This window comes from Pandoraea pnomenusa (assembly GCF_040391475.1).
GTDB classification, from domain to species: domain Bacteria; phylum Pseudomonadota; class Gammaproteobacteria; order Burkholderiales; family Burkholderiaceae; genus Pandoraea; species Pandoraea pnomenusa_C.
This window is the reverse complement of record NZ_JBEBXS010000012.1, coordinates 1-57,671: the sequence shown is the minus strand read 5'-3', so window position 1 is coordinate 57,671 and position 57,671 is coordinate 1. Positions and strand designations below refer to the sequence as shown.

Below are 57,671 nucleotides of genomic sequence, written 5' to 3'. Positions count from 1 at the left end.
CCGGGGCATCGGGTGATGTATACTTTTGAAAATCCGGGCTTATGCCGGATTCGATAATCGATGGGCTTTGAAACGGCTTGTAAGAAGACGTTAATTGCAGCCACCCCACAAATATAATCAGTCGACGATGTTGGTGGCGATCGGGGATTCGCGCCTGAAAATCCGGAACTCGCTCCGGAATTCATTGATTCCCGGCCGCTTCGTTCGGCCACGAGCAGAAAATTCTTCGTAGGATGCACCGAATTCGCGAATGAAGGCCCTTATTTTCAGCGATTTTTTTTGCCCGAGCCGCCAGGCTGGCGGATCCGCGACGGCGCTTGATTACATCGTTCGCCGGCTCGACTCGAGGATGGCCATCGAAGTCATCACCCGCTCGACGGAGCCTGACGGGACGACGCTCGACGTTCATGCCGACACCTGGCAACCCTACGGCAACGCGCTGATTCGCTATTGCAGCCGCACGACGGCATTGCTGCGCCTGCTTCCCGGTGCGATTCGCCGCAAGTCGCCCGACCTGCTGTTCTTCAACAGCCTCTTTTCCCTGTCGTACACGATTCTTCCGCTCGTCGTTGCCCGCGTGCTCGGCTACCGCGGCGGCATCGTGTTGGCGCCGCGCGGCGAGCTTTTCGAAAGCGCCCTCGCGCTGGGCGCGCAAAAGAAGCGCTTCGCGCTGCGCCTGATGCGCACGCTGCGCCTGCATCGCGGCGTCATCTGGCAGGTCACGAGCGAGTTCGAGGAGCTCGAAGTCAAGCGCAACTTCCCGAACGCGCACGTTGCCCGGTGCAACGAGCTGCTCCCGCCCGGCGTCGGTGTCATGCGGCGCCCCATCGCCAAGGAAGCCGGCAGCCTGCGTTTGGCGTTCGTCTCCCGCCTGGCGAAGAACAAGAACCTGCGCTACGCGATTCAATTGATGGACAGCGTCAAAGACAAGAACGTGACGCTCGACATCTACGGCCCGATCGACGATCCCGCCTACTGGGCAGAGTGTCAGGCCGCCATTGCCCAACTGGACGATCCGAGTCGGGTCCGATACATGGGTATCGCAACGCGCGGCAAGGTCGTCGATCTGTTTTCCGGTTATCACGCGTTCCTGTTCCCGACGCTCGGCGAAAACTACGGGTATGTCATTCTGGAAGCGCTCCTGGCGTGCCGTCCGGTCCTCATCAGCACGGAAACGCCCTGGCGCGATCTACGCGAAGGCGGCGCGGGCGATGCCATCGACCTCGCACAGCCCGAGGCGTTCGTGAAGCAGATCCTGGCGCTTCGCGACCTGTCGCAGGACGCCTACGACGACGCCTGCTCGCATGTCGAGGCCTACACGAAAGCCTATTTGCTTGCGGACGAAAGCCTCACGCAACGCCAGATCGCCGTCTTCTCGCAAGCCGCCACGGCCGCGTCTCAAATCTAACCGGCGACACATCCTTCCCACCATGCGCGTTCTCGTTGTATCGCAACACTTTCATCCTGAAGGATTTCCGATCAACCATATCTGCGAGCTACTCGCGGGACAGGTCGATTCGGTGACGGTGCTCACCGGTCAGCCGAATTACCCGGAAGGTCGCGTCTTCAAGGGGTATCGCGCATGGGGATTCGGGCGTGAACGCCTGGGAGAAAGTGTCGACGTGGTTCGCGTCCCGGTATTTCCGCGCGGACCGGGTGGCGCCCTGCGCCTGGTGGCGAATTACCTGTCATTCATTGGTGCGGCGTCGATCTTCGGCCCGTTGCGCCTGTGGGGAAAGCCCGTGGACGTCATTTTCGTCTACGCCCCCTCCCCGCTGCTGCAGGCGCTGCCGGCGATTCTGCTCAAGTGGCTCAAGCGGGCGCCGATGGTCCTGTGGGTGCAGGACCTCTGGCCTGAGAGCCTCTCGGCGACCGGCTTCGTCAAACAGCCGTTCCTGCTACGCATGGTCGAACACGTGGTGCGCTACATCTATCGGCACACGGACGTGATTCTCGTACAATCGGACGAATTCGTGGGCAGCGTGGCGAACTATGCACCGGGCAAGGATATCCGCGTTCATTACAATTCCGTCGCGCCGCAAATGATTCCGACGGACGAAGGGATCGAGCCTGCGCCCGTGGAGGCCTTGAGCCCCGATCGATTCAACGTCGTCTTCGCCGGCAACTTCGGCAAGGCGCAAGCACTCGATACCATTCTGGACGCCGCCGCCCTGCTGAAATCCCGCGACGACATCCGCTTCGTTCTGATCGGCTCCGGCTCGGAGTCGGCACATGTCGCAACCCGTGTCGCCGCAGAACAGCTCGACAACGTCGTGCTAACCGGCCGCTTCGCACCGGATCGCATGCCGGGTGTCTTCGCCCGGGCTTCGGCACTCCTGGCTACGTTGCGACGCGATCCGATCATGAGTCTGACCGTGCCGAGCAAGGTGCCGGTCTATCTGGCGACCGGCAAGCCCGTCATTGCCGCGATGGACGGCGCCGGCGCGCGGGTGATCAACGATGCGCAGGCCGGTATCGCCTGTCCGGCGGAGGATCCGCAAGCCCTGGCTGACGCGGTGCGCGAACTTGCCGCAGCGAGCGACGCGCAACGGCAGATGATGGGCGAGCATGGAAGGAGGTATTATGCCGACCGCTTCGAGGCAAATCGGCTGGTCCGTGACCTCGTGAGCCACTTGCAGTCCGCAACCGCCGACGCAAGGCAGGCATAAGATGACAAAAACACGGTTTTCTTGGGAGTGGAAATGAAAATTCTCGTTCTGGGCGCTTCCGGGATGCTCGGGAATGCGGTCTTTCGCACGCTGTCCGCAACGAGCGGTCTCAATGTCGTCGGCACCTTGCGCAGTGACGGCGCGCGCCGCCATTTTGCCCCCGAACTCCAGGCATCGCTCGTCAGCGGCGTAGACGTCGAGCGCGAAGATTCCCTGGTTCGCATCTTTACCGAAGTTCAGCCCGATGTCGTCGTCAATTGCGTCGGCCTCATCAAGCAACTGGGCAACGCGAAGGATCCCATCGCGGCCATTCCGATCAATGCCATGCTGCCGCACCGCCTTTCGCTGCTGTGCGAGCTGGTAAAGGCGCGACTCATTCATGTGAGTACGGATTGCGTGTTCGCCGGCGACAAGGGGCAGTACCTGGAGTCCGATACGCCCGACGCCACCGACGTCTACGGCCGCACCAAGTTACTCGGCGAAGTCGACGGACCGCATGCCGTCACGCTGCGCACGTCAATCATCGGCCACGAACTCAATAGCCAGTTCGCCCTGATCGACTGGTTCCTCGCGCAATCGGGCTCGGTGAAGGGCTTCCGCCGTGCCGTGTTTTCCGGCCTCCCGACGGTCGAGCTTGCGGAAGTCATCCGCGACTATGTCTTGCCGAACCCGAGTCTGACCGGGCTGTATCACGTCTCCGTGGACCCGATCAACAAGTTCGATCTCCTGTCGCTGGTTGCCGATGTCTACGGCAAGGACATCGAGATCACGCCCAACGACGACCTGGTTATCGACCGATCGCTCAACAGCGACCGGTTCCGTGCCGCCACCGGCTTCCGTCCCAAGCCATGGCGTGCCCTCGTCGAAAAAATGCACCTGTTCGCATAATCCTGAGAACCCCTATGTTCAACGATAAAGTATTGATGATCACGGGCGGTACCGGCTCGTTCGGTAACGCGGTCCTGAAGCGTTTTCTCAGCACGGATGTCGCAGAGATCCGCATCTTCAGTCGCGACGAGAAGAAGCAGGAGGACATGCGCATTGCCCTGAGCCATCCCAAGCTCAAGTTCTACATCGGCGACATTCGCGAGTATTCGAGCCTGCACGATGCCATGAAGGGCGTGGACTACGTCTTCCACGCTGCAGCGCTCAAGCAGGTGCCGTCGTGCGAGTTCTATCCGATGGAAGCGGTTCGCACGAACGTCCTCGGCGCGGAGAACGTCATGAATGCGGCGTCGGCGAACAAGGTGTCGCGCGTCGTCATGCTGAGCACCGACAAGGCCGTGTACCCGATCAACGCCATGGGCCTGTCCAAGGCGATGATGGAAAAGCTCACGGTAGCCAAAGCACGCATTCAGGGGCCGGGCGACACCGTCTTCTGCGCGACTCGCTACGGCAACGTGATGGCATCGCGCGGCTCGGTGATCCCGCTTTTTACCGGCCAGATCAAGGAAGGCAAGGAGCTGACGATCACCGATCCGACGATGACGCGCTTCCTGATGTCGCTGGAAGATTCCGTCGATCTCGTGCTGCACGCATTCGAGCATGGTCGCCAGGGCGACATCTTCGTGCAGAAGGCACCGGCCTCGACCGTCGAGGTGCTCGCACAGGCGCTCATCGAGCTGTTCCAGAGCAAGAGCCAGATGCGCATCATCGGCACCCGTCACGGCGAGAAACTCTACGAATCGCTGGTCTCGCGTGAAGAAATGGCGCGCACGGAAGACATGGGCCGCTACTACCGCGTGCCGGCGGACAACCGTGATCTGAACTACGCCAAGTATTTCGTGCAGGGCGAGACGAAGATTTCGCTCGCAGAAGACTACACGTCGCATAACACGACGCGCCTCGACGTCGAAGAAGTCAAAAAGCTTCTGCTGAGCCTGGAGTTCATTCAGGAGCAGCTTCGTGCTTAAGATCATGACCATTCTGGGCACCCGCCCGGAACTCATCAAGATGAGTCGCGTCATTGCCGAGTTCGAGCGTCACACGACGCACGTGCTCGTGCATACGGGGCAGAACTTCGACTACGAACTCAACCAGATCTTCTTCGACGATCTGGGCATTCGCAAGCCGGATCACTTTCTGAATGCTGCCGGCGCCACGCCGGCAGAGACGATTGCGCGTGTGATCGAATCCGCGGACAAGATCATCGAGCAGGAGCGACCCGACGCGATTCTGCTGTACGGCGACACCAACTCGGGGCTTGCCGTGATTCCTGCGAAGCGTCGCAAGGTGCCGGTGTTCCACATGGAAGCCGGCAATCGCTGCTTCGATCAGCGCGTTCCCGAAGAGCTCAACCGCAAGGTGCTGGACCATCTGTCGGACATCAACATGGTCCTGACCGAACGGGCGCGCGGCTACCTGCTCGACGAAGGCATTCGTCCGGAGACCATCTTCCGCACGGGCTCGCACATGCGCGAAGTGCTCGACTATTACTCGGATGCCATCGAAAAATCGGATGTGCTGGCACGCCAGGCGCTGACGGCACGACAGTATTTCGTCGTCAGCGCGCATCGTGAGGAGAATGTCGATTCGGCAGAAGCGCTCAACGATCTGCTCGATACGCTGATCGCACTGCATGAGAAGTACGGCTACCCCGTGCTTGTCTCGACGCATCCGCGTACGCGCATTCGCCTCGAGCAATTGGGCCGCGAACTGCCGGCAAGCGGCATTACCTTCGCGAAGCCGTTCGGCTTCATCGACTACATCAAGCTGCAACGCGAAGCGTTCTGCGTGCTTTCGGACAGCGGCACGATCACCGAAGAGGCATCGCTGCTGAATCTGCCGGCCGTGATGATCCGTAACGCACACGAGCGTCCGGAAGGCATGGACGTGGGCACGCTCATCATGAGCGGCTTGAGGGCGGAAGGTGTATTGAATGCCGTGCGCGTGGTCACCGATGGCTTCTCGCCGGACAAGCGCCTGACGCTGCCGGTGGCCGACTATGAGAACCCGAATGTCTCGACGCAGGTTCTGCGTATCGTCCTGAGCTACATCGATTACATCAATCGAACGGTGTGGCACAAACCGGGCGTCGCGTAAGCACGACGCCCGAAGGCGATGCCCGGTTAGCGGGCGGCGGCTTGATGTCGCCCGCGCAACCGAAGCTCGCGCACCAGCGAAATAATCCCACCCAGCAGCAGACCCGCGATGATCCCGGCGCCCAGGAACTTGGTGCGGCTCGGAAATACCTTCGCGGCAACCGGTGTGCCGTCGTCAAACGCACGGCTCGGATACGTCTCCGAATCGCGCAGACTGCGCTGCACCTTCTCTGCGGCCTTGATCGCCACGTCCACCGACAGGTCGTTACGCGAAATCATTTCCTTAAGCAACAGTACCTCGGCGAGCTGCGGCTTGGCGCCGGGAGCCGTTACGCCCTTTGCGTAGCTGGTCCATTCGTCGCGCGCCTTTTCGGAACGCTCCCGCAACCGGTCGGCGAAGACACCTTCACGCTTGAGTGCATCGACGGCACGCGCTTGCTTGACGTCCTGCTCGGCGATCATCACCTTGCCCGCCGCTGCGGCATAGCGTGCGGCATCGGCCTGCGAGGGGCCCTTGACGGTAATTGCGATGAGGTCGGTACCACGCGGCGCGGCGCGCAGCGATCCAGCGATCATGTCCGCGCGCACCGGCGTACCTGCGGCCTGAACCACGCGCTGCGCGAAGCCGCCCGTACCCGCACGCTCCACCGCATTCGCCACTGGCTCGACGAGCTCGTTGCCGACACGGCCCACCATGACGACGGTCGTGGCTTCCCATGCCTGCGGGACGACGGTGCTCACGCCCATGCCAACAGCACCACCGACCACGGTGAACACGGCGATCAGGCCGATGTGCCGGCCGATAAACCCCAAGATATCGGTCAGGGCGATATCCCCGTCCGAGCGCTTTTCCAAATCTCTTTCGACCTGCATGGCGAATTGTTCCGTTCACGTTGAACCGCACGCGGCATACCCGTCCGATGGACGTATGCAAGCGTGCGGTCGATCATGTCGCATCGGCATTCCCGGCAATCGGACCAGGCACGCCGTCCTGTCTGACGTTTACTTGCGTGCTTCGTCCTTGCCGCGCCCGGTGCCGAGCAGCTTGGAAACGGTATTGCGCAACGCGTTGTCGACTGCGCCCAGCGCACGCTTGGCGTGCTCGTCCGGACGACCGGTAAACGAGGTGACGTGGAAATAGTCGGAATTGTCGGGCGAAATTTCCGAGAAGAAGTAGTTCGACACGCAACAACGCGGGCCCGGCACCGTCACGGGACTGACCGAATGCCACGAGTCCTTGTTGGTCTCCATGACGACCAGACGGTTGAACTTCGACACGAGCGTCTTCGCCACCTTGCAATCCGCGTCCCAAAGCTCGAAGTTGCCGCCGTTGGGCAGCGACCAGTCGGGCGTAACGTAGTAGAGCAAGTTCAGACGGCGATAGCGGTCACGACTCGCGTCGTGGCTGTTGTCGATGTGCGGATTCAGGAAGTCGTCCTGGAACATCATCGACAGGCCGCCGGCATACAGGCTCGGATCGGGTTCAATGCGATCGAATCGAACGATGTCGGCCACGAGCTTCACCGTTTCCGGATCCTGGAACGCGAAGGTGATGGCGCCGAGAATCGGATCGTATTGATCGATCTTGGCCGAGGTGCGCTTCTTTTCACGGAACGATTCGCGGCTGTAAAAGCCGTCGGCGCTCTTCGGGAACGCATCGTAGATGGCGCGCGCGACGTCTTCCGGCAGGAAATCGTCGATCACAAAGTGGCGCGTCGGTGTGCCTTCGGGACTGGCCCATTGGGTCTCGATATTGGCCCGTTCAAGCGTCAGTTTTCCCGTAATCAGGCGGACAAGTTCGTCTTTCGTCATGGCGTGGAAGCATCCAAGAATTCGATGTGCAATTGTACCGCGACGCCCGTTGCGACAGCGGTGTACAGCGATCGGATGAGGAAACTGCAGATGTGTCGGTCTGGTGCCGCATCTGCAGCAGACGGCAGACGCTAACATCCATCCGGAAAGAAGTGGTGGAGCGGAGGAGGATCGAACTCCCGACCTTCGCATTGCGAACGCGACGCTCTCCCAGCTGAGCTACCGCCCCACTTGAAGCAACGATCATAACGTACTTTGCGGACATTGCCCACTTGCGGCGGACCGCCCCGGAAACCGTCGCGCCGCCGCCACAGGCCGGGCCGCCAGCCCGCACGGCAGACACCTTCCGGGGTCTGCAAGACCGGGAATTCGCTGCCTACTTCATCCCGTCATTTTGGTTCATGCCGAGTACCTTCGGCATCTTCGGCGCAGACGCCACGATCGTCTTCTGCGCCCGAAGATAACGCGCCACCACGTCCCACACCGGCTCGCCCTGCGCCCCTTCGGCGACCGGTGCCCAGCCCGCGACCTTGTAGGTCTTGCCCGCCTCGATCGCTTTGCCGTTCAGGCGCATGTCAGTGATGCGCTTGCCCATCGGCGCCATCGGATCGATCACGTAATCCATGCCCCCCACGCGCACCATGTCTCCGCCCTGCTGATAGTACGGATCGGGGTTGAACAGATTGTCGGCCACGTCTTCGAGCACCGTCTTGATCGTCTCGCCGGTCATCGGCGTGAGCGTCGTGTACGGATAGGTGATCGCCGTCTGGTCGAGCAACTGCTCCATCGTGATCGCCTGCCCCGGCAGCAGCGACGTGCCCCAGCGGAACCCCGGCGAGAAACCGATCTCGGCGTCCTTCTCGGCCATCACCGCGTCGAGCAGCAACTGGTCGAAGGTGCCGTTGAAGTTGCCCCGGCGATACAACACGCCTTCGGTCACCGCCAGCGGCTCGGCCAGCTTCGCGGCGAACGGTGCGCGCACACGCTCGATGAGCGCCTGCATCTGCGCGTCGGCCGGCAGCAGGTTGGCGAACACCGGCAGCAGCTTGTAACGGAAGTCCACCGGCTTGCCACCCTTCACGTCGAAGTCGAGCACCGCCAGGAACTTGCCGTTCGAGCCTGCATTGGTCACGAGCGTCTTGCCGCCCGCGTTCTGCACGACGACCGGCTTCGGCACACCGTCGTGCGTGTGCCCGCCCATGATCGCGTCGATGCCACGCACGCGCGACGCCAGCTTCAGGTCGACGTCCATGCCGTTGTGCGACAGCACGACCACGACCTGCGCGCCCTTGCCGCGCACTTCGTCGACCATCGACTGCAAACGCTCTTCCTGAATGCCGAACGTCCAGTCGGGCACGAAGTAGCGCGGATTCGCGATCGGCGTGTACGGAAATGCCTGGCCGATGATCGCCACCGGCACGCCGTTCATCGTCTTGATCGTGTAGGGCGAGAAGACCGGGTCGCCGAAGTCGTTCGTCTGCACGTTCTGGGCGACGAAATCGATCTTGCCCTTGAGTTGTTCCTCGACGACGGACTTCACACGCTCGGCACCGTATGTGAACTCCCAGTGCGCCGTCATCACGTCGACGCCCAGGGCCAGCGTGGCGTCGACCATGTCCTGTCCCTTCGTCCACATGGCCGTGCCGGAGCCCTGCCACGTGTCGCCGCCGTCGAGCAGCAGCGCGCCCGGGCGCGACGCCTTCATGCGCTTGACCAGCGTGGCCAGATGCGCGAAGCCGCCGACCTTGCCATAGGTGCGCGCGGCAGCGGCGAAGTCGAGATACGTGAACGCATAGGCCTCGGGCGTACCGGCACGCAGACCGAACGCCTTGAGAAACGCCTCGCCGACAAGATGCGGCGGCTTGTTGGCCTGCTCGCCGATCCCGATGTTGACGCTCGGCTCACGGAAGTAAATCGGCAGCAACTGCGCATGGCAGTCGGTGAAGTGCAGCAGGTGCACGTTGCCGAACTTCGGCAGATCGTAAAACGCCGCAGCCGCCTTGGCCGCCGCCGTTTCGTGATGCGACAGCGCCATACCGCCCGCTGCCGCGACCGCCAACACCTGCATGAACTCGCGTCGATTCATTTCGTCTCCGTGGCGCGCGCATTTCGTGACGCGCCTGTCTTGTCGTTGTCCAGCGCTGTTTCCAGCGTTATCAGGCGTTGCGTGTCGGGCAATCCCGTGGACTCACTTGCCCGCATAGTCCGCGAGCGCCGCCACGTCCTCGCCGAACATCTCGCCCACTTCCTTGCGCAACACGCGGCCGTTGCGTCCGATCACGTAAACCTCCGGCAGCCCGCGACGCTTGCCCAGCGCCGCCTTCCAGGCGTCGTTCTCCATGCCCGCCGGGAACGTGTAGCCGTGCGCCTTGATGTAGTCGACGGCGTCCTGCGGCTTCTTGTCGATGGACAGCGTGACGATCTGGATCGGCTTGCCGCGCGTGGCGTCGTACAGCTTCTGCACGTGCGGGTTCTGCTGCGCGCAGAACGGACACCACGACGCCCAGTACTCGACGATCACCGTACGGTCCTTGAACGCGCTCGCCGGCAGCGTCTTGCCGTCGAGCAATGTCAGCGACGGCAACGTCACCGTATCGCCGACTTCCAGCGCCGATGCGCTCGTGCTCAGGCAAGCCGCGGCAGCCAACACAACGGACGCAATCGCCTTGACCGGAACGCAGGACACCGCCGGCAGGCGTGCCGTCATGCGACGAACCGACACCATCAGGGATTTCATACGGCACTCCGAAAACCGGTGGCGGGTGCCGGGCACCGGATCGCGAGATCCGGCGTCCGTCCCGAATGTCAGACAGGCTGATGGCTTACTGATTGACCGGCGAGGCCGGGTCGAGCAACAGCGCCATGACGTCCTTCAACTGCTGTTCCGTCAGAATGCCCGCCGAGCCGAAGCGCGGCATGTTCGAACACGCCATGTAGCTGTGCGAGTCGTACACCTTGGCCCACGTGTACTTGACCACTTCGGGCGAGTCGCCGCGCAGCTTGCCGTAGTTGTACAGCGACGGACCGATGTTGCCGAACGAGATCTCGCTCTTGGTCAACTGGTGGCACGCGTAGCAGTTGCCGCCGTTGACCGTATCGGCCTTGTCGGAGAACTGCATGCCGCGACCGTTCTGCGCGACCTTCTCGCCTTCCTTCCAGTCGCCCAGATACTTGCCGTCGGCCGGTGCCTTGACACTTGCCAGCTCCGCCTTTTGCAGACGCTCGGCCACCTTCGCCGGCATCGGCTTGGTGGCGTACTGCGTGCAGAGCTTCTGCAACTCGCTCTGATCGATGCGATCGAGCTTGGCGATGCCCGCGCTGCGGAACGAGTCGCGCAGTTCCTGGACCACGGCGCCATCGGTGCTGCCGGTGACGAGCTTCACGCCCTCGCCCTCGGCGAAGGCCGTGCCGACGACGAGTGCCCCGGCCGCGGCGAGCGCGACGCTCGTCGCGCGCAATGCGAATGATTTCATGGGTGTGCCTCGCGTTCGGTCAGCGCTTCAGGCCGGGGGCGTCCATCTTGCCGCCGTTGGCCATCACACCGAGGAAGGTAATCAGATCGATCGACGCCTGCGAGCCATAGTTCAGCTCCGGCATGCGCTGCTGGCGGAAGCAGTCGTACATCCGCCACTGGATCGTGCGAAGCGCGCCCTGCGAGACACGATAACCGGGCCAAGTCGCGAACGCCTGACGCGCCGCAGCGGGCTTGGTCAGATTCGGCAGGTCCTGCAGGCGAATGCGCTTGTCGTCCGCGCCGTGACACGACGCGCATGAAAAGTCATACGGGCCGGCACGGTAATAGAAGATTTTCTGGCCGCGCGCGTACGCTTCCTTCTCTTCCTTGTGCGACTGCGGCACGCGGATCTGCGCGCCGCGCGACTGTCCGGAGACATACGCCGCGAGCGACTCGAGATCGGTCGGGTCCTGGCCTTCCTTGGAGAACGGTTGCTTGATGACGTCTGCACGCTTGAAGCCCTGCAGATTCACCATGCATTCGACGATGCGCGACTCGGCATCGAGCACCCGCCTGGTATCGGGGAAATAACGCGGCAGCTGCGCGTAAGCGTCCTTCACGACGCCCGGGCCGAGGCCCAGATCGCACTGCGCGAGTGAAACGTTGTTCGGGCCGCGCGGCGTTTTCCAGAGTTCTTCGCCACGCATTTCGATGAGTTCCGCCGGGTTGCCGTCGGCGAGCATCTCGCGATATTGCGCGATGGCGTCGGCCGTCGAGCTGTCGGCCGCGATTGCGGGAACGCTCACGCCGGCCACGGCGAGCATGCCGCCAAGCACGGCACCACGCAAACCTTGCCGCCATGCGGCGCGGCGCGTGTGGTGCGTTCGTGCGCTATGTTGCGCCTCGTTCATCTGACTCTCCTCTTTGTGGGGTTGGTCGGGCGCGCGACGGAGACGATTCCCCGCGAGCGCTCGGCTTGCACACTGCACGGCGCGATGTGAACGCCACGCCGTCCCACCCGGCCGGATAGCGTGGCAGCAGGCATGCGAACATGCGCGCCGCGTCGGCCTCCGGCATTCGCCCTGTCAGGCGATGGTCGTCTCGTCGGTACGCGAGTCGCCCTTGTTGTCGGTCCACGTCACCGTGACCTTGTCGCCCTTCTTGGCGCCCTTGAACTTGAACGACATGAACGGATCTTTCGAGACTGCCGGGCCCCATTCGGCCGACAGTACCGTCTTCCCGTTGCATGTGGCCGTCACGTTCTGGATGAAGTGTGCCGGCACGATATTACCGGAAGCGTCTTTGCGCTGGCCGGTTTCCATGATGTGGCTCATCAGCACCTTGACCTCGACGACACCGCCGGCCTCGGTTGCGCGAATGCGCATCGGATTACCCATGTTTTGGCTCCTCTTGTTCTACGATGCGCCGATTAACCGCCGCAGCCGCCCAGCGTGACCTTGACTTCCTTCTCGGCCACCAGGTACTTGTTGTCCGCCTTGACGAGGGCGTAGACCTTCGAGGTCTGGCCCATCTTCACGCGCGTGGTCACCGACGGCTCCGTGCCTTCGGGGATGTCGAACGACGCGGCAAGCGTGTTCGGATTCTTCTCGATCAGAATCGCCACCATCTGCGTGTTCGGCGCCTTGCTCGTCACCGCCACCGGCACGACCGCACCGTTTTCGGCGATATCGGGAACGGTCAGCACGACCTGGTCGCTCGGGCTCGCGCTCGTGCCACCCAGCGCCTTGACCGTGTCGGCCACGCTGCGGGTCGCAAACGCCGCCTTGTTCCACTCCTGTGCCGCGCGCGCCTCCTCGGGCTTGATCAGCCCGGCGGCCACCGCCAGTCCCATTACCGCGGAAAACCGCAGCATGTCGCGTCGCTGTTGGTTCATCTCTATGTGTTTCCTTCTCTGAAGGCCACCGGTGCGGGGTGAGCAAAATGCGTGTGTCGCACCGGTCGCCGTTCGCTCGCCCGACACACCGCCAATCCTGCGCAGCGGCCTGCCGACGAGCCCCCTGCCCCTGGCTTACTTCGCCGGGGCGCCTGCCAGAACCCAATCCACCAGGATCTTGGCGTCGGCATCCGACAGGTTCGGGTGCGCCGGCATCGGGATCGGACCCCAGACACCCGAACCACCGCCCTTCACCTTCTTGACCAGCTTGGCCACGGCATCCTTGTCGCCCTTGTACTTGGCGGCAACTTCCTGATAAGACGGGCCAACGAGCTTCTTGTCGACAGCGTGGCAACCCATACAGGCGTTGGCGGCTGCGAGCTTGGTCGCTGCTGCGACATCGACACCGGCGTGCGCCAGCGAGGTACCGGCGAGCATGGCCGCAGCGATCAGCAACTTCTTCATCGTATCTCCTTCGATTTGTGTAGGGGACGGGGTCCTGCGGCGGCCTGATAGGCGTGGCGCAACCGTCGGACACCCAGCCCGCTCAATGTGCACCACGGAGAATCCAGTCGACCATCGTACGGACGTCGGTTTCGGCGACCTGTGCCTGAGGCGGCATTGGCATGCTGCCCCAGTTACCGGCACCTCCGGCACGTATCTTCGCCACCAGTTTTTCAGTCGCATCCGACTGCCCATGGTACTTGGTGGCGACCTCCGAGAAGGCGGGCCCGATCTTCTTGTCGGTCACGCCGTGACAGGCCAGACAACCGTTCTTGTCCGCAAGCGTTGCTGCCGGTGACGTCGCAGCGGCGGTTTGGGCCGGCGCGTCCGGACTCGCCATGCCGAGCGTGGCGAGGGCCGCCGTCTTGCGCACCGACGCATTTTGCGCGGCAGTGCCCGACAGCGGCGGCAGCTTCGTATCGATACCACGCACCGGGCCGATGACCCGGTTTTGCGCGGCCAGATCTCCGTGTGCGTCGCGGGCGTACGCAGGGAGTGCGGACGTCACGATACCAGCCTCGGGGCAATCCTGCATACACGCCTTGTTATGGGTATCCGGTTTGTCGCCCACGCGCCACATGCCGTGCGCACGCGTCATGCCGTTGCGGTTGGGCATGCGTTTCTGCACGTCGCCAATGTTCTTGTCCGAGAGCACGAAGTCCGCCGGCACGATCTCCCCGAGATTCAGGATGTACGCAGTCACCGCGTAGACCTCGTCCGGGGTGAGCGAGCGCGGCGCGTTCCACGGCATGGCGCGACGAATGTAGTCCCAGATCGTCGAGATCGTGTCGACCTTCATGAGCGTGGTGCGCACCGGCTGATTGTTCGCCCGCAACGACGCCACGTGCCCCGTCTTGATGTCGTCCGCAGTCGTGCCGCCCACCAGCGGATTGAACACTTCGTTGCTCTCGCCGAACGTGCCGTGACACGACGCGCAGCGTGCATCGAACAGCGTCTGTCCGTCAGCCACCGACCCCTGCCCCTTGGGCAATCCCTTGAAGTCGGGACGCACGTCGATGTCCCACGCGCCCAATTCGGCAGGCGTGGCGTCGCGCCCGATGCCCGAAGGCGCCTTGATCGGCGTGACGGCGGCGGCCTGCGCCGACTTCTGCGCGGTAGCCGCAGCGGCCGGTGCCGCCTCTGCAGGACTCGATATCCATGCGAAGACCGTCATGGACGCAAGTGCGATCGCACTCGCCCACAGGCCACCGATGGCCACGGCCATTACCCGACTGCGCAAACGAGGCGAGCGATTCACCGGGACCGACGACTTTTGTTCAGTCAACGTGAACATTGGTCACCTCCCCGTTTGCCGCGACTTGCCACGTCTGGATGGCGTTGTTGTGATAAATCGACTTGGTACCGCGCACTTCGCGAAGTTGCCGGTAACGCGGCTGCACGAAGCCGGTCTCGTCCACGGCGCGGCTTTGCAGCAGCGCGGGCGAGCCGTCCCATTGCCAATCGATGTTGAAGCGCGTGAGGCATTTCGGCAGCACCGGCGATTCGATGCGCGCTTGCCGCCACGACTTGCCGCCGTCGGTCGATACGTCCACGCGCTTGATGCGTCCGCGCCCCGACCAGGCGAGGCCCGTGATGTTGAAGTAGCCGCGATCGAGCAGCGCCTGTCCGCCGGACGGCGACGTGATGACCGACTTGCACTCCTGGATCGACGTGTACTGGCGGTGCTGACCGTCCGGCATCAGGTCGACGTAGTGACTCGTTTCATCCTTGGTATTCCAAGGCGCGTCGCCCACCTTGATGCGGCGCAGCCACTTCACCCACGACACGCCCTGCACGCCCGGCACGACGAGACGCAGCGGATAGCCGTTCTCGGGACGCAGCATCTCGCCGTTCATGCCCCAGGCCACGAGCACGTCGGAGAGCGCCGCCTCCATCGAAATGGTGCGGGTCATGCCGGAGCCATCGCCGCCTTCGGCGAGCACGAACTGGCCGCGCCTGGTGTCGGCGCCCACGTCGTCGAGCAGCACGGACAGCGGCACGCCGGTGAATTCGCAGCACGACAGCATGCCGTGCGTGTACTGGACGGTCGGCACGGCCGCGTTCCCCCACTCCATGCCGGTGTTCGCGCCGCATTCGATGAAGTGCATGCGCGAGACCGAGGGCAGACGCATGATGTCGTCCATCGTGTACACCTTCGATTCGCGCACGAGGCCGTGCACCATCAGACGGTGTTGCGTCGGATCGATTTCCTGCCAACCCTGGTGATGGCGCTCGAAGTGCAGGCCGCTGGGCGTGATGATGCCGAACAGGCCCTGCAGCGGGGTGAACGCCACGGACGCCTGCGCGGTCTGGGTGAGACCGGGGGACTGACGGCGCTGCAGGTTCGCTTCGTACTTCGACGGCATGCCGTACGGACGGGCGGCGACCGGCTGGCCGAGCGACGTGGCCCACGGACGCGGCTCGAGAATCATCGGGTCGCCATCGCCGATGGCTTTCGATGCGTCGGCGGCAAACGCACTGCCGCCCGCGAGCGCGGCGCCGGCGGCCAGAAAGCTGCGTTGCAGGAAACTGCGGCGCGTGGGGTTCAACCCGTCGCGTGCAATGTCGCCGGCGAGTGTGCCGTCGATGAAATTCTCCGGCGCACGGCGCAAACGGCCGGCGCGCGTTGTTTTGTCGCTCACCCTGTCTCCTCGCGTTTTGTGGCGTCCGCCAGCGTCACGAGGAGGCCGGCGGCTTACAACTTGTCTTTGGGCTGCTGCGCGCGGCCCACGAAATCGTGAAGCCGCGCGGCCCTGCGGGTCTTGCGATGTTGCGGTGCTACGGCGTGCGTCAGCTCCCGCGTGGCATGAAGCCATCGACGGCGCGCTCCGGCAGCGCCTCCTCCTCGATTCGGCCGGCGACCTGCACGCACACGGCGCGACAGATCTCGACCACCCCGGTATCCGCGATCGCGTAATACACCTGGTTCCCGTCGCGGCGACGCGCCAGAACACCCGCCTGGTACATCGCCCCCAGGTGCCGCGATACGTTCGTCTGCGACGAACCCACTTCCGTCACCACATCGTTGACCGAGCGCTCGCCACCACACAGCGCGTGCAGAATCCGCAGCCGCGTGGGCTCGGACAGCAGGCTGAAGTAATGCGACACCTTTTCGAATACGCGATCGAGTTCTTCCATGACGGTCAGTCTTTGAGTTCGTGTGAAGGCACAACAGATGCCGTATATGCCTACATACGCATATACGGATAATCAAAATAACGGGCGAAGTACGCAAGCTGCACTGCAACATATCGGACGCCGATGTATTGCTGCAGGCGGCGGCTTTTGAGCGCTGCGTCGCAGCGATGCCGTGTATACGTTCGGATATAGCGCGTGTCGCGTTATGCGATTGCGAGAAGCGCGACGTCGCCTGCCCGGAGACGGGCATCGGCGACCACGACGACACGGAGGTTTGCGACATCAGGGAAAAACCTGATAAGAAAAGTGACAAGGAATGAGACGCCGGCGCAACACATCCAGCGTATCTCATCCCTTGCCGATGCGGGGAACGTGAAGTGACGATCTCGATGACACGAGAAAACGCCGTATCCGACTACCGGCGTTCGGAACAGCGTTCAGGCGGCCCCGGCGACCGCTTGCGCGTACCGCGACCTCACTCGAACTGATACGACCAGTTCGCATTGAATCGCAGCGGACGACTCGGCGAGTTGGTCGGCGCGTCGGCCATCGGCTTGGCGATCGACAGGTCGAGCGAGTAGTACTTGCTGTCGCTGATGCGAACGCCCAGACCCACGGAGGCCAGCTGGTTGTGGAACAACTGCCCGGCGTTCATGTAGACGCGCGCCGTGTCGAGAATCAGATACGGCTGGATCGTCTTCAGGAAGCGGTAGTCGGTGCGGAACATGCGGTTCAGCTCGATGGACGCGCCCCAGCCCTTGTCGCCGGCGATTTCACCGGCCGGATAGCCCAGGCCGAAGCGCTGCCCGCCGAAGGTGGCCTGTTCAGACGTCGGCAACGTATTGCTGCTGTACTGCGCGCCCGCCGAGACGATCACGCCGAACTCCCACGGGAGCACGACACCTTGCTTGCCATCGAACGTGAAGCGCCAGAAGCCGAGATCGTAAGGACCGAGAATCTGCGCCACGCCCGGGGGCTGCGTGGTGTACGACTGACTCGCCCCCATGCCGTTGAACCCCTTGAACACGCCGAGCGTGGCGCTGCGGGTCTGTTTGTCGGTCACCTCGTTGTACGCGAGCTGAACCTGACCGGCGCGCACGTTCGTCTGCGAGTTGATGAAGTTGGGCGAGTTCGGCACTTCATAGCGATCGCGCGAGTTCACGCCGTACATGCCGCCGCTCACCGTCAGGCTGCGCTGGTTGTTGAGCAGGATCGGATACGACAGCCCGAGCGCGATGCGTTTGGTGTCGAGGTGTCGCGTCAGGCCCTGCAGCGCCTGATCGTCAGGCTGGCCACGATAGTGCGACGCGTCAAGGCGCGCCTGCAAACCGTTCGAACCGAGCGGCTGAATGTACGAGCCCGCGTAGAACTCTTCTTCGTTATGCCCCTTCGGCGCGATGGCCGTGAGCTGGATCTGCTCACCGAGCGGCGTCAGCGCGTTGCTCGTGACGGTGAACACGCCGCGAATGCCCGGGTTGTTGTACGAGAGCGACGTGCCGAGCGTCACCGGCTGGCGTGCGACGTCCAGCGAGAGTTCGGTGGCGCCGTCCGTCTGCGTGGGCGGCTGCACGTCGGCCTTGATCTTCATGCCGGGCACGAGCGTGAGCAGGTTCAGATAGCGCTCGAACGTGGCGCGCTTGAGCGGACGTTCTTCCTCGATGTGCGCAGCGATATTGCGCAGCCGTTGTTCAGACGCCCCCGGCGTACCGGTGATCTTCGTGCTCGAGATGTAGCCCTCGACCACGGTCACGCGCACGAAGCCGTCGTTGAAATCCTGTGCAGGGACGAAGGCGAAGGACAGCAGATAGCCCGCGTCCTGATACATCTTCGTGACCTGATTGGCCTTTTCCACGAGATCGCCGATGGTCACTTCCTGCCCTGCCATCGGTGCGAACAGCCCGGCGACCTGCTCGAACGGCAGCGATTTCACGCCTTCGATACCGAATCGCTTGGGAGTGATCTTGCGGGCAAGGAGCGCCTTGAGCGCGTCTTCCTGTGTCGGGGGCTGAATGCGAATGGTCGCGGCCGGGGCCCTGGGCACCTCGATCCGCGGAATACTTTGCATCGGGTCACCACGGACCGGACTGGCATCCGCCCACGCTTGCTGGGTGCCCAGCAGGCTGACGGTACAAAGCGTGACGGCGACGACTTGAACGACTCTGCGGTTGCGAACCGGTTTCACCGAGTCCCCACGCATGACGCGTGACGCAAGACGGGACTCTCCCTGGCGATGCGCCATCCCTGTGCCCCCCAACGTATATTTTTTCGTTGGGCCAGTGTAACCGAGAGGTCGCAGGCCCCGTCAACGAGGGAAAGCCGTGGGAATGCGGCACGCAAGCAACACCGGAATGCCACCCTTCGGCAGGGCGTACTTTCCGTCGCTTAGAGCGTCTCCTCCAAACGGCGACGGACGGCGGGAAATGCCGCCGGAATCCGCGTCAGGCCAGCATGTCGGCCCAGATAGCTTTAGCCCAAGCCATTCCGCGGACGAAATCGTCCCGCGTGGGTTGAACTGAAACATCGGACTTGCCCGGTACCGCGACCATGGTGCGCTGCACGCGATCGTAGCGATGCTCACCGGCGATGTGCATTGCCTCGTCGTCCGACACGAAACTGAAGCAGAGATTGGTACACACGGGTTCCGGATTGACCTGACCACCGGACAACTCCGCCACGATCGCCGCCGCACATACCTTCGCGTGCTGATTCGCCATTTGTCCCGATTTCGGCATTTGCGGCGCGATCTGGATGGCGTCGCCCAACACGTGGACGTGAGGAGCCGCTTTTGAGCCGAAAGTCAGGAAATCGACGTCGCACCAACGACCGTTTGCGGTCGCGAGGCCGCCCTGCACCACAATGTCCGCTGCCCGCATCGGGGGGATGACGTTGAGCACGTCGGCCGTCACCTGCTCGCCGAGCTCGAATCGCGCGGCGTACCTGCCTGCGTCCAAGGCAACTTCCGTGCAATTGAACTGCGGATGGTATTCCAGCGATTCGCCGAATCGCGAGGCCCAAAGCGTCTGAAACTGGTTGGCTTCAGAGAGGATTTCGCTATTGGCGTCGAACACCAGGACCTTGGCGCGCGGGTTGTGACGGCGCAACCAATGCGCCGCCTGTGTGGCGCGTTCATAGGGGGCCGGCGGACAGCGCAACGGCGCTTCCGGAATCGTCATGGCAAACACGCCCCCTTCTGGCATGGCCGCAAGGGCCGCGTGAAGCGCAGCGGATTCGGTGGCGTGTGTCCACCCGACGGGTAACCGGTCACGCAGTGCGGGGGCGTCCAACCCCGCGACCGCGCCGCGCTCCAGCGTCACGCCTGGCGACAGCACCAGACGATCGTAGGCGAGCGTCGAGCCGTCAGCCAGGCGCAGCGAGCGACGCGTGGCGTCGAATGACTGAACGGAGGTACGGCGCCACGCCACACCATGCCGACGGGTGAGCGCATCGTAGGACACCGTCAGATCGGCAATCTGGCGATTGCCGCCGACCACGAGATTCGAGAGCGGGAGACTGACGAACGACTCGCGCGGCTCGACGAGTGTGACACGCAACGAGTGCTTCGACAGCACCCGCAAGTACTTTGCCGCCGTCGCGCCGCCGAACCCGCCACCGACCACGACGACATGCGCGTTGCGCGACACCGCCGTTGCGGCCACGGACGCACCGGCGCCAAGACAGGACGCTGCAGCGAGCGTGCCCCGGAGAAAGTCGCGACGTCGCATCATCGAGCGGGTATCCCCTGTTCTTCGAAAACAGCAGACGTGTGCGACGCCACTGGCGCGCCAACGCCTTGCACTGAAGGTTAGTGAAGCGTGGCCGCCCCGCCCACGTTGCGGAGCTGGTTTGCGTTCAGGCCGTAGAGATGATCCTGTATCTCGGTGACCATGCGGAATCCGGAAACACATTCATGAAGAATCGTGACGATCTCGTCATGGTCGTTCTTCTCACACGCCGTATGCAGGCGGGTCAACACCGTCGAGAGCTTGTCGCGCGGCAGGAAGTGCTCGTTCGCCATCATGATCTTCGGATGGCGTGTGCCGGCGACATCCTCGCCGATCAGCAATTCTTCATAGAGCTTTTCGCCGGGGCGCAGTCCCGAGAAGTGGATCTCGATGTCGCCTTCGGGCGAGGCATCCTCTTTCACTGAAAAGCCGCTCAGGTGGATCATGCGGCGCGCCAGATCGGAAATCTTCACCGGCTCGCCCATGTTCAACACGAACACTTCGCCGCCCTGGCTCATGGCGCCCGCCTGGATCACCAACTGCGACGCCTCGGGAATCGTCATGAAGTACCGCGTGATATCGGGATGGGTGACCGTGACCGGCCCGCCGCTCAGAATCTGCTTTCTGAACAGCGGCACGACCGATCCGGACGACCCGAGCACATTGCCGAATCGCACCATGCAGAAGCGGGTCGGGACGGTCGGGTCGTTGGCGTAAGCCTGAAGGATCAGCTCGGCGAAACGCTTGCTGGCGCCCATGATGTTCGTCGGTCGCACCGCCTTGTCCGTCGAGATCAGCACCATGATCTGGACACCGGTCGCAATGGCCGCACGCGCTGTGGCCAGCGTGCCGAAGACATTGTTGAGAATGCCCTCGGTCATGTTGAACTCGACGATCGGCACGTGCTTGTAGGCCGCCGCGTGGTAGACCGTCTGAATGCGGCACGATGCCATGACGTCGCGCTGACGTGCCTCGTTGCGTACCGAGCCGAGCACGGAGATCAGGCGCACACCAAGGCGCTTGTTGGCGATGATCGCCTCCAGTTCCTGCGCGATGGAATAGAGCGCGAATTCCGACTGCTCGTAAAGCACGAGCGAAGCGGGGCGTCCCAGCACGATCTGACGGCACAATTCGGAGCCGATCGAACCGCCGGCCCCGGTCACCATCACGTGTTTGCCGAAGATGTTGGCTTCGAGCAGGTCCTGATGCGGGGGAACGATCTCGCGCCCGAGCAGGTCGTCGATTTCCACTTCCCGGATGTCTTCCGCCTTGACGACACCGTCGACCAGATCCGACATGCCCGGAATCACGCGCACCTCGACCTTCAGGGGTTCGAGCTGATTGATGATCTGCAAGCGGCGCGTGCGTCCCGCCGAGGGAATCGCCAGCAGGACCTGCCGGATCTCGTAGCGCTCGACGAGATGGGGCAGTTCGTCGGGGGAGTGTGTCCTGAGTCCGAGAATCTGCATGCCCTGCAAGGCGGGCGCGTCGTCGACGAAGGCCACGGGCTGGAAGTCGCGCCCGGCGCGCAAGGCAACGGCCAGTTGTCGCCCGGAACTGCCCGCACCATAAATGACGACGGACTGCCGGTCGTGACGCAGATTCGACGGCACGGTCTTCTGCAAAATGGCGCGCGCAAGGAACCGGCTACCGCCAATGAAAAGCGTCGCCATCATCCAGAAGATCAGCATGGCGCCGCGCGGTACCGGAGGCAGCGTGAGAAAGACCAGGACGGCCGCGAACAGGCAAACCGCCACCGTCACCGCAACCACGATCATCATCATTGCCCGGGCTTCGATATACCGGATGACCGCGCGATACAAACCCAGGCGCACGAAGATCGGGATGGCAACGACCGAAATGAGGGGATACGCCCACCACGAATAGATCTGAGGGAAATGCCAGACATCGAGACGTAAGCCGATGGCAGCCCAAAGCGCAAACGGAAGCAGCAGCGCGTCCATACACACCATCACCGAGCTTTTGACGGTCCGCGGTAGATTCGTGATGAATTTGAGCACTTTTTGGTACCTCCACCGCTAATTAATGAGACACGCCATCCCGTCGCATGACTTTAAAGAAAGTCGCGATCAGGATTTCGATATCGAACTTAAAACTGCGGCGCTTCAGATACTGCACGTCGAACTCGACCTTCACCGGAATGGGAAGCTCGTCGCGCCCATTGATTTGCGCCCAGCCCGTCAATCCGGGGCGCAGTTCATGTACGCCGTAACGCGTACGCAGATCAATCAGATCCTCTTGGTTGAAGAGCGCCGGCCGGGGTCCGACCAGGCTCATGTCACCACAAAGAATGCTCCAGATCTGCGGCAGTTCATCCAGACTGGTGCGGCGCAGCATGCCGCCGATCGGGGTGAGGCAAGCCTTCGGATCCTTGAGCAGGTGCGTGGCGACGGCAGGCGTGTCGACGCGCATCGACCGGAATTTCGGCATGCGGAAGATGCGATTATCGCGCCCGACGCGATCCGACCAATAGAGCGCCGGACCGCGCGACGTGAGACGCACCAACACGGCGACGATGAGAATCGGCACCAGTAGTAGCAACCCTGCGAGAAGTGCCACGAGAAAATCGAATACGCGTTTCATAGGTTCTAGGGCTTCTGCTTTTCCTCGATTACGTCGACGTAACGATAAGGATTACAGTTTTCAAATAATAGTGCGTGGCCGATCGTCGGATGATCGGCCACCGATACCACTCAGGCATTCGAATTTCGCCAGGCGGCGACCGTCTCGCCCAAACCCTCTTCGACGGTAGCTGGCGGATTCCATCCCAACTGCCGGCGTGTATGGTCGATGTCGACCTGCAGCGACCCGAGTACACGGTCGCTGGTTGCGCTTTTGCCCAGCATGCCTGCCACAGCGCGCATCAAACCGGACGGCACCGGCAGGAGTTTCGGGCGCACCCCCATGGCCTTCGCCAGGCCCTCGATGAGGCCCTTGGTGCTCAGATCGGCACCGTCCGAGGCCATGAACGTCTGACCGGCCGCATCGGGATGCGTGGCCACAACGGCCAACAGATCGGCGAGATTACGAACATAGACCATGCTGCGCTGGTTCCGGACGGCACCGAACGGCAGCGGCACTCCACGGGCGACGGCCTGCATCAGGCGCAGGAAGTTCGCCTTGACCCCCGGCCCGTAGACCAGTGGCGGACGCACGACGGCCACTTCAAGCCCCGTCTGCTTCGACACCTCCCAAAGCGTCGCCTCGGCCTCCTGTTTGGAAATACCGTAGGCGTCCTGAGGGGCCGGCTGGTCGTCGTGCCGGAAAGGTGAGCGCTGGCTGGTACTTTCGCCGTTAACCTTGACCGAACTCACGAATACGAGTCGCTTGACGCCTGCGCGCGCACATTCCCGCGCCAGTCGCCCGGTACCTTCGACATTCACCTCGCGAAATTTGCGCAAGGCCTCGTCGCCATGACTCTCGCCCATGATATGGACTCGCGCGGCGCAGTGGACCACTACATCCACACCGGACAGCGCACCGACCCAATCGGTATCGCGTCCGATATCGCCGATGAGACGAACCTCAGGCGGATGCCCGCCCACAGGCGCCCTGCGGAATGCGCCCGCAACATGAATACCGGCATCGTGCTGCAAACGCTCTACCAACGCCGCGCCTACCATGCCGCTTGCGCCGGTCACCAGAATACTGACTGTCATTTGCTAATTATTCTGATTTACGGACTGGTCGTCGCAAAACGTGCCAGGGATCGGATATCGCGATTCCCTTTCATATTATTTGCCCGACCGGAAATTGAAGGACTCTATGATAGCGACCTTTGTCCGTGACAATTGGAATAACAGACTAATTCCGTCTATGAGCAATGAATTGATAAGCGTTTCAACAACATCGATCCGCCCGAAAATCATCGTGCAAGACGGCCGGCATCAAAGTTGAGAAAGCGCAGACAGACGTTGCGATTTCATTTCCACCAACCAACATTGCGGGCATGAACGCCCGAGCACTGAGGGCGTGCGTCCTGATTCGGCGCCCGGGCACCTGCGTCCCGGGCCGCCGCCGGCCCGCAGCCTGTCAGTTACCCGTCTTGTTCGACGGACCGGGCTTGATCGGTGCGTCGCTGATCGGTGCGGGCGACGACAGGGGCTTGGCCGTCACCGTATCGTTGCCGATCGGGGTGGTCGTGACGGTCGCGGCGTTGGCATCGCCTTCCTGCACCGGTGCCGGGTTCTTCTCGGCTTCGGTCGACAGGCGCTGCGCCTCTTCCGGCTTCACGTATTCATAGAGCTTGACGACCTTCTGCACGCCGTCGATCCGGCTGGCCACGTTCGCAGCGATGCGACCTTCCTCTTCGGACACGAGGCCCATCAGGAAGACCTCACCGCGCTCGGTCACGACCTTGAAGACGTTCGCCGAGATTTCCTTCGTGTTGATCAGGTTGGCCTTGACCTTGCTCGTGATCCACGCGTCGTTCGAGCGCGAGCCGAAGGAGCTTGCCGGTCCGATGGCCATCTCGTCGACGATGCCGCGCACGTTGCTGATCTGCTTGACGATTTCCACGGCGCGCTGCTTGCTCGCGTCGTTCGGCACCTCGCCGGTGAGCAGCACGCGGCGGTTGAAGACCGTGACGTTGACGTGCGCCGCGTCCGGCAGGTTGTTGGCGATATTGGCTTCGGCCTTGACCTGAATCTCGCGGTCTTCCGTCTGTGCGCCGACAGAACGGCGGTCGGTCGCGACGAGGGCGCCGGTCGCGGCGCCGCCGAGGATGATGGGGGCGCAACCCGCCAGGGTCGCAGCAATCAACGCTGCCGCAGCAAGCGGCTTGACCACGCGTTGGAAACTCATCGGGCATTCTCCTTGTTGGATGGTCTAACGGGCCGGCCCCCGCCGCACCCCACCGGCACCGCCCGCCCCCGCGACCCGGTGCCCGTCATGATCTTGACGTCTTGCGGTGACAATAGGTTCACTCGTCGCCAAGCAGCGCCGAGTCGATCAGGTCGCAAAGACAGTGAATCGTGAGCAGGTGCACTTCCTGAATGCGTGCCGTGCGCGTTGCGGGCACGCAGATGTGCACGTCGAGCTCACCGAGCGCGTCGTTGACCTTGCCGCCGCCCTTGCCGGTCAGGGCAATCACGTGCATGCCACGCTGATGGGCGGCCTCGATGGCCGCCAGCACGTTGCCGGAATTGCCGGACGTGGTGATGGCGAGCAAGACGTCGCCCTCGTGACCGAGCGCGCGTACCTGCTTCGAGAAGATGACGTCGAAGTTGTAGTCGTTGCCGACGGCCGTCAGGATCGACGAGTCCGTCGTCAGTGCGATGGCCGGCAGTTCGGGGCGCTCACGCTCGAAGCGGCCGACGAGTTCGGCCGCGAAGTGCTGGCAGTCGGCGGCCGAACCGCCGTTGCCGCATGCGAGAATCTTGTTGCCGTTGGAAAGTGCTTCGACCATGACCTCCGCTGCAGCAGCGATAGGTTCTGCGAGCGTCTTGCTCGCTTCGAGTTTGGTCGCGACGCTATCCGAAAAGTGTTGCTGAATTCGTTCGATCGACATGGTCGTTTGCCAAGGTGTCGCAAAAACCACCGGTCTCGCGCGGATGCCCGATGGGCGTTTCCCTGTGCCAGCCGGCATTCCGAGGCCGTCAGTCCTGAAAACGGCACTTTCGCAAGTGTAACAGGCCGGAGGGCGCGAGTTCCCTCAGCACTCGTCCGCCCGAAAGGCGTCAGGCAGCCAGCGGGCCACGGGCGGGCGGCCGTCGAACGCCACGACGTCGAAGCGACACCGCGTCGCCGGTCGCCGCAGCAGGTAGTGGCGTGCAGCGAGCATCAGCCGTCGTCGCTTGGCGCGCGTGATGCTGTCGGCAGCCCCGCCGAAGTCGCTCCGGGTGCGGGCGCGGACCTCGACGAATACCAGCACCTCGGCCCGATCCCGCATAATGAGGTCGATTTCACCGCCGCGGCAGCGATAATTGCGCGTCACGAGCCGCCAGCCGCGACGCTCCAGCAGCGCCTGCGCGCGGCCTTCAAACGAAACTCCTAGCTGATTGGACATGGTTGTTCCGATGTTTACCGTTCCCGGCCCGGCCGGTACCCCCACCGCCTGCATGGCGACGGACCGCTGTCATGGATGAGCGCCTGATGTCGTTGGCCGAGGGCCAGCATTACCCCACGGGCACGCTCTATGTCGTGGCGACCCCCTTGGGCAACACCGCCGATATCACCGTGCGTGCGCTGCACATCCTCGGCATGGTCGACGCCATTGCCTGCGAAGATACGCGCAACAGCGCGCAGCTGCTGCAGCGGTATGGCATCGACAAGCCGTTGATCGCGGCCCACCAGCACAACGAAAACGAAGCGGCGACGCGCCTGGTCGAACGTCTGCGCGGTGGTGAGCGTATCGCCTATATTTCGGACGCCGGCACTCCCGGTATTTCGGACCCGGGGGCGCGCCTGGTCGATGCGGTGCGCGCCGCGGGGCTCGGTATCGTGCCGGTGCCCGGGGCGAGCGCGGTGATTACGCTGCTCTCGGCAGCCGGTGCCTGGGTGGAAACGTTCACCTTCGTGGGTTTTCTGCCGTCGAAGGCGCAACAGCGGGCGCAGGCAATTGCTGCGCTGGCGGGGTCGACGGCGGCACATGTTTTCTACGAAGCGCCGCATCGCATCGTCGAGACGGTGGCCGCGCTGGCCGAGGGCCTGAGCGGCGACCGCCGCCTGTTGATTGGCCGCGAACTGACCAAGCGTTTCGAAGACATTCACGAGTGCGCGTTGGCAGACGGTGTCGCCTGGCTCAAGGCCGACGCGAATCGTCAGCGTGGCGAATTCGTGCTGGCGGTGTCGGGGGCTGCGGCAAGTACGACCGACGATGGCGTGGACGCTGAAGCAGAACGCGTCCTTGCCCTGCTGGTTGCCGAGTTGCCGACGAAGAGCGCAGCCAAGCTCGCCGCCGCCATTACCGGCGCGCCCAAAAACGCGCTTTACGAACGTGCGCTCGCCCTCAAGAACGGCTGAGGCGCGACCCCGCAACGGTCGTTGTATCGGGACATCGCGAATCGGATGCTTCCGATACCGATAGCGTTGCCATCCCAAGCGCCTCCCCATGAAAAAAGCCCGCCGAAGCGGGCTTTTTTCATCGTGACGATCAGCTCAACAGCAGCGCGTCGTCGTCGAGTTGTTCGCCGCGCGTGCGTTCGAACATCTGCAGCAGATCCGGCACGTCCAGCCCCTTGCGTGCGTCGCCCGACACGTCCAGCACGACCTTGCCCTGGTGCAACATCACCGTGCGGTCGCCGTAGTCGAGGGCTTGACGCATGCTGTGCGTGACCATCATCGCCGTCAGCTTGCTCTCCTGCACGATACGCGCCGTCAGTTCCAGCACGAACGCCGCCGTCTTCGGATCCAGCGCCGCCGTGTGTTCGTCGAGCAGCAGGATTCGCGACGGTTGCAGCGACGCCATCAGCAGACTCACCGCCTGACGCTGCCCGCCCGAGAGCAGACCGATACGATCCGACAACCGGTTCTCCAGCCCGAGGTTCAGCAGGCTCAGTTTCTCGCGGAAACGCTCGCGCAGGTCGCGGTTCAGCGCGAAGCGAAAGCTCCGGCGCTCGCCACGCTTGACCGCCAACGCCATGTTTTCCTCGATGGTCAGCGCCTCGCAGGTGCCGGCCATCGGATCCTGAAACACGCGGGCCACCTGGCTCGCGCGCTGCCATGCCGTCTTCTTCGTGACGTCGTTGCCGTCGATGGAGATCGTGCCCGAGTCCACCGACAGATCACCGCTGATCGCATTCAGGAACGTGGACTTGCCCGCTCCGTTCGAACCGATCACCGTGACGAATTGGCCCGTCGGGATATCCAGCGACATGCCGCGCAACGCGCGATTCTCGATGGGCGTGCCCGGATTGAAAGTGATCTTGAGGTCTTTGGCGCTCAACATGATCAGGCACCTCCGTTCTTGCGGGCGAACAGTTTGCGGCGCGTCGCCGGCAGCACCAGCGCGATCGCGACGAGCAAGGCCGTCACCAGGTTGAGGTCCTGCGCCTTCAGACCGATGAAGTCGCTATTGAGTGCCAGCGCGATGAAGAAGCGATAGAGCACCGCACCGACCACCACTGCCAGCGTCGTGAGAATGAGTCGACGCGCAGGCAGAATCGTCTCGCCGATGATCACGGCGGCCAGACCGATCACGATGGTACCGATCCCCATCGAGATGTCGGCCCCGCCCTGCGACTGGGCGAACAACGCCCCGGCAAGCGCCACGAGTGCGTTCGACAGCGCCATGCCGGCGAGAATCTCGTGACCGGTGTTCACGCCCTGCGAGCGGGCCATGCGCGGATTCGCCCCCGTCGAGCGCATCGCGAGACCTTGCTGCGACGAGAAGAAGTAATCGAGGCCGAACTTCACCACGATCACGACCAGCAGCAGCAACAGCGGACGTCCCACGTAATCGGGCAGCCAGTTCGTCACGCTCTCCGGCAGCAGCATCGTGAAGACCGTCGGCGACGTGATCAGCGGCACGTTCGGCGCACCCATGACCCGCAGGTTCACCGAGTACAGCGCGATCATCATCAGGATACTGGCGAGCAGATCCATGATCTTCAGTCGCACGTTCAGCCAGCCGGTAATGAAACCGGCCAGCGCGCCGGCGGCCATCGCCGCAAGCGTGGCGGCAAACGGATTGACGCCACCGGCGATCAGCGTCGCGGCTGTCGCGCCGCCGAGCGCAAAGCTGCCGTCAACCGTCAGATCGGGGAAGTTGAGGATGCGGAAGGAAATCAGCACCCCGAGCGCCACGAGGCTGAAGATCAGACCGATCTCCAGCGCGCCCATCATAGAAAAAAGGGACATGTTCGTAATTCCACTGCGCAAGACGGCCCATGCCGGGTCTCGGCATTCGCGCTCGCACGGCCGACGTCGGCCAGTTCGGGTCAAAGCCGGTCGTTGTGCGACCGCGTTTCGGGGGGAGCCGTCTCACCCATTCGATAGGAAAAGAGCGGCGGGGACAGATCGTGTCCTGGCGCCGCCCTGTCGCTTGCCGGCACCGCAGGCGTGGGCCTGCGTCGCCGGGGTCACGCGCGCTTTACTGCTTGATGACCTGCTTGGCTTCCTTGATCAGATCGTCCGAGAGCTTCACGCCCTGCTTCTCGGCAGCGCCCGGATTCACGAACAGCTCCAGGTTCGAGCTGGTCTGCGAAGCGATGGCACCCGGCTTCTCACCCTTCAGGATACGCACCACAACCTTGCCCGTCTGGCGGCCGAGGTCGTAGTAATTGATACCCAGTGCCGCAATCGCGCCACGCTTCACGCTGTCGGTATCCGACGCGACCAGCGGAATCTTGCGGTCGTTGGCAACCTTCACCAGCGATTCGTAAGCCGACACGACGTTGTTGTCCGTGTTCGTGTAGATCACATCGACCTTGCCCGCAAGGCTGCTGGCCGCCGAGCTGATGTCCACGGTACGCGGTGCGGCGGCTTCGACCAGCGTCATGCCGGCGGCAGGCAGCAGCTTCTTGAGTTCATTGACCACGACGACCGAGTTGGCTTCACCCGGGTTGTACACCATGCCCACGCGCTTGGCGTTCGGCACGACGCGCTTGATCAGTGCAACCTGCTTGTCCAGCGGCAGACGGTCCGACACGCCAGTCACGTTGGTGCCCGACGGCTCCCAGCTCTTGACCAGTTGTGCCGCGACCGGATCGGTCACGCCCGAATAGACCAGCGGCACGGTCTTCGTCGCAGCGGCCACGGCCTGGGCCGTCGGCGTGGCGATGCCGATGATGGCGTCCGGCTTGTCACCCACGAACTTGCGGGCGATCTGGGCAGCGGTACCCACGTTGCCCTGGGCGCTTTGATATTCCCACTTGAGATTCTTGCCGGCTTCGTAACCTTCGGCCTTGAGCTCGTCGCGCGCGCCATCGCGGATGGCGTCCAGTGCCGGGTGCTCCACGATGGCCAGCACGGCCACCGACTTCGTCTGCGCAAAGGCTGCGCCGGTCGTCCCCAACAACGTTGCAGCCACGGCGCACAGCAGCGTGCGCGAGGCAAGTTTGCCCATCGTCGACATTGAAACTCCTCCAGGAATGCTTTTTGATAGGTGCGCCGTGCCCGGGTCTCGGCGGGCATCGATCGGATGCACACAAAGCGTGCACCTGCGCGTGGGGCACAGTCTACCCACAACGCCCAAAGCGAACAACGGTTGCCAACGCAACTTCCCGGAAGGCCCGTAGAACATCGGATTGCGCCCAATCGATGGCATTTTTATGCGGCAATCGGAAAAAAATTAGCCAATTCGGTCTTGTCGATTCCCATGCGCGCACGTTCATGCGATGCGTTCAGCCGGTGGGATATGGCAAAAAACGAAATAATCGGTAGATATTCACGCATTCTGCGTTTGTTTGCACAACAAACAGGCAGCCGGTGTCCCGCTTTTTAAGAAGCGTCCGAGGCAAATTCAGAAGGGAAATGGCGGCAATCCGCTACGTCACACGGGCTCGCGGCGGGGGACCGCATAGTGCCGGCAGGCGTCAGGGTGAGTTATGGGTTTCGTCCAGGCCGAGCGCGGCGACTTCGCTGCGCGAGAGGCGGCGGATCTCGACCTTGGCGTGCCCGGCGCGAACGAAGTCGAGCTGTTTGGCGGCGCCGAAGGAGAGGTCGATGATGCGGTTACGCGTATAGGGTCCACGGTCGTTGATCTTCACGACCACCGTCTTGTTGTTGGAGACGTTGCGGACCAGGGCAAAACTGCCCAGCGGGAGCGTCGGGTGCGCCGCTGTCGGCTCGTTCATGTCGAACGCCTCGCCCGTCGCGGTGCGTCGGCCATGAAACTTCTTCCCGTACCAGGACGCCGTGCCCGTCTGGAAGAACGTACCCGCGTCGGCACGCAGGCGCGCTTCGCCGTCACGCTCCGGCGCATCGGGGTCGCCGGGGTTGAGGCCTTCGTTGCGATACGACCGGCCGGGCCAGTGCAGATCGAAGCTTGAGCCGACCGGTGCGTTTGCCTCGCGCGCACGGGCGTGCGCGCCTGTCGCCGAGGTGGCGGCAGCCGTCTGACTGGTGGGTTCGAGCGGCGTTGTGCAGGCTGTCAACGTCAGGGCGAGTGCGCAGCAGACCGCGAACCGTGTGAGCATGTCGCGTGTTCGCATAGCCCGCAAGTTTAACACGTCGTCAAAATCAACCTATCAGCGAGCGTTCACTTACATGCCGAGACTTGTTTACAAAGCGTTACGCCGAGCCAGGCGGATGCCTCCCGGGCGGCCCGGGCGGCACTTGCCGAGGCGCGTTCAGACACTTTCCAGCGCGGCCTGACACGCCGCCTGCGGCACCGCCCCGGGCGAGCCCTGCCCGCCCCGAATTACAATAGACAAAAACCGCGTCCCCGAAACCTCATGAACGTCACTCTGATTCCTGTCACGCCCTTCCAGCAGAACTGCACCTTGCTCGTTTGCGATGCGACGAAACGTGCCGCCGTGGTCGATCCCGGCGGCGACATCGACCGGATTGCGGGCGAGATCGAGCGCCAGGGGGTGACGCTCGAGAAGATCTTCCTGACGCACGGCCACCTGGACCATTGCGGCGGCGCCGGTACGCTGGCGGCAAAATACGACGTGCCTATCGAGGGGCCCCACCCGGACGACGCCTTCTGGATCGATCAGCTCCAGGCGCAAAGCGCGCGCTTCGGCTTCCCGGAACCCGAGCCGTTCACGCCCGACCGCTGGCTGGGCGAAGGCGACACGGTCACCTTCGGCGACATTACGCTCGACGTGTTCCATTGCCCCGGGCACACGCCGGGGCATGTCGTGTTTTTCTCGAAAGACGAGCGTCTGGCGAGCGTGGGCGACGTACTCTTCGCGGGCTCCATCGGCCGCACCGATTTCCCGCGTGGCAACCATGCCGACCTGATCGCGTCGATCCGCGACAAGCTCTGGCCGCTCGGCAACGACGTGACCTTCATCCCGGGTCACGGCCCGGTCTCTACCTTCGGGCAGGAGCGCCAGACCAACCCGTATGTCGCCGATGCCGTTCTCGCGCGAGGCGTCGCATGAGCGAAGCCGTCTCCCGCACCCCGTCGCGCATCATTCCGGTCGACGAAGAAATCTTCGTGAGTACCGACGTCGAGGCCGACGGCCCCATCCCCGGTCCGCATTCGATGTTGAGTTTCGCGTCGGCGGCGTACACGGCCGACAAGGAGCTGATCGGCACGTTCAGTGCCAATCTCGAATGCCTGCCCGACGCCAAGGGGCATCCGCTGACGATGAAGTGGTGGAAGTCGGAACCGGAGGCGTGGGCCGCGTGCCGCGTCGACCCGGAAGATCCGGCCAAGGCGCTCAAGGCCTACGTGAAGTGGGTGGAGAAGTTGCCGGGCAAACCGGTCTTCGTGGCGTATCCGGCCGGCTTCGATTTCACATTCATGTTCTGGTACATGATGCGTTTCGTCGGACGTTGCCCGTTCTCGTGGTCGGCGCTCGACATCAAGACGCTCGCCTTCGCCATGACCGGCATGCCGTACCGGAAGTGCATCAAGCCGCGCCTGCCGCAGGTCTGGCTCGATCCGTTGCCGCACACGCACGTGGCGCTCGACGACGCGCTCGAGCAGGGCGCGCTCTTCTGCAACATGCTTGCCGAGCTGCGCGAGCAGCAAAAGACACTGGCGGCGTTGCCGGATTGGCAGGGTGCCGGCCTGACGGCCAACGCCGACACGCCAGTCTTCGGCTCGGCCGCTGCGCAAGCGGCAGCGGCCAACGCCGAGTCGCCCGAAACCGGTCCGGGCAAGGATAGCGCCGCCCACGGATAATCGGATCGCCGGGCGCGCCGCGCAATGCGACGCGCCTGATCCGCTTGATCCGCTTGATCCGGCGATTCCCCGGCGCCCGCCAGCCCTGCCAATTTCCCTGATTACAAGACGTTGTTCGCCAGTTCCGGCGGACGCGCGATCACGGCCTTGTCACCGTTCACGACGATAGGACGCTGAAGCAGCTTCGGATGCTTCGCAATGGCGCCAAGCAGCGCATCGTCGCTCAATGACGCGTCGGCCAGCCCCAGCTCTGCATACTCGGCCTCATTGCTGCGAATCATGTCGCGCACGGGCACACCCAGCAGCTTGTGCAGACGCTTGAGTTCAGCCACCGTCGGCGGCGTCTTCAGGTACTCGATGATTTGCAGATCGCTGCCGCCCACGTCGGGCGACCCTTCCACGAGGGCCAATGCTTCGCGCGACTTCGAACAGCGCGGGTTGTGATACACGGTGATCATGGTCACTCCATTCAGTGTTGCGAGAAGCGCTCCGGGCGACGTCGTACATCGTGAGTCGCGCCTGGCGCGTGCGCTCCGAGTATGCATGGTATCGTCAGATGCCGCTACCGAAGGACCGTCACCGCAGCACCCCCGTTCCGTAGCGCCGCGCCTCATCTGCTTTTCGTTCGAATGGTTGTCCGATTTTTGCTGGATTTTCGTGTTGGTTTTCGTCGGATGCTTCATCGTTAACTTCACCCATCGTTCGACGTACCCCAGTCTACGCAGCGCCTCCCGTGCTACGCGCGGGCCGGCGGGCCGCTCTACGTGTTAACCGCGCTGCGAAACGCGCCGATGCCGCCTAATCTGGCAAGTATGTCGGCCACTGACCTGGCCGCCATGCGGTACGTCGCCCGATCCGGTTTTTGAGGAGAGAGTGACATGGCAGGACGCTTCATCAGCATCAACTCGCGCGACGGCAAGACCTTTCAGGCCTACCTGGCGCTTCCCGAAGGTGAAGGCAAGGGCCCGGGACTGGTGCTGTGTCAGGAGATCTTCGGCGTGAACGCTTACATTCGCGAACTTGCCGACCGATACGCCGAAGAGGGCTACGTAGTGCTCGCCCCCGACCTGTTCTGGCGCATCGAGCCAGGTATCGAACTGGGCAATTCGCCCGGCGACTGGCAACGTGCGTTCGCGCTGTTCCAGAGCTTCGATGTGGATCTCGGCATGGAAGACGTCGGCGCGAGCGTCGACGCATTGCGCGCGTTGCCCGAATGCGTCGGTGGCGTCGGCGTGGTGGGTTACTGCCTCGGCGGCAAGCTCGCGGCGCTGTCCGTCACGCGAACGAGTGCCGACGTAGCCGTCGGCTACTACGGCGTGGGCCTGGAGCAGCACGTCGACGAACTCGCCGGCGAACACCCGCCCCTCGTGCTGCACATGGCCGAGTGCGACAAGCACGCCCCGGCCGAGGTGCGTGAAGTGCTCACGCAGCGTCTGGGCGATCACGCCAACGTTACGCTCTACACGTATCCCGATGCTGACCACGCTTTTGCTCGTCCCGGCGATCACTTCGATCGCGCGGCTACGCAACTCGCGCATCAGCGCACCATCGCCGCGCTGCGCCATGCCGTCGGGCCGCATTTCGACTTTGCGTCGCTCTGGGAAACGCATTGCGCCTACGAATTCGCCATTCGCGAGATCGACCCGCTCATGGAGACGATGGTCGCCGAGCCTTACGTCAATCACATTCCGACGATGACCGGCGGGGTGGGTCACCAGCAACTGGCGCACTTCTACCGCAATCATTTCGTCAACAGCAATCCGCCCGACACGACGCTGATTCCGATCTCGCGCACGATCGGCGCGACGCAGCTCGTCGACGAGTTGCTGTTCTGCTTCACGCATACGACCCCGGTCGACTGGATGTTGCCGGGCGTGGCGCCGACGGGACGTCGCGTCGAGATTCCGCTCGTCGCGATCGTGCGGTTCCGCGGCGGCAAGCTCGAGCACGAGCACATCTATTGGGATCAGGCGAGCGTGCTGGTACAGATCGGCCTGCTCGACCCGACCGGCCTGCCGGTGGCCGGGATTGAAACTGCACGCAAGTTGCAGGATGAAAACCTGCCGTCCAACACCCTGATGCCGAACTGGTCTTACGGCACCCGCGCGCACTGACGACGGCAAGGCAGTGCCCACGGCGCGCGGACATCGAAGCCGCGCGCCGCACACGAGGACGTGAACAACAAGAAGCGTGTCGCGAACGTTGCGGGAGACATTGCATGAAAACGCAACCTTCCCTTGGCCCGTCGGCGATATCGGCCGCCGGGCGGCGCCCCCTCGTCATGAGGGTTCTCGTGATGCTCGTCGCCGCCGGGATCGCCGGGTGTGCCAACCCGGATTTCGAGCCCAGGAAGCCGCTCATCCTCAATCTGTTGTCCGCACCGGCGCCGCCCACGGCGCTTGACCAGTACAAGGTCGTGGCGGCCAAACGCGTCACCGAGGTCAACGCGCGGCAGATCACGCCCGGCAATCCCCAGCCGATGCTGCGCTCGGTGGTGTCGCTGGAGTATTGGGTGGATCGCAACGGCAACGTGACGAGCGTGCTGCTCTATCGCAGCAACGGCGATCACGAGGCCGAGCGCATCGCCGTGGCGAGCCTGCGCCGGGCGAGTCCGCTGCCCGCGCCCAGCCGTGCGCTGGTCGACAGCAGCGGGCGCGTACGGGCGGTCGAGACATGGCTCTTCAACGACGACGGCCGCTTCCAGTTGCGCAGCGTGGCGGCGGCCCAGATCGACGGGGAGTGATATCGTGACGGACATACGTCCACCTGCCCCGCCCGCTTTGGGCGACGGAGAATCCCATGCCGCGATTTGCCGCGAACCTGACCCTGCTGTATCAGGAAGTGCCGTTTCTGGATCGATTTCGCGAGGCTGCAAGCGACGGCTTCCGGGGCGTGGAATTCCTGTTCCCGTACGACCATCCGGCGCAGGAGATCCGTTCACGGCTGGACGACGGCGGTCTCACGCAGGTGCTGTTCAACACGCCTGCGGGCGACTGGGCGAGCGGTGAGCGCGGGCTCGCCGCCCTGCCCGGTCGCGAAGCGCAGTTTCGCGACGGCATCGAACTCGCGCTCGATTACGCCGACGCACTGGGCTGCCGTCAGTTGCACGTGATGGCCGGCTGCCCGGACACGTCGCAATCGCCGGAACGTTGCCGCGAAGTCTTTCTCGAGAACCTTGCCTACGCAACCGGCCAGGCCGCCGCGCACGGCGTCACGATCCTCATCGAGCCGATCAACCCGCGCGACTTTCCCCGCTACTTCCTCACGCGCCAGGACCAGGCACATGCCATTCGCGAGGCGGTGGGCGCGAGCAACCTCAAGGTGCAGTTCGATGCCTATCACTGCCAGATCGTCGAGGGCGATCTCGCGGTCAAGCTGCGCCAGCACATCGGCAACATCGGCCACGTGCAGGTCGCAGGCGTGCCCGCGAGACACGAGCCCGACACCGGGGAAGTGAACTATCCGTTCCTGTTCCGTCTGCTCGACGAACTCGGCTATGCCGGTTGGGTGGGGTGCGAATATCGTCCGCAGGGCGCAACGCGTGCAGGTCTCGGATGGCTCAAACCGTGGCTTCGGGCCACGCGGTAGTTTCGCGCCGACGGACCCACGCACGGGCGACGAACAAAAGCGAACGCGAGTCGCGAGAAATTACGCAGGGGTGAATCGATTTCCGGAAATGACTCGGAGGGCGAATCATGTCGCGCGTGATCGTCGACATGTCGGGAGACGGATGAGGAAAGATGTAGGTCGAAGCAGGCAAAAAAAATGGCGGGACACACGGGCCCGCCAAAACCACACGCTACGGGGTTAGCGCGAGGAGACCAGATTCGGAGCACTGCATCGAACCACCTTGCAAATCGCGCCGGGGGACGCTTTTGCCGATACAGTCGCGCTGCTGTGTTACCGGGGGATAAGCACATCAGCGTTGAGATGCATTGTGTGGGAAACGTATAGCGGGAGGGGTAACAAAGTGTTTCAGGTTGTAACACCTGACGCCCCGCACGGCACTCGCGAACGCCGCTCCCCCTTACCCGACAAGGGCATCGTGAGTGACACGAAAACCGACACTTGGTTCGTTATCCTGAGTACCTTGTACGCCTAAAGGTTCGTCCATTGGTTCGCTTTGGAAATGCGCCGGACGATGGCGTTTCCCGCCTCGGGCATCAGCCCCCTCGTCTACGTGCCGCGCGGGCGCCTTGCACACCGAGTACGTCAATGTGCTAACTTCATTCTTTGTGCGTGGCAACAAAGTGGCCGCCCGTCATCCGCGGGTGCGCCGCTTCCGGTGTCTGCAACGCACCATAAGCCGAGATTCGTCCACCCACAGCACCGGCCCTGATGCATCGCGTTCGGGTCGCTTCCGGGCCGCATCCGAATGGAAACCATTGAACGTCTGGGGCAGATACTGGCGCGTGACCGCGTGATCGGGGTCGTCGGCCTGTCGCCGCGCCCCGACCGTCCGAGTTACACCACCTCGCGCTACATGCAGCAGCATGGATACCGCATCGTGCCGATCAATCCGCAGGCCGCCGACTCGGGCGAGAAGATCCTGGGCGAAACCGTTTACGCCAGCCTGACCGAAGCGGCGGATGCCCTGCGCGCCGAAGGGCTGCGCATTCAGATGGTCGACTGCTTTCGCCGCAGCGGCGATATCCCGCCGATTGCCGACGACGCGGTGGCCATCGGCGCGAACAGTTTGTGGATGCAGTTGGGTATCGAAAACGACGAGGCCGCCGCCGTGGCGCTGGCGGCCGGGCTCGATGTCGTGATGGATCGCTGCGTCAAGATCGAACATCAGCGCTGGCAGATGCAGGGTGGCAACGCCTTGCTGGCCGGCCGATAGGCTCGCTCGCCGTTCCCGAAAAACAAAACGACTGTCCCTTCCACCCGTGACACGCCAACCGCCGCTGCCGACATGACCATCGACGCCGATCTACTCGCCTATTACGACCAAATGGCGCGCAAGTACCCCGAACCCGCCAACGCACAAACGCCGCAAGACGTGCGCGCCAGGTTCGCCACCGTTGCCGTCGAGGCGCTGCGCCCGCTGCCGGCCGGCCTGCGCAGCGAGACGTTCGACATTCCGTTGCAGGGTCGCAGTCTTCGCGCGCGACTCTACCGCCCGGTCGGTCGTGAAGTGCCGCTCGTCGTGTACTTCCACGGTGGCGGCTGGGTCGTGGGTGACGTCGACACGCACGGCACGCTGGCGGCCTTCCTCGCACAGGACGGCGACGTGGCAGTCCTCAGCGTGGATTACCGGCTGGCCCCGGAGCACCCGTTCCCGACGCCGGTGGACGACGCGCGCGACGCCCTCGCCTGGGCCGCCGGACAACGCGCACGGCTGGGTCTCAGCCAGGATCGGCTGGCGGTTGCCGGGGACAGCGCAGGCGGGCACCTGGCGGCGCAGGCGGCCGCGTGGTTCAACGATCAGCACCCGGGCGTCGTCGGCGCGCAACTGCTGATCTATCCGGTCGTGCAATACCGGTTCGACACGCCGAGTTACGAGCGTCTGGGGGACGGCGTGGGCCTCACGCGCGACGAGATGCGCTGGTACTGGAAGGAATTTCTCGGGGGAACCGAACCGTCGGCCGATGACGTCCGGGTCAATCTGATGGCGCAGGCACCACGGCATCCGCTGCCGAACACGTTGGTCATCGCCGCCGAATACGACCCGTTGCATGACGAAGCGGTGTCTTACGCCCGGTTCGTCGCGCAAGCTGGCGGACGGGCGGAAGTCATTCCCGCCCCCGGCCTGACGCACAGCTTCGCGCGCCTGCAACCGTTCGTGCCGCAGGCACGACTCGTGATGCACGACGCCGCACAACGGCTGCGCGACTGGCTGGCCTGAAGCGCAGTCACTCACGGTCAGGTCGGCAAGGTTCGAAGGCCGCCCTGACCGCGTCACACCGCTACGTCACTTCAACCACTTGTCCACGACGGCCTGATACTCGCCGGTCTTCTGGGCGAGATTCAGCCACTGGTCGACATAGTGCTTGAAGATGTCGTCACCGCGCGGCAGCAGATATGCCTTCTCGCCGAACTGCAACGGCTTGTCGGGATTGACCGGGCACAGCGCCGGATTGAGCTTGTGCTGGAGCAGCGTTTCCGAAGAATCGGTGACCATCACGTCGGCCTTGCCGTCGGCAATCTGCTGGAAGATCGTCACGTTGTCGGGGTAGATCGTGAGCGTGGCGTTCGGCAGGTACTGACGCGCGAAACGTTCGTTCGTACCGCCCGGGTTGGCAATGGCGCGCGTGCTGGGCTTGTTCAGGTCGGCGAGTGTCTGGTACTTCGACACGTCGGCGCAGCGCACGATCGGCGACTTGCCGTCGATCATCACCACGCGGCTGTAATACGCCCGTGCGGCGCGGTCGAGCGTGACCGAGATGCCGCCGACGGCGATGTCGCACTTGCCGGCGGTGAAGTCATCCATCAGTCCCTTCCAGGTCGTCGGCACGATCACCGGCTTCACGCCCAGCGACTTCGCCAGCGACGCCACCAGATCCACGTCGATGCCTTCGAACTGACCGTCGGGACGGCGGTACGAATAGGGCTTGTAGTCCCCCGTCGCGCAGGCGCGCAGCGTGCCGGACTTCACGATGTCGTCGAGCTTCGAGTGGACGGCCGGGCCGGGGCTGGATTGCGCGAAGGCGGTGGAAGCGGCGGAAAGCGCGAATGCCGCGCCCGCCATGAGAACCGCGCGGGCGGCCGTCTTCATGACTGTCATGCTTGTCTCCTGAGTGTTCCGATGTCGTTTTATGGATGAGGCTTGGGCGCGCTATCCGACGCAGCGCGTAAGGCCAGATACTAATCACACACTCGCCCGCCGCCAACCCGGGCGGACCGATCGACGTGCATTCCGACGAATCGCCACCCGTCGGGCACGCATGCGCCGGGCGCCCGGCGGCTTATGTGCGGCATAACAGCCTGCAAACGGACCGGGCGCGGGATACCCGAGTAAAATGGCCGCTTGCTCAAACCATCCAACCCACCGCTGCGACGTGTCCCAAGCTCTGCAAAACGATACTTTCCTGCGCGCCCTGCTGCGCCAGCCGACCGAGTACACGCCGATCTGGCTGATGCGCCAGGCGGGCCGGTACCTGCCCGAATACAATGCCACCCGCGCCAAGGCCGGTAGCTTCCTGGCCCTCGCCAAGAACCCCGCCTACGCCACCGAGGTGACGCTGCAACCGCTGGAGCGCTTCCCGCTCGACGCGGCCATCCTGTTCTCGGACATTCTCACGATCCCCGACGCGATGGGCCTCGGCCTGTCGTTCGAAGCCGGCGAAGGCCCTCGCTTTGCGCATCCGCTGCGCACCGAAGCCGAGGTGCGCCGTCTGCAGGCGCCGGATCTCGACAGCCTGCGCTACGTGTTCGACGCCGTGAGCGAAATCCGCCGTGCGCTGAACGGCCGCGTGCCGCTCATCGGCTTCTCCGGCAGCCCGTGGACGCTCGCGTGCTACATGGTCGAGGGTGCCGGGTCGTCGGACTTCCGCACGGTCAAGACGATGATGTACGAGCGTCCCGACCTGATGACGCACATCCTCGAGACCAACGCCCGCGCTGTCTCGGCGTATCTGAATGCGCAGATCGAAGCGGGTGCGCAGGCCGTGATGGTGTTCGACACGTGGGGCGGCGCCCTCGCTGACGGGCTCTACCAGCGCTTCTCGCTGGCGTACATGCAAAAGGCCCTCGCCGGTGTGCATCGCGAGTGGGACGGCGCCCGTATTCCGCACATCGTCTTCACCAAGGGCGGCGGCCAGTGGCTCGAAGCGATCGCCGACACCGGCCCGGATGCCATCGGCCTCGACTGGACGGTCGATCTCGCCGCCGCACGCCGTCGCGTCGGTGACCGTTGTGCACTGCAAGGCAATTTCGACCCGACGGCCCTGTTTGCGTCGCCCGAGGCGATCCGCAAGGAAGCCCGCCGCCTGCTCGACGCCTATGGCAATGCACCAGGCCACGTGTTCAATCTGGGACATGGCATCTCGCAGTTCACGCAACCCCAGCACGTTGCGGCGCTCGTCGATGAGGTCCACAGCTATAGCCGGAAGCTGCGCCAGATGGCCTAATCCGTCTCGCCGACAAGCGATGACGCGGGTTCGCAAGGCGAAATGCCCTGCAAACGCAATCGCTGTTTAAAGCGAAGAATGTCAAGAACACCGCAACTGAATAACCCCTCCAATTTGCGGAGTTGTCCCGAAGACTTATACACAAATTCTCGCTGCGCCGCCGCAAGTGGGAGGGTCTGACAGCAAGCCTGCGACGTTGCTCATAAGCTATTGATCAAAAAGCTTTTTTGATTAAGGCAAAGTCAGGGCAGGACGCGGCGGGAGGGCCGTGGGACATGGCCGGCGAGCGGTAATCCCCACAGTTCTCAACATAGTTATCCACAAGCGTTTCACCCCCACCGGAAAGCCGACTCAAATCCGGGGTTTACCGAAACTTCTCAGGATTCACTTTAAGTTTGACCCGCGCCGACGATCTGTCCGAACCGTCTTCCGCATCGCCCGACGATGCCTTGTTTCCGGTCGACGCACCGCGTACCGGAGTGCCCACTATCGCCCGCGTGGCCCTCGATACGCCACTGCTCACCCTGTTCGACTACCGTCTCGATCAGGCGGCGAGCCCCGGCCAATTGGTCCAGGTGCCGTTCGGACGACGACAAGTCGTGGGTGTCGTCTGGGAATTGACGCAGCGCAGCGAAGTCGCCCCGTCCAAGTTGCGGGAAGTGACAACCGTCTGGCACGAATTGCCGCCGCTCGGCGACGAATGGCGAGACCTGATGCAGTTCGCGTCGCGTTATTACCAGCGCGGCATCGGTGAAGTGGCGCTCCCCGCCGTGCCGGGCCACCTGCGCACGCCGATGCGCTGGCCGCGACTGCTCGCCCAACGTGGCGTGCAGCGTTACCGGATCGCCGACGGCGCGCTCGCCACGCTCATGGAAAACGTGCCCGCCCGGCTACGCGCCCAACGGCGTCTGGCCGAGGGACTGGCGCAGGCCGGCACGCTTGATGCCGACGAAGCCCGCACGCTGTGTGCGAAGGCCGCCGACGTCCTCAAGCAGTGGGCCGCTGCCGGATGGGTCGTGGTCGAGACCGTGCCGTTCCATGAGGCCGTGCGTGATGCCGATGAAGGCGTCGATGTCGAGGATGCCGATGATGCGGACGCGTCCGGCGATGGCGCGCCGTCGCCGGACGCGGATGCCTTCGCCTCCGCCGACACGAACGACGGCGTCCCGCACGCCGCCCGGACGCTGACCGCCGGTCAGGCCGACGCCGTCGCCGCCATCCACGACGCCCTCGACGCTGCCGGCGCGCAACGCCTCGACCCCGCTTCCGTCGCTTCTTCCGTCGCCTCCTCCGTCTCTGAAGGCGCGCTAACCGCCGACGTGCCTGCGTGCGCGCCGTTCCTGCTCTACGGCGTGACGGGCAGCGGCAAGACCGAAGTTTATTTGCGCGCCGTCGCCGAAGCGCTGCGCGAGCGCGACGCCCAAGTCCTCGTGCTCGTGCCGGAAATCAATCTGACGCCGCAGCTCGAAGGCGTCTTTCGGACCCGGTTCCCCAACGAAACGCTGGTCACCCTGCACAGCGGACTGGCCGAGGGCGAGCGCGCCCGGCACTGGCTCGCCGCCCATCGCGGAGAAGCCCGCATCGTGCTCGGCACGCGGCTGGCCGTCATGGCCTCGCTGCCGCACTTGCGTCTCATCGTGGTCGACGAGGAACACGACCCCTCGTACAAGCAACAGGAAGGTCTGCGCTATTCGGCGCGAGATCTCGCCATCTGGCGCGCGAACCGGCTGCGCATTCCGGTCGTGCTCGGTTCGGCCACGCCGTCGCTCGACAGTTGGCGTCGCGCCGAGCAAGGCCGCTACGTCCGCCTGGCCATGCCCGAGCGGGCAACGCCCGACGCCGTCCTGCCGCGTGTCTCGCTCATCGACATGGAGATCGAGCGCAAGCGTCAGCGCGTGGTGCACGAGGGGCTGTCGCAGCCTCTGCTCGCAGCCCTGCGCGCCCGGCTCGAAGCGGGCGAGCAAAGCCTGCTGTTCCTGAACCGCCGCGGCTATGCGCCCGTCCTCAATTGCGACGCCTGCGGCTGGATCAGCGACTGCCGCCGATGCAGCGCGCACATGGTGCTGCACAAACCCGAGCGCCGCCTGCGGTGCCACCACTGCGGCGCCGAAGCGCGCATTCCGCACGCCTGCCCCGACTGCGGCAACCTGGATCTCGCGCCGCTTGGGCGCGGCACGCAGCGCATCGAGGAAGCGCTCGCCGAGCACTTCCCGGAAGCGCGCCTCGCCCGCATCGACGCCGACAGCACGCGGCGCAAAGGCAGTGCGCAGGCGCTCTTCGCGCAAGTTCACTCGGGCGAAGTCGACATCCTGATCGGCACGCAGATGGTGGCCAAAGGCCACGACTTCCGGAATGTCACGCTCGTGGGCGTGGTCAACGCCGACAGCGCCCTCTTCTCACACGACTTCCGGGCGGCCGAACGGCTCTTCGCGCAACTGATGCAGGTCGCCGGCCGGGCCGGGCGCGCCGCGCGCGCCGACGGCCCGGGCGACGTGCTGATTCAGACACGCTACGCGTCTCACCCGCTGTTCGCGTCGCTCATGCGTCACGACTATCCGGGTTTTGCCGCGCAGCAACTGGAGGAGCGGCGCGTGGCACTGCTGCCGCCGTTCACGCATCAGGCCCTGTTGCGCGCAGAGGCCCGCAAGCTCGACGACGCCATGACGTTCCTCAAGCAAGCCCGCGACATCGCCGCGACTCCGGCCCTGAACGATCCGCGCATCTCGCTCTGGGACCCGGTGCCGATGACGATGGTCCGGATCGCAGGCACGGATCGCGCGCAACTCGTCGTCGAAAGCCCGCATCGCGGCGCGCTGCAACGCTTTCTCGCCCACTGGATGGCCGAACTGCGGGCCCTCAAGGCCCCCGTGCGCTGGCACCTCGAAGTCGATCCCCTCGAAATATAAATCGGTATATAACGTTCCGGAAATTTGACAACATCACCAGAATCTCCGACGATGCGGCCATAAGTCGAACGCCGCACGACGAACGGTTCACGTCATCTGCACGATAAGAAGTCCTACAGGAGACATCCGATGAAGTCGCACGACCGGAGCGCCACCCCCACGGCGCCACATACTGCTGCATCTGCCGCATCCCCCGCCCTCCCGCCCGAATACGCATTCTCCGAGTCGCCCGCCGAATCCCCGCTGGGCGAGGTCTCGCGCCGTCGCTTTTTGCGACGTGCCGGCGCCCTGGGTGTGGGCGCGAGTCTCGCGGGCCGCGCACTCGACGTCTTCGCCGCTGCGGCCGCACCGCAGACGGTCACGTTGCCGTTTGCGAATGGCGAGCGCGAACTGGTCGCGTATCCGCAGAAGCGTCCGCTGATCCGGCTGACGGCACGCCCGCCGCAATTGGAAACGCCGTTCGAGATCTTCAACGAAGGCCTGATCACGCCGAACGACGCGTTCTTCGTGCGTTACCACCTTGCGGGCATTCCGACCGATATCGATCCGGCCAAACATCGCATTCGCGTGGGCGGCAGCGTCACCAAGCCGCTCGAGATCTCGCTCGCGTCGCTCAAGAAAGACTTCGGCGCGCCGGTCGAACTCGTGGCCGTCCACCAATGTTCTGGCAACAGCCGGGGCTTCTTCGAGCCGCGCGTCGGTGGCGGACAGATCGCCAATGGCGCCATGGGTAACGCACGCTGGCGCGGCATTCCGCTCAAGCGCGTTCTCGAACGCGCCGGTGTGGCGTCGAGTGCGAAACAGGTCACCTTCGAAGGGCTCGACCGCCCGATCGTGCCGGCCACGCCCGAATTCGTGAAGGCGCTCGACATCGATCACGCCATGGACGGCGAGGTCATGATCGCCTTCGCCATGAACGGCAAGGATTTGCCGATGCTCAACGGTTTCCCGGTGCGACTGGTCGTGCCCGGCTATTACGGCACGTACTGGGTGAAGCATCTGGCCGACATCAACGTCGTCGACAAGGTGTTCGACGGCTTCTGGATGTCCACCGCTTACCGGATTCCGGACAACGACTGCAATTGCGTCGAGCCGGGCAAGGCACCCGAGAAGACCAGGCCCATCGGCCGCTTCACCGTGCGCTCCTTCATCACCAGCCATGCCGACGGCCAGAAGGTGGCGGCCGGCAAGGCGCTGCGCGTGCGCGGTATCGCGTTCGACGGCGGCGAAGGGATTCGCGAGGTGCAGTTCTCGACCGACGGCGGCCAGACGTGGCAGGCCGCCAAGCTGGGCGAAGAGTTGTCGAAATACTCGTTCCGCGAGTGGACGGCGAGCTTCACGCCGCCCCAGCCCGGCGAGTTTGTTCTGAAAGTGCGGGCGACGAATCGCGCAGGGGTCACGCAACCGCTGCAATCGCTGTGGAATCCGGCCGGCTATCTGCGCAACGGGGTCGAAACCGTTCGCGTGGTCGCGGCGTGAGAGGGGGGACGATCATGAACGTATCCAGGTTTGCGAGCGTCACCGCCGTGCTGCTCGGCCTCAGCGGCATGTTCGCCGCCGCCCCGGCGCATGCCCTCGAGATCAAATTGCCGCAGGAAACGTCGCAACTCAAGGCGTCGACGCTCGCCGGTTACCAGTCGGCCAACGCCTGGTGCGTGATGTGTCACTCGGTCGACTACGTCAACACCCAACCGCCGATGCCGGCGGCGTTCTGGAGCGCGGAAGTCACGAAGATGGTGAAGGTGTACGGTGCGCCGATCCCGGAAGATCAGGTGAAACTGATCTCCGAATACCTCGGCAAGACCTACGGCACTGACCAGAAGTAACCCGCCCGGCCCCGGACTAGGCTCCGGGGCCGGCGCCAATCCCTTCGCCGCCACGCCGCGCACCCGCAAGGTGCAACCCGAATTTTGACGCTGGTTGCACCCCGTCATAAAGCCGGTTACGATGCCGCCATTCACCCGCTATGGGTGTCACGTTTTTGCGTCATCAGGTAACCCTTCCATGGCTAACACCACGCTTGGCGTCAAGGTCGACGACGTCCTCCGCACACGGCTCAAAACGGCCGCCCAGCAAATCGAGCGCACCCCGCACTGGCTCATCAAGCAGGCCATCTTCGCCTATCTCGAACGCATCGAGAGCGGTGCGCTGCCGCCCGAACTCAGTGGTGCAACCCAGTCGGGCACCGAGGTGATCGACGGCCACGCGGGCGACGACACCGTGCCGCATCCGTTCCTCGAATTCGCCCAGAACGTGCAACCGCAGTCGGTGTTGCGCGCCGCGATCACGGCGGCCTATCGTCGTCCGGAGCCGGAATGCGTGCCCGTGCTCGTCGGGCAGGCCAAGCTGGCGCCGTCGACGGCCACGCTGGCGTCCGACCTCGCCCGCAAGCTGGTTGTCGCGCTGCGCGGCAAGAGCACCGGCGGCGGCGTGGAAGGCCTGATCCACGAATTCTCGCTCTCCAGCCAGGAAGGCGTGGCGCTCATGTGCCTGGCCGAAGCCCTGCTGCGCATTCCCGACAAGGCCACGCGCGACGCGCTCATCCGCGACAAGATCAGCAAAGGCGACTGGCACGCCCACATGGGCAACTCGCCGTCGATGTTCGTCAATGCCGCCACCTGGGGCCTGATGATCACCGGCAAGCTCGTGACGACCACCAGCGAAGCCGGTCTGACCAAGGCGCTCACACGCCTGATCGGCCGTGGCGGCGAACCGCTCATTCGCAAGGGCGTGGACATCGCCATGCGCCTGATGGGCGAACAGTTCGTGACCGGGGAAACCATCTCCGAAGCGCTGGCCAACAGCCGCAAGTACGAAGCCCAGGGCTTCCGCTACTCCTACGACATGCTTGGCGAAGCCGCGACGACGGAAGAAGACGCCCAGCGCTACTACGCGAGCTACGAGCAAGCCATTCAGGCGATCGGCAAAGCCTCGGCAGGCCGTGGCATCTACGAAGGCCCGGGCATCTCGATCAAGCTCTCGGCATTGCATCCGCGCTATTCGCGCAGCCAGCACGAGCGCACCGTCGCCGAACTGCTGCCGCGCGTGCAGGCGCTCGCCAAACTGGCCCGCTCCTACGACATCGGCCTGAACATCGACGCCGAAGAAGCCGACCGCCTCGAAATCTCGCTCGATCTGCTCGAAGCGCTGTGCTTCGATCCGGAACTGGCCGGCTGGAACGGTATCGGCTTCGTGGTGCAGGCGTATCAGAAGCGTTGCCCGTTCGTGATCGACTTCATCATCGATCTGGCGCGCCGCAGCCGTCACCGCATCATGGTTCGTCTGGTGAAGGGCGCCTACTGGGACACGGAAATCAAGCGTGCGCAGGTCGACGGCCTCGAGGGCTACCCGGTCTACACCCGCAAGATCTACACCGACGTGTCGTACCTGGCGTGCGCGAAGAAGCTGCTCGCCGTGCCGGACGCCATCTATCCGCAGTTCGCCACGCACAACGCCTACACCCTCTCGGCGATCTATCACCTCGCGGGCAACAACTACTACCCCGGTCAGTACGAGTTCCAGTGCCTGCACGGCATGGGCGAACCGTTGTACGAGGAAGTCGTCGGGCCGATCGCCTCGGGCAAGCTCGCACGTCCGTGCCGCGTGTATGCGCCGGTCGGCACGCACGAAACGCTGCTCGCCTATCTGGTGCGCCGTCTGCTCGAGAACGGGGCCAACACGTCGTTCGTGAACCGGATCGCCGACGAAACCGTCAGCGTCGACGAACTCATCGCCGACCCGATTTCCGAAGCCGAGAAGGTGCAACCGCTCGGCGCTCCGCACGCCAAGATTCCGCTGCCGCGCGATCTTTACGGCACCTCGCGTGCCAACTCGTCGGGCTTCGATCTCTCCAACGAACACCGCCTCGCGTCGTTGTCGTCGGCACTGCTCGCCAGCGCCGGTACCCCGTGGCGCGCCGCCCCGATGCTCGCCGACGGTGAACGCACCACCGGCACGCCGCGTGCCGTGCGCAACCCGGCCGACCTGCGCGACACCGTGGGTCAGGTCATCGAGGCCACGTCGGCCGACGTCGAAGCCGCACTCGCCCATGCCGTGGCCGCCGCGCCGATCTGGCAGGCCACCCCGGTCGAGGAACGCGCCGACTGCCTGATGCGCTCTGCCGATCTGCTCGAAGCGCATATGCCCACGCTCATGGGTCTGTGCGTGCGAGAAGCGGGCAAGTCGCTGCCGAACGCCGTGGCCGAAGTGCGCGAAGCCGTCGATTTCCTGCGCTATTACGCGGCGCAGATCCGTCAAGGCTTCTCGAACGACACGCACCGCCCGCTGGGTCCGGTGCTGTGCATCAGCCCGTGGAACTTCCCGCTCGCGATCTTCGTCGGTCAGGTCGCCGCAGCCCTCGCCGCCGGTAACCCGGTCATCGCCAAGCCGGCCGAACAAACGCCGCTGATCGCCGCCGAGGCCGTGCGTCTCATGCAGGCTGCTGGCGTGCCGTCCGGCGCGCTTCAGTTGTTGCCCGGCACGGGCGAAACGGTGGGCGCGGCGCTGGTGGCCGATGCCCGCACGAAGGCCGTCATGTTCACGGGTTCGACCGAAGTCGCCCGCATCATTGCGCGCACGCTGGCCGAACGACTCGACGCCAACGGCCGTCCGATTCCGCTGATCGCCGAGACCGGCGGCCAGAACGCGATGATCGTCGACTCGTCGGCGCTGCCCGAGCAGGTCGTGTACGACGTGCTCGCGTCGGCGTTCGATTCCGCCGGTCAACGTTGCTCGGCGCTGCGCGTGCTGTGCCTCCAGGACGACATCGCAGACAAGACGCTGCACATGCTCAAGGGCGCGATGCAGGAGCTCGCCATCGGCAACCCGGATCGCCTGTCGATCGACGTCGGTCCGGTGATCGACGCCGAAGCGCAGACCGGCATCAGCCGTCACATCGAGCAGATGCGCGCCAAGGGCTTCCCGGTGGAGCAGCTGACGCTGCCGGACACCGCCCGTCACGGCACGTTCGTGCCGCCGACGCTCATCGAGCTGACCGACCTCAAGGCGCTGCAACGCGAAGTGTTCGGCCCGGTGCTGCACGTCATCCGCTTCAAGCGGGCGCAACTCGACAAGCTGCTCGATCAGATCAACGGTACGGGCTATGGCCTGACGTTCGGCGTGCATACGCGCATCGACGAAACCATCGCCTACGTGACCGAGCGTGCGCATGTCGGCAACGTCTACGTGAACCGTAACGTGATCGGTGCGGTGGTCGGCGTACAGCCGTTCGGCGGCGAAGGTTTGTCTGGGACAGGTCCGAAAGCTGGCGGTCCGATGTACCTGCCGCGTCTGCTGGCGACGCGTCCGGCAGCGCTGGCGCCGGAACTCCACCGCAATGACGCGGCCCTCTCCCCGCTGGTCAGCTATCGCGACTGGCTGCGCGAGCAATCGGACAGCGCCCCGGCCATCGATCGCGTCGACCGTTATCTGGCCACGTCGGCACTCGACGCGATGGCCGTGCTGCCGGGCCCGACCGGTGAGCGCAACACGTATGGTCTCGAGCCGCGCGGCCCGGTGCTGTGCGTGGCCGCCACGCCGCTCGGCGCACGCACGCAACTGGCGGCGGTACTCGCCACGGGCAACAACGCCGTCTTCTCCGACAGCGCCGCCGCCCGCGAACTGGTGAGCGCCCTGCCCGCCGCGCTGAAGGCCCGCGCCTCGGTGCTGGCCGCCGGGACCGACGCGGCGAACGAGCCGTCGCTCGCCGCCGTACTGTTCGAAGGCGACAGCGATGAGCTGCTCGCCCTGAACCGACGTGTCGCCGTGCGCAACGGCCCGATCCTGTCGACGCAGGGCCTCGCACCGGAGGCGCTTGCGGCAGGTGACGACTACGCTCTGGAGCGTCTGCTGTGCGAGCGTTCGGTGTCGGTCAACACGGCAGCGGCCGGCGGAAACGCCAACCTCATGACCATCGGTTGATCGAACGGCACGGCGACGGTCGTCAGATTTCGCGACGCGTCTCACCGGAATCGTCCTAAATCTGACGGCACGCGCCAGCGCCCCCCGGCGCCGCCGTCACGACCCTCACCGCAACGCCCGGTACTGTGGCCGCCGTTCCCCGGCATATCGGGGAACGGCGGCCACAGTGCGTTAATGAATGAAAGCGAATGAAAGCGGATGAGAACGGATGGCAACGGATGACATATCCGGTGACGCGTCGGGTCACCGATGGGGCAACGTGTCGGTGCCGGTTCACCCCGTTTGCCTCGCCTTGACGCCTTCTTTCCTACCCCTACCGCAAGTTCCGTAGCAAAGCGCTGGGGACGCTTTCGGGGTATCGTCCCGCCCTCCCCCGACATAAAACGCGTCTCACCGCCTTCGCGCGGTTAACCCGCGCCAGCACGCCGTTTTCGCTGGCTTTCGCGGTCGTCGTTGCGCGTTACTGCCGCTTTCGTCATGCCGGGAGACAGGCCGGACGTGCGCCGCGCCGCCGCTCAAGGAGGCTACATGTCCCTCTGGAACCCCACTGCGGTGTCGTTTACCGTCTATCTGCTGCTCATGCTGGTGATCGGATGGCTCGGTTACCGGTCCACCAACAATCTTTCCGACTACATTCTCGGCGGGCGTCGCCTCGGCAGTTTCGTCACGGCGCTCTCGGCGGGGGCGTCCGACATGAGCGGCTGGTTGCTGCTCGGACTGCCGGGTGCCATTTACGTCGGCGGCCTGTCGGGCGTCTGGATCGCCATCGGGCTGGCCATCGGTGCATGGGCGAACTGGCGTCTGGTGGCCGCGCGCCTGCGCGTGCACACCGAAGTCTGCGGCAACGCCCTCACCTTGCCCGAGTACCTCACCCAGCGTTTTCGCGACGACAGCCACGTGCTACGCATCGTCACGGCGCTCGTGATCCTGGTCTTCTTCACGATCTACTGCGCGTCCGGGGTGGTCGCCGGCGCGCGTCTGTTCGAGACGATGTTCGGCCTCGACTATCACACCGCCTTGTGGATCGGCGCCGTGGCAACGATCGCCTACGTGTTCATCGGCGGCTTCCTGGCGGTGAGCTGGACAGACACGGTGCAGGCATCGCTGATGTTTGCCGCGCTGGTCGTCACGCCGATCGCCGTCATCACCATCGACGGCGGCCCCGCGGCGGCAGTCGCGGCCGTGACCGCAGTGCACCCCACGCACACCGACTGGCTCGGCGATCTCGCCCCCATCGGCGTGATTTCGATGCTCGCGTGGGGCCTGGGCTACTTCGGTCAGCCGCACATCCTCGTGCGCTTCATGGCCTCGCGCTCGGCGGCCGCGATCCCGCAGGCGCGCCGCATCTGCATGACCTGGATGGTGCTGTGTCTGACCGGTGCAGTGGCAGTCGGCTTCTTCGGGCTGGCGTTCTACAGCGCGCGCCCGGAATTCGGCGGCGGCGTCGGGGCGAACCCGGAAACGATCTTCATTGCGCTCACGACGCAGTTGTTCACCCCGTGGCTGGCGGGTGTGCTGCTGGCGGCCATTCTGGCGGCCGTGATGAGCACGTTGTCGTGCCAGTTGCTGGTCTGTGCCAGTGCGCTGACGGAAGACCTGTACAAGACGTTCGCGCGTGGGCCGGTCAGCCAGCGTCGGCTCGTGTGGATCGGCCGCGGCATGGTGCTGGCGGTCGCCGTGGTGGCCGTGTTGCTCGCACTCGACCCGAACAGCCGGGTGCTCGGCATGGTGAGCTACGCCTGGGCGGGCTTCGGGGCCGCCTTCGGTCCGCTGGTACTCGCCACGCTGTTGTGGCCGCGCGTCACCCGTAACGGGGCGCTGGCAGGCATTGTCGTGGGGGCGGCCACCGTGCTCGTCTGGAAACAGTTCGGCTGGTTCGGGCTGTACGAGATCATGCCGGGCTTCGTCCTGGGCGGCCTCGCGCTCATCGTCGTGAGCCGTCTGGGCCAGGCCCCGTCGGCCGACGTTCTGGCCCGCTACGACGCCGCCGAGGCGGCCCTGCGCCAGATCCAGCAAGGCCCGATCGCCGGATCGGGTGATACCGGGACCCCGACGGCGCAACCTTCGCCATAAGCCAGTAGCACCTTCTATCGGAATATGTCCCTCTTGACCGGCGCGCGCAGCCATCCAATACTGCCGCGTCGGACGCATTATGCGTTTGATTGCGATTCATGCCGCCACCGGCCGACCCGTCAGGTGCGTGCGGCATTCTGATCCAAAAAAGGCGCGTCGCGGCGATCCCGAAGGCGCGCCACTCAACGACATACACATGCAAGGAGAGGGTTGATGCAATCGAAGCTTACGCTCAGCGCAGTCGCCATGGCGGGACTGCTCGCGTTCGGCACCGCCGGCGCACAAACGGCGCAGGAAGTGAAGCTGGGTTTTGCTGCACCGCTCACGGGCGCCCAGGCCCACTACGGCAAGGACATGCAGAACGGCATTCAGTTGGCTGTTGACGAGTACAACGCCACGAAGCCGACCATCGACGGCAAGCCGGTGAAGTTCGTGTTGCAAGCCGAAGACGATCAGGCCGATCCGCGTCAGGGTTCGCTGGTCGCGCAGAAGCTGGTCGACAACGGCATCAAGGGCATGCTGGGTCACTTCAACTCCGGCACGACGATCCCGGCATCGCGCATTTACGCGCAGGCCGGCATTCCGCAGATCGCCATGGCGACGGCCCCGGAATACACCAAGCAAGGCTTCAAGACGACCTTCCGCATGATGACCTCGGACATCCAGCAGGGCTCGGTCGTCGGCACGTTCGCCGTGAAGAAGCTGGGCTTCAAGAACATCGCCATCGTCGACGATCGCACCGCTTACGGCCAGGGCCTGGCCGACGAGTTCGAGAAGGCGGCGAAGGCTGCGGGCGGCAAGATCGTTCGTCGCGAATTCGCGAACGACAAGGCCGTGGACTTCCGCGCGATTCTGACCAACCTCAAGCGCGTCAACCCCGACATGATCTTCTACGGCGGCGCCGACGCGCAAGCCGGCCCGCTCGCCAAGCAGATGCGTGAGCTCGGCATGAAGAGCACGCTGATGGCCGGCGAGATGGTCAAGTCGGATGCGTTCCTGAAGATCGCCGGCGATGCCGCCAACGGTTCGGTCGTCTCGCTCGCGGGCCTGCCGCTCGACAAGATGCCCGGCGGCGCCGCTTACGAGTCGCGCTACAAGGCCAAGTTCGGCTCGGCACCGGAAACGTACTCGCCGTACGCCTATGACGGCGCAATGGCCATGATGTCGGCCATGAAGAAAGCCAACTCGACGGATCCGGCCAAGTACCTGCCCACGCTCGCCAAGACGAGCATGCCCGGCGTGACCACGCGCGAACTGGCATACGACAGCGTTGGCGATCTGAAGTACGGTTCGATCACGCTGTACAAGGTGGTCGACGGCAAGTGGACCGTGCTGGAGACGGTCGGCGGCAAGTAAGCGACCGACGGCTGCCCGCACGTCTGCGGGCATCGAAACGTCAAACGACAAGGGCCGGTGAGGATGACTCACCGGCCCTTGTTTTTTGTGCCGCATTGCCGTCACGACATTGCGTCGCAGGCGTTACCAGACATCCTTCGGCAGACGATCGCGCATGTCGGGCGGCATCGCGTCGCGGGTGAACACCGGTTCGACCACGCCGGCCTTTCGCTGCGACTGATAGTCACGCCACGCCACCAGCGCGTACCGCATCAGCATCGCGATGGCGATCAAGTTGATGAACGCCATCAACGCGGTGCCGACGTCGGCGAAACTCCAGACCAGTGGCAGGCTCGCCACGGAACCCAGCATCACGGCCAGCAACACCAGCGCACGGAAGATGTGAAGACACCACGGACGCCGCGTCATGTAATCCATGTTCACTTCTGCATAGGCGTAGTTGCCGAGCACACTCGAGTAGGCGAGGAAGAACACCGTCAGCCCCGTGAAAATCACTGCCCAATTTCCAAAGTGCGCGGCCAGCGCGCGTTGCGTGAGCACCGCGCCTTCGGGTGCCGCACCGGGCACGAATTCACCTGAGAGCAGGATCATGAAGGCGGTGGCAGAACACACGACGATGGTGTCGAAGAACACGCCGAGCATCTGCATCAACCCCTGTTGCACCGGATGCCGTGTCGTCGCCACTGCCGCCGCATTGGGCGCGCTGCCCATGCCCGCTTCGTTGGAAAACAGGCCGCGCTTGACCCCCATCAGCACCGCCTGACCCACGGCGTAGCCGGTGATACCGCCCGCCGCCGGCTCCAGCCCGAACGCGTGACGCCAGATCGTCGAAATCATCCCCGGAATCTGGTCGAGATTGACGAGGCACACGAACACGGCGAGGCCGAGGTAAGCCACCGCCATCACGGGCACGATCCACTGCGCAAAGCGTGCCACGCGTCGCACACCGCCGTAGATGATCGGCGCCGTCAGCAACACCAGCGTGATGCCGATCCACTGTCGTTCCCAGCCGAACGATGCCTCCAGCGCTTCGGCAATCGAATGCGATTGCACCGAGTTGAGCGCGAAGCCGAACGTGAACAGCAAGGCGATGGCGAAGATGATGCCGAAGCGGCGCGAACCGAGGCCGAGCTGGATGTAATACGCCGGACCGCCTCGGAAGGTGTTGTCGCGATGGGGAATCTTGAAGATCTGCGCGAGGGTCGACTCGACGAATGCCGACGCCATGCCGAGCAACGCCGTCATCCACATCCAGAAAATCGCACCCGGGCCGCCGATGGTCAGCGCCACGGCCACGCCCGCGATGTTGCCGGTGCCGACGCGGCTCGCAAGACCCGTGGCGAACGCCTGGAACGGCGAGATGCCGGACGTGGCACCCGACGTGCGCAACAGCCGCACGCTATGCGCGAATGCCCGGAACTGAATCGCGCCGAAGCGCAACGTGAAATAGCCGCCCGCGCCGAGCAGCGCGATCACAAGGGGATAACCCGACAACACGCCGCCAACGGCGTCGACCATCGGTTTGAGCCAGCTTTCCATGGATGATGTCTCCTGTCGCAACCACTTGTCGGCTCCCCGGGAATGAGGAGCAGGACGAGGAGAATCTCAAGGATTGGGCCGGCAAAACGGTCTGCCGCAGCACTTTGCGCCGATTCCCACTGACTTACCGGCGCATTCGGACGAGACGCAATAAAAAAGCCGCTCGGCGCAGGCCGGGCGGCTCAAAGACAAGGCAAGGAGACATCGAGGCGTAGTGTAGGGGAGGAATGTGACTGTCATATGACGAGCGACGGCCGATGGGTGAGGTCATGGTCAATGCTGGTGACTGCGCGCGTAGGTTCGTCATACGCGTACGCAATCAGATGGGCGTCAATTTCGTACTCGCAAGCAGTGGGTGTCACAGCGCTTGAACTGTTCAGCCGCCATATCTCGCCCGTCCGCAAATGAGCAAGCCAATTCCACACTGCGCTCGCTGCCGCTAACCCTCGGGCTCCCGGTTCGGGGGTCCTCGCCCGTGGACAAGAAGCTGTACGTCGCTCCGCCTCTGTCCGTGACTTCGCACGACAATGCACGATCGACGACGACCGGAAGTTTGTAGAACCACCGCTTCCCCACAACAACGTCCTGCCGACTCCAATCGTCGGGCCTCGCCTGCTGTGCGGAGAGGTTCAACATCAAGGACTCCAGTATGGGCTTGAACTCGGCGTGCTTGTCGTCATAGACCGCTATCGGATTTCGCGTATGCCCGAGAGACTTCCCCCAGCGATCGTCGTCTCCCGGCGTCCCCCCCATCGTTCCCCATGTCCAGTCATAAGCCTCGAGAATTACGTTGGCGCGTCCCTTGAAAAGACAGGCCAGGCGTTCGGAACTCGTTCCGACAACATAGCGTCGGCCCAGCGATGCGATGGGCGTTTTGTCGTTGCTCTCAAACCGTAGCGACCACGGAACGACCCCACAAGCCATGAGCTTGCCGCTCCATACTTTCGTTAAGTAATACGGATTCCTGGCGTAATAGGTATTCGCCGGATAGGACGAGGCCGGGCTCGGGACGATGTCGAACAGGTGCATCGTCCAGCCTTCCCCCGTTCGGACCAATCTTTCAATCTCCTCGCGAATTGCGACCGGTACCTCTTTCACGGTCTGCGGGCTGCTGGAGAGCTTCCATCGCCTCACGTCCGAGTTCTGCTTCTCGCGCTGGCAAGACACGACCCGACCATCGTTATCGCGCCCGAGCCCCCATATATTGCACATATCCCCGACCCTGACGTTGTCGTCCAACTCAACGAGACCTTTGCCCGATTTGAGGTTGCCTGACGCCGTTACGGTTCCGGCCTCCACCGTCTTCGCGCCTTTGATCTTGTTCCCCGACATATTCAGTTCGCCCTCAAGCCTGGCCCCCTTTTTCGCCGTGATTGTCCCGTCGATCTTGGCGTCCTTGACCGACAGGGAGTTCATCACGAGTTCTCCGCTGCCGCGAATATCGCGCGCCCCGACGATGTCGTTCTTCGTCAGGTTCAGTTCATTCTCGAGATTCAGTTTTCCGGAGATCTTCGCTCCTTTCCTGATTTCCAGTGCATCCATCTTGAGCTGCCCGAACCCGGTGATGTCCTTGACGCCCTCGATGCTGTGCTGCGCGTCGTTGCCACGCGCATCCTTGCCCGACATATTCAGATTCCCCGTCATTGGCAACGAACCGTCCCGCTTGACGTTGAGATTGAGATTATCGGTCTGCGCCCCGCCCCGGATCGCAATGAGACCCGCGACATTCCGCGGATTCTTCACCACCACCGGGCTGTCCTTTTCGTCGATAAACCGGAAATTCTGCGGCTTGTCCTGCTGCGACACGCCGCCCGCCGCGCCGATCCTGCGCGCGGCTGTCGCGGCGAAATCGAAGTCCGTTTCGGACGAATAGGTGCGCTTCATCGGTTCGGTCAGGAACGCCAGCGTGCGGACCTGGCAGATTTTCGGTGTCCCGCTGCACGCCCGGTAAACCCGAATCGCATACTCCCCCACGCCGCTCGGCGGACGGCTGCTGACACCCGGAAGCTGTAGCGCCTTGATCAGGTTTTGAGCGGAGAGATTGCCCAGGTGATCTTCGTCGTAGGTGTTGTCTGCCAACGTGTGCTTGAATTCAATACCGTTGACTGAAAATGTTTCGCTGGGGTTATCGAATACTCGATGGATATCTGCGTGGTACCGAACTGCAAAGGTGTCCACCGCGTTTCCGATCGCCTTTAATGCTTCACCGACTCGTTCGGCTTTTTCGGTGCGCATCTGCCGCGAGTAATTGACGCCCCAGAATGTGATCAGCATCCCGACCACCGCGACGGCAATCGTTGCCGAAATGAGAAAGACCCCCGCCTGCTTGCTTCGCATCGCACACCTCCGTGGATCGGATTGCCGGTGGATATCGCACCGGTCCCCGCCGACTGACCGTCAAAGTGGCCAATTGTCTCGGGATGCGAGCCGTTCGGGTTTGGGAAGCGCCCGATTAAAGCAGGACGCGAGCGCAATTACCGAAGGAATGCACGAAAATAAAAAAGCCGCATGGCTCTCACCATGCGGCTTTCTCTCAATACCTGAAGCCCAGGCTCACATTCCCATCAGCACTCGACGATATTCACCGCCAGACCACCACGAGCCGTTTCCTTGTACTTCGTCTTCATGTCGGCGCCGGTCTCGCGCATCGTCTTGATGACGGAGTCGAGCGACACATAGTGAGCGCCGTCGCCACGCAGCGCCATGCGCGCCGCATTCACCGCCTTCACCGACGCCATGGCGTTACGCTCGATGCACGGAATCTGCACCAGCCCGCCCACCGGGTCGCAGGTCAGGCCGAGGTTGTGCT

49 protein-coding genes and 1 tRNA gene are annotated in these 57,671 nt (G+C 63.9%); 20 read left to right on the top strand and 30 right to left on the bottom strand.

Annotated elements, in window-relative coordinates; all coding sequences use genetic code 11:
- The first annotated feature begins 349 nt into the window (after positions 1 to 349).
- Genes ABWO90_RS14320 through wecB form a run of 5 tightly spaced genes read left to right on the top strand, consistent with a single transcriptional unit; the run spans position 350 to position 5,711 of the window.
- Entirely contained in the window at positions 350 to 1,408 is a 1,059-nt protein-coding gene (locus ABWO90_RS14320) for a glycosyltransferase family 4 protein (RefSeq protein WP_353191898.1), read from the top strand.
- A gap of 22 nt (positions 1,409 to 1,430) precedes the next feature.
- Positions 1,431 to 2,669, top strand: coding sequence for a glycosyltransferase family 4 protein (locus ABWO90_RS14315; protein WP_353191897.1), 1,239 nt, complete (start codon positions 1,431 to 1,433; stop codon positions 2,667 to 2,669).
- Positions 2,670 to 2,702: 33 nt separating this feature from the next.
- Positions 2,703 to 3,557: a dTDP-4-dehydrorhamnose reductase family protein gene (locus ABWO90_RS14310; protein ID WP_353191896.1), complete on the top strand. Its 855-nt coding sequence runs from the start codon at positions 2,703 to 2,705 to the stop codon at positions 3,555 to 3,557.
- A gap of 14 nt (positions 3,558 to 3,571) precedes the next feature.
- A complete protein-coding gene (locus ABWO90_RS14305) occupies positions 3,572 to 4,582 on the top strand; it encodes a polysaccharide biosynthesis protein (protein ID WP_353191895.1) in 1,011 nt (336 codons plus the stop codon).
- The gene (wecB, locus tag ABWO90_RS14300) at positions 4,575 to 5,711 is read left to right on the top strand and encodes a non-hydrolyzing UDP-N-acetylglucosamine 2-epimerase (protein WP_353191894.1); all 1,137 of its coding nucleotides are present in this window, start codon (positions 4,575 to 4,577) and stop codon (positions 5,709 to 5,711) included. The genes ABWO90_RS14305 and wecB overlap by 8 nt, the downstream gene beginning before the upstream one ends.
- A gap of 26 nt (positions 5,712 to 5,737) precedes the next feature.
- Here the strand turns inward: wecB and ABWO90_RS14295 are convergent, their stop codons facing one another.
- From ABWO90_RS14295 to ABWO90_RS14195, 21 genes are all read right to left on the bottom strand, one after another.
- Positions 5,738 to 6,583, bottom strand: a complete 846-nt coding sequence (locus tag ABWO90_RS14295; RefSeq protein ID WP_353191893.1) for a Wzz/FepE/Etk N-terminal domain-containing protein — start codon at positions 6,581 to 6,583, stop codon at positions 5,738 to 5,740.
- A gap of 129 nt (positions 6,584 to 6,712) precedes the next feature.
- A complete protein-coding gene (locus ABWO90_RS14290) occupies positions 6,713 to 7,522 on the bottom strand; it encodes a 2OG-Fe(II) oxygenase (RefSeq protein ID WP_353191892.1) in 810 nt (269 codons plus the stop codon).
- A 153-nt stretch (positions 7,523 to 7,675) separates the two neighbouring features.
- Positions 7,676 to 7,751 (bottom strand) — tRNA-Ala (locus ABWO90_RS14285).
- Between the two features lie 147 nt (positions 7,752 to 7,898).
- Complete coding sequence (gene soxB / locus ABWO90_RS14280; protein WP_353191891.1) at positions 7,899 to 9,608, bottom strand: thiosulfohydrolase SoxB; 1,710 nt, start codon at positions 9,606 to 9,608, stop codon at positions 7,899 to 7,901.
- A 102-nt stretch (positions 9,609 to 9,710) separates the two neighbouring features.
- Positions 9,711 to 10,259: a TlpA family protein disulfide reductase gene (locus ABWO90_RS14275; protein WP_353191890.1), complete on the bottom strand. Its 549-nt coding sequence runs from the start codon at positions 10,257 to 10,259 to the stop codon at positions 9,711 to 9,713.
- A gap of 85 nt (positions 10,260 to 10,344) precedes the next feature.
- Complete coding sequence (soxX, locus tag ABWO90_RS14270; RefSeq protein ID WP_353191889.1) at positions 10,345 to 10,995, bottom strand: sulfur oxidation c-type cytochrome SoxX; 651 nt, start codon at positions 10,993 to 10,995, stop codon at positions 10,345 to 10,347.
- Between the two features lie 19 nt (positions 10,996 to 11,014).
- The gene (gene soxA / locus ABWO90_RS14265; RefSeq protein ID WP_502922621.1) at positions 11,015 to 11,800 is read right to left on the bottom strand and encodes a sulfur oxidation c-type cytochrome SoxA; all 786 of its coding nucleotides are present in this window, start codon (positions 11,798 to 11,800) and stop codon (positions 11,015 to 11,017) included.
- Between the two features lie 261 nt (positions 11,801 to 12,061).
- Entirely contained in the window at positions 12,062 to 12,373 is a 312-nt protein-coding gene (gene soxZ / locus ABWO90_RS14260) for a thiosulfate oxidation carrier complex protein SoxZ (RefSeq protein ID WP_353191887.1), read from the bottom strand.
- A gap of 32 nt (positions 12,374 to 12,405) precedes the next feature.
- Positions 12,406 to 12,870: a thiosulfate oxidation carrier protein SoxY gene (gene soxY / locus ABWO90_RS14255; protein ID WP_353191886.1), complete on the bottom strand. Its 465-nt coding sequence runs from the start codon at positions 12,868 to 12,870 to the stop codon at positions 12,406 to 12,408.
- A gap of 135 nt (positions 12,871 to 13,005) precedes the next feature.
- The gene (locus ABWO90_RS14250; RefSeq protein WP_353191885.1) at positions 13,006 to 13,335 is read right to left on the bottom strand and encodes a c-type cytochrome; all 330 of its coding nucleotides are present in this window, start codon (positions 13,333 to 13,335) and stop codon (positions 13,006 to 13,008) included.
- An 82-nt stretch (positions 13,336 to 13,417) separates the two neighbouring features.
- Positions 13,418 to 14,530 carry a c-type cytochrome gene (locus ABWO90_RS14245; protein WP_502922620.1) on the bottom strand — a complete coding sequence of 371 codons (1,113 nt, stop codon included), beginning with the start codon at positions 14,528 to 14,530 and terminating at the stop codon, positions 13,418 to 13,420.
- Between the two features lie 121 nt (positions 14,531 to 14,651).
- Positions 14,652 to 16,016: a sulfite dehydrogenase gene (gene soxC / locus ABWO90_RS14240; RefSeq protein ID WP_353191883.1), complete on the bottom strand. Its 1,365-nt coding sequence runs from the start codon at positions 16,014 to 16,016 to the stop codon at positions 14,652 to 14,654.
- A 148-nt stretch (positions 16,017 to 16,164) separates the two neighbouring features.
- Positions 16,165 to 16,512, bottom strand: coding sequence for an ArsR/SmtB family transcription factor (locus tag ABWO90_RS14235; RefSeq protein ID WP_353191882.1), 348 nt, complete (start codon positions 16,510 to 16,512; stop codon positions 16,165 to 16,167).
- A 475-nt stretch (positions 16,513 to 16,987) separates the two neighbouring features.
- Entirely contained in the window at positions 16,988 to 18,577 is a 1,590-nt protein-coding gene (locus tag ABWO90_RS14230; protein WP_353191881.1) for a ShlB/FhaC/HecB family hemolysin secretion/activation protein, read from the bottom strand.
- A 373-nt stretch (positions 18,578 to 18,950) separates the two neighbouring features.
- Positions 18,951 to 20,234, bottom strand: coding sequence for an FCSD flavin-binding domain-containing protein (locus ABWO90_RS14225; protein ID WP_502922619.1), 1,284 nt, complete (start codon positions 20,232 to 20,234; stop codon positions 18,951 to 18,953).
- Positions 20,235 to 20,314: 80 nt separating this feature from the next.
- Complete coding sequence (locus ABWO90_RS14220) at positions 20,315 to 22,198, bottom strand: polysaccharide biosynthesis protein (protein WP_353191879.1); 1,884 nt, start codon at positions 22,196 to 22,198, stop codon at positions 20,315 to 20,317.
- Positions 22,199 to 22,277: 79 nt separating this feature from the next.
- The gene (locus ABWO90_RS14215; RefSeq protein WP_353191878.1) at positions 22,278 to 22,838 is read right to left on the bottom strand and encodes a sugar transferase; all 561 of its coding nucleotides are present in this window, start codon (positions 22,836 to 22,838) and stop codon (positions 22,278 to 22,280) included.
- A 110-nt stretch (positions 22,839 to 22,948) separates the two neighbouring features.
- Positions 22,949 to 23,914 carry a UDP-glucose 4-epimerase family protein gene (locus ABWO90_RS14210; RefSeq protein ID WP_353191877.1) on the bottom strand — a complete coding sequence of 322 codons (966 nt, stop codon included), beginning with the start codon at positions 23,912 to 23,914 and terminating at the stop codon, positions 22,949 to 22,951.
- A 373-nt stretch (positions 23,915 to 24,287) separates the two neighbouring features.
- Positions 24,288 to 25,058 carry a BON domain-containing protein gene (locus ABWO90_RS14205; RefSeq protein WP_353191876.1) on the bottom strand — a complete coding sequence of 257 codons (771 nt, stop codon included), beginning with the start codon at positions 25,056 to 25,058 and terminating at the stop codon, positions 24,288 to 24,290.
- A 118-nt stretch (positions 25,059 to 25,176) separates the two neighbouring features.
- A complete protein-coding gene (locus ABWO90_RS14200; RefSeq protein WP_353191875.1) occupies positions 25,177 to 25,764 on the bottom strand; it encodes a phosphoheptose isomerase in 588 nt (195 codons plus the stop codon).
- 144 nt (positions 25,765 to 25,908) lie between these two features.
- On the bottom strand, positions 25,909 to 26,262 hold the full coding sequence (locus tag ABWO90_RS14195; RefSeq protein WP_353191874.1) for a YraN family protein: 354 nt from the start codon (positions 26,260 to 26,262) through the stop codon (positions 25,909 to 25,911).
- A gap of 71 nt (positions 26,263 to 26,333) precedes the next feature.
- Between ABWO90_RS14195 and rsmI the strand changes: the two genes are divergently transcribed.
- Complete coding sequence (gene rsmI, locus ABWO90_RS14190) at positions 26,334 to 27,218, top strand: 16S rRNA (cytidine(1402)-2'-O)-methyltransferase (RefSeq protein ID WP_353191873.1); 885 nt, start codon at positions 26,334 to 26,336, stop codon at positions 27,216 to 27,218.
- Between the two features lie 130 nt (positions 27,219 to 27,348).
- Here the strand turns inward: rsmI and ABWO90_RS14185 are convergent, their stop codons facing one another.
- From ABWO90_RS14185 to ABWO90_RS14170, 4 genes are all read right to left on the bottom strand, one after another.
- On the bottom strand, positions 27,349 to 28,143 hold the full coding sequence (locus ABWO90_RS14185; RefSeq protein ID WP_353191872.1) for an ABC transporter ATP-binding protein: 795 nt from the start codon (positions 28,141 to 28,143) through the stop codon (positions 27,349 to 27,351).
- A 2-nt stretch (positions 28,144 to 28,145) separates the two neighbouring features.
- The gene (locus ABWO90_RS14180; protein WP_353191871.1) at positions 28,146 to 29,054 is read right to left on the bottom strand and encodes an ABC transporter permease; all 909 of its coding nucleotides are present in this window, start codon (positions 29,052 to 29,054) and stop codon (positions 28,146 to 28,148) included.
- A 232-nt stretch (positions 29,055 to 29,286) separates the two neighbouring features.
- Positions 29,287 to 30,270, bottom strand: a complete 984-nt coding sequence (locus ABWO90_RS14175; RefSeq protein WP_353191870.1) for an ABC transporter substrate-binding protein — start codon at positions 30,268 to 30,270, stop codon at positions 29,287 to 29,289.
- 460 nt (positions 30,271 to 30,730) lie between these two features.
- Entirely contained in the window at positions 30,731 to 31,333 is a 603-nt protein-coding gene (locus ABWO90_RS14170) for a septal ring lytic transglycosylase RlpA family protein (protein WP_353191869.1), read from the bottom strand.
- A 258-nt stretch (positions 31,334 to 31,591) separates the two neighbouring features.
- Here ABWO90_RS14170 and ABWO90_RS14165 point away from each other — a divergent pair, with 258 nt between their 5' ends.
- Positions 31,592 to 32,248 carry an MBL fold metallo-hydrolase gene (locus tag ABWO90_RS14165; protein WP_353191868.1) on the top strand — a complete coding sequence of 219 codons (657 nt, stop codon included), beginning with the start codon at positions 31,592 to 31,594 and terminating at the stop codon, positions 32,246 to 32,248.
- Positions 32,245 to 32,997, top strand: coding sequence for a 3'-5' exonuclease family protein (locus tag ABWO90_RS14160; RefSeq protein ID WP_353191867.1), 753 nt, complete (start codon positions 32,245 to 32,247; stop codon positions 32,995 to 32,997). The genes ABWO90_RS14165 and ABWO90_RS14160 overlap by 4 nt, the downstream gene beginning before the upstream one ends.
- A 101-nt stretch (positions 32,998 to 33,098) precedes the next feature.
- On the opposite strand, the gene arsC is transcribed toward ABWO90_RS14160, so the two are convergent.
- Positions 33,099 to 33,455, bottom strand: a complete 357-nt coding sequence (gene arsC, locus ABWO90_RS14155; protein ID WP_353191866.1) for an arsenate reductase (glutaredoxin) — start codon at positions 33,453 to 33,455, stop codon at positions 33,099 to 33,101.
- 420 nt (positions 33,456 to 33,875) lie between these two features.
- On the opposite strand from arsC, the gene ABWO90_RS14150 reads away from it, so the two are divergent.
- From ABWO90_RS14150 to ABWO90_RS14130, 5 genes are all read left to right on the top strand, one after another.
- Positions 33,876 to 35,111: a dienelactone hydrolase family protein gene (locus tag ABWO90_RS14150; RefSeq protein WP_353191865.1), complete on the top strand. Its 1,236-nt coding sequence runs from the start codon at positions 33,876 to 33,878 to the stop codon at positions 35,109 to 35,111.
- Positions 35,112 to 35,215: 104 nt separating this feature from the next.
- On the top strand, positions 35,216 to 35,740 hold the full coding sequence (locus ABWO90_RS14145) for an energy transducer TonB family protein (protein ID WP_353191864.1): 525 nt from the start codon (positions 35,216 to 35,218) through the stop codon (positions 35,738 to 35,740).
- 56 nt (positions 35,741 to 35,796) lie between these two features.
- Entirely contained in the window at positions 35,797 to 36,585 is a 789-nt protein-coding gene (gene otnI, locus ABWO90_RS14140; protein ID WP_353191863.1) for a 2-oxo-tetronate isomerase, read from the top strand.
- Positions 36,586 to 37,372: 787 nt separating this feature from the next.
- Positions 37,373 to 37,840 (top strand): CoA-binding protein, encoded by a 468-nt coding sequence (locus tag ABWO90_RS14135; RefSeq protein ID WP_353191862.1) that lies wholly within the window; start codon positions 37,373 to 37,375, stop codon positions 37,838 to 37,840.
- Positions 37,841 to 37,912: 72 nt separating this feature from the next.
- Positions 37,913 to 38,845 carry an alpha/beta hydrolase gene (locus ABWO90_RS14130; protein ID WP_353191861.1) on the top strand — a complete coding sequence of 311 codons (933 nt, stop codon included), beginning with the start codon at positions 37,913 to 37,915 and terminating at the stop codon, positions 38,843 to 38,845.
- 66 nt (positions 38,846 to 38,911) lie between these two features.
- On the opposite strand, the gene ABWO90_RS14125 is transcribed toward ABWO90_RS14130, so the two are convergent.
- Positions 38,912 to 39,724, bottom strand: a complete 813-nt coding sequence (locus ABWO90_RS14125; protein ID WP_502922615.1) for a transporter substrate-binding domain-containing protein — start codon at positions 39,722 to 39,724, stop codon at positions 38,912 to 38,914.
- 235 nt (positions 39,725 to 39,959) lie between these two features.
- Between ABWO90_RS14125 and hemE the strand changes: the two genes are divergently transcribed.
- The 7 genes from hemE (at position 39,960) to ABWO90_RS14090 (ending at position 53,323) form a co-directional block, all read left to right on the top strand.
- A complete protein-coding gene (hemE, locus tag ABWO90_RS14120; protein WP_502922614.1) occupies positions 39,960 to 41,069 on the top strand; it encodes a uroporphyrinogen decarboxylase in 1,110 nt (369 codons plus the stop codon).
- Positions 41,070 to 41,464: 395 nt separating this feature from the next.
- A complete protein-coding gene (locus ABWO90_RS14115) occupies positions 41,465 to 43,975 on the top strand; it encodes a primosomal protein N' (RefSeq protein WP_353191859.1) in 2,511 nt (836 codons plus the stop codon).
- 129 nt (positions 43,976 to 44,104) lie between these two features.
- Positions 44,105 to 45,454, top strand: a complete 1,350-nt coding sequence (gene sorA / locus ABWO90_RS14110; RefSeq protein ID WP_353191858.1) for a SorA family sulfite dehydrogenase catalytic subunit — start codon at positions 44,105 to 44,107, stop codon at positions 45,452 to 45,454.
- Between the two features lie 14 nt (positions 45,455 to 45,468).
- Positions 45,469 to 45,801, top strand: a complete 333-nt coding sequence (gene sorB / locus ABWO90_RS14105) for a SorB family sulfite dehydrogenase c-type cytochrome subunit (RefSeq protein ID WP_353191857.1) — start codon at positions 45,469 to 45,471, stop codon at positions 45,799 to 45,801.
- A gap of 178 nt (positions 45,802 to 45,979) precedes the next feature.
- The gene (putA, locus tag ABWO90_RS14100) at positions 45,980 to 49,894 is read left to right on the top strand and encodes a trifunctional transcriptional regulator/proline dehydrogenase/L-glutamate gamma-semialdehyde dehydrogenase (RefSeq protein WP_353191856.1); all 3,915 of its coding nucleotides are present in this window, start codon (positions 45,980 to 45,982) and stop codon (positions 49,892 to 49,894) included.
- A 528-nt stretch (positions 49,895 to 50,422) separates the two neighbouring features.
- Positions 50,423 to 51,967 carry a sodium/proline symporter PutP gene (gene putP, locus ABWO90_RS14095; protein WP_353191855.1) on the top strand — a complete coding sequence of 515 codons (1,545 nt, stop codon included), beginning with the start codon at positions 50,423 to 50,425 and terminating at the stop codon, positions 51,965 to 51,967.
- Positions 51,968 to 52,180: 213 nt separating this feature from the next.
- On the top strand, positions 52,181 to 53,323 hold the full coding sequence (locus ABWO90_RS14090) for a branched-chain amino acid ABC transporter substrate-binding protein (RefSeq protein WP_353191854.1): 1,143 nt from the start codon (positions 52,181 to 52,183) through the stop codon (positions 53,321 to 53,323).
- A gap of 123 nt (positions 53,324 to 53,446) precedes the next feature.
- On the opposite strand, the gene ABWO90_RS14085 is transcribed toward ABWO90_RS14090, so the two are convergent.
- From ABWO90_RS14085 to ABWO90_RS14075, 3 genes are all read right to left on the bottom strand, one after another.
- Positions 53,447 to 54,862, bottom strand: coding sequence for an alanine/glycine:cation symporter family protein (locus ABWO90_RS14085; RefSeq protein ID WP_502922613.1), 1,416 nt, complete (start codon positions 54,860 to 54,862; stop codon positions 53,447 to 53,449).
- A gap of 330 nt (positions 54,863 to 55,192) precedes the next feature.
- On the bottom strand, positions 55,193 to 57,199 hold the full coding sequence (locus tag ABWO90_RS14080) for a hypothetical protein (RefSeq protein WP_353191853.1): 2,007 nt from the start codon (positions 57,197 to 57,199) through the stop codon (positions 55,193 to 55,195).
- 227 nt (positions 57,200 to 57,426) lie between these two features.
- A partial coding sequence (locus tag ABWO90_RS14075; protein WP_353191852.1) for an L-serine ammonia-lyase, iron-sulfur-dependent, subunit alpha occupies positions 57,427 to 57,671 on the bottom strand: 245 nt, incomplete at its 5' end.

Excerpts from the sequence above, each read along its gene's own strand:
- ABWO90_RS14320 (WP_353191898.1), top strand. The coding sequence starts at position 350 with ATGGCCATCGAAGTCATCACCCGCTCGACGGAGCCTGACGGGACGACG.
- ABWO90_RS14315 (WP_353191897.1), top strand. The coding sequence starts at position 1,431 with ATGCGCGTTCTCGTTGTATCGCAACACTTTCATCCTGAAGGATTTCCG.
- ABWO90_RS14310 (WP_353191896.1), top strand. The coding sequence starts at position 2,703 with ATGAAAATTCTCGTTCTGGGCGCTTCCGGGATGCTCGGGAATGCGGTC.
- ABWO90_RS14305 (WP_353191895.1), top strand. The coding sequence starts at position 3,572 with ATGTTCAACGATAAAGTATTGATGATCACGGGCGGTACCGGCTCGTTC.
- ABWO90_RS14295 (WP_353191893.1), bottom strand. The coding sequence starts at position 6,583 with ATGCAGGTCGAAAGAGATTTGGAAAAGCGCTCGGACGGGGATATCGCC.
- ABWO90_RS14290 (WP_353191892.1), bottom strand. The coding sequence starts at position 7,522 with ATGACGAAAGACGAACTTGTCCGCCTGATTACGGGAAAACTGACGCTT.
- soxB (WP_353191891.1), bottom strand. The coding sequence starts at position 9,608 with ATGAATCGACGCGAGTTCATGCAGGTGTTGGCGGTCGCGGCAGCGGGC.
- ABWO90_RS14275 (WP_353191890.1), bottom strand. The coding sequence starts at position 10,259 with ATGAAATCCCTGATGGTGTCGGTTCGTCGCATGACGGCACGCCTGCCG.
- soxX (WP_353191889.1), bottom strand. The coding sequence starts at position 10,995 with ATGAAATCATTCGCATTGCGCGCGACGAGCGTCGCGCTCGCCGCGGCC.
- soxA (WP_502922621.1), bottom strand. The coding sequence starts at position 11,800 with ATGCTCGCCGTGGCCGGCGTGAGCGTTCCCGCAATCGCGGCCGACAGC.
- soxZ (WP_353191887.1), bottom strand. The coding sequence starts at position 12,373 with ATGGGTAATCCGATGCGCATTCGCGCAACCGAGGCCGGCGGTGTCGTC.
- soxY (WP_353191886.1), bottom strand. The coding sequence starts at position 12,870 with ATGAACCAACAGCGACGCGACATGCTGCGGTTTTCCGCGGTAATGGGA.
- ABWO90_RS14250 (WP_353191885.1), bottom strand. The coding sequence starts at position 13,335 with ATGAAGAAGTTGCTGATCGCTGCGGCCATGCTCGCCGGTACCTCGCTG.
- ABWO90_RS14235 (WP_353191882.1), bottom strand. The coding sequence starts at position 16,512 with ATGGAAGAACTCGATCGCGTATTCGAAAAGGTGTCGCATTACTTCAGC.
- ABWO90_RS14230 (WP_353191881.1), bottom strand. The coding sequence starts at position 18,577 with ATGCAAAGTATTCCGCGGATCGAGGTGCCCAGGGCCCCGGCCGCGACC.
- ABWO90_RS14225 (WP_502922619.1), bottom strand. The coding sequence starts at position 20,234 with ATGCGACGTCGCGACTTTCTCCGGGGCACGCTCGCTGCAGCGTCCTGT.
- ABWO90_RS14220 (WP_353191879.1), bottom strand. The coding sequence starts at position 22,198 with ATGGACGCGCTGCTGCTTCCGTTTGCGCTTTGGGCTGCCATCGGCTTA.
- ABWO90_RS14215 (WP_353191878.1), bottom strand. The coding sequence starts at position 22,838 with ATGAAACGCGTATTCGATTTTCTCGTGGCACTTCTCGCAGGGTTGCTA.
- ABWO90_RS14210 (WP_353191877.1), bottom strand. The coding sequence starts at position 23,914 with ATGACAGTCAGTATTCTGGTGACCGGCGCAAGCGGCATGGTAGGCGCG.
- ABWO90_RS14205 (WP_353191876.1), bottom strand. The coding sequence starts at position 25,058 with ATGAGTTTCCAACGCGTGGTCAAGCCGCTTGCTGCGGCAGCGTTGATT.
- ABWO90_RS14200 (WP_353191875.1), bottom strand. The coding sequence starts at position 25,764 with ATGTCGATCGAACGAATTCAGCAACACTTTTCGGATAGCGTCGCGACC.
- ABWO90_RS14195 (WP_353191874.1), bottom strand. The coding sequence starts at position 26,262 with ATGTCCAATCAGCTAGGAGTTTCGTTTGAAGGCCGCGCGCAGGCGCTG.
- rsmI (WP_353191873.1), top strand. The coding sequence starts at position 26,334 with ATGGATGAGCGCCTGATGTCGTTGGCCGAGGGCCAGCATTACCCCACG.
- ABWO90_RS14185 (WP_353191872.1), bottom strand. The coding sequence starts at position 28,143 with ATGTTGAGCGCCAAAGACCTCAAGATCACTTTCAATCCGGGCACGCCC.
- ABWO90_RS14180 (WP_353191871.1), bottom strand. The coding sequence starts at position 29,054 with ATGTCCCTTTTTTCTATGATGGGCGCGCTGGAGATCGGTCTGATCTTC.
- ABWO90_RS14175 (WP_353191870.1), bottom strand. The coding sequence starts at position 30,270 with ATGTCGACGATGGGCAAACTTGCCTCGCGCACGCTGCTGTGCGCCGTG.
- ABWO90_RS14170 (WP_353191869.1), bottom strand. The coding sequence starts at position 31,333 with ATGCTCACACGGTTCGCGGTCTGCTGCGCACTCGCCCTGACGTTGACA.
- ABWO90_RS14165 (WP_353191868.1), top strand. The coding sequence starts at position 31,592 with ATGAACGTCACTCTGATTCCTGTCACGCCCTTCCAGCAGAACTGCACC.
- ABWO90_RS14160 (WP_353191867.1), top strand. The coding sequence starts at position 32,245 with ATGAGCGAAGCCGTCTCCCGCACCCCGTCGCGCATCATTCCGGTCGAC.
- arsC (WP_353191866.1), bottom strand. The coding sequence starts at position 33,455 with ATGATCACCGTGTATCACAACCCGCGCTGTTCGAAGTCGCGCGAAGCA.
- ABWO90_RS14150 (WP_353191865.1), top strand. The coding sequence starts at position 33,876 with ATGGCAGGACGCTTCATCAGCATCAACTCGCGCGACGGCAAGACCTTT.
- ABWO90_RS14145 (WP_353191864.1), top strand. The coding sequence starts at position 35,216 with ATGAAAACGCAACCTTCCCTTGGCCCGTCGGCGATATCGGCCGCCGGG.
- otnI (WP_353191863.1), top strand. The coding sequence starts at position 35,797 with ATGCCGCGATTTGCCGCGAACCTGACCCTGCTGTATCAGGAAGTGCCG.
- ABWO90_RS14135 (WP_353191862.1), top strand. The coding sequence starts at position 37,373 with ATGGAAACCATTGAACGTCTGGGGCAGATACTGGCGCGTGACCGCGTG.
- ABWO90_RS14130 (WP_353191861.1), top strand. The coding sequence starts at position 37,913 with ATGACCATCGACGCCGATCTACTCGCCTATTACGACCAAATGGCGCGC.
- ABWO90_RS14125 (WP_502922615.1), bottom strand. The coding sequence starts at position 39,724 with ATGACAGTCATGAAGACGGCCGCCCGCGCGGTTCTCATGGCGGGCGCG.
- hemE (WP_502922614.1), top strand. The coding sequence starts at position 39,960 with ATGGCCGCTTGCTCAAACCATCCAACCCACCGCTGCGACGTGTCCCAA.
- sorA (WP_353191858.1), top strand. The coding sequence starts at position 44,105 with ATGAAGTCGCACGACCGGAGCGCCACCCCCACGGCGCCACATACTGCT.
- sorB (WP_353191857.1), top strand. The coding sequence starts at position 45,469 with ATGAACGTATCCAGGTTTGCGAGCGTCACCGCCGTGCTGCTCGGCCTC.
- putA (WP_353191856.1), top strand. The coding sequence starts at position 45,980 with ATGGCTAACACCACGCTTGGCGTCAAGGTCGACGACGTCCTCCGCACA.
- putP (WP_353191855.1), top strand. The coding sequence starts at position 50,423 with ATGTCCCTCTGGAACCCCACTGCGGTGTCGTTTACCGTCTATCTGCTG.
- ABWO90_RS14090 (WP_353191854.1), top strand. The coding sequence starts at position 52,181 with ATGCAATCGAAGCTTACGCTCAGCGCAGTCGCCATGGCGGGACTGCTC.
- ABWO90_RS14085 (WP_502922613.1), bottom strand. The coding sequence starts at position 54,862 with ATGGAAAGCTGGCTCAAACCGATGGTCGACGCCGTTGGCGGCGTGTTG.
- ABWO90_RS14080 (WP_353191853.1), bottom strand. The coding sequence starts at position 57,199 with ATGCGAAGCAAGCAGGCGGGGGTCTTTCTCATTTCGGCAACGATTGCC.